The sequence below is a fragment of the Leptospira yasudae genome, assembly GCF_003545925.1.
Lineage (GTDB): Bacteria > Spirochaetota > Leptospiria > Leptospirales > Leptospiraceae > Leptospira > Leptospira yasudae.
The window spans coordinates 287,543-344,567 of the sequence record NZ_QHCU01000002.1; the positions used below are offsets into that span (position 1 = coordinate 287,543).

Annotated in this window: 60 protein-coding genes and 1 pseudogene (2 of these 61 cut by a window edge); 38 read left to right on the top strand and 23 right to left on the bottom strand. The window is 43.4% G+C overall.

The window, feature by feature from the left end; all coding sequences use genetic code 11:
* The 19 genes and pseudogenes from DLM76_RS06515 to DLM76_RS06600 form a co-directional block, all read left to right on the top strand.
* Window positions 1-95 carry the 3' portion of a hypothetical protein gene (locus tag DLM76_RS06515; protein WP_118964717.1) on the top strand. It extends 475 nt beyond the left edge of the window, so only the last 95 of its 570 coding nucleotides appear in the window; its start codon lies off the left edge, out of view; its stop codon occupies window positions 93-95.
* A 92-nt stretch (window positions 96-187) separates the two neighbouring features.
* Window positions 188-808 carry an LIC10173 family protein gene (locus DLM76_RS06520; RefSeq protein ID WP_118954353.1) on the top strand — a complete coding sequence of 207 codons (621 nt, stop codon included), beginning with the start codon at window positions 188-190 and terminating at the stop codon, window positions 806-808.
* Window positions 805-1,050 carry a hypothetical protein gene (locus DLM76_RS06525; RefSeq protein ID WP_118964718.1) on the top strand — a complete coding sequence of 82 codons (246 nt, stop codon included), beginning with the start codon at window positions 805-807 and terminating at the stop codon, window positions 1,048-1,050. Before DLM76_RS06520 ends, DLM76_RS06525 begins: the two co-directional genes overlap by 4 nt.
* 78 nt (window positions 1,051-1,128) lie before the next feature.
* Window positions 1,129-2,616 (top strand): DUF2586 family protein, encoded by a 1,488-nt coding sequence (locus tag DLM76_RS06530; protein ID WP_118954351.1) that lies wholly within the window; start codon window positions 1,129-1,131, stop codon window positions 2,614-2,616.
* A gap of 9 nt (window positions 2,617-2,625) precedes the next feature.
* Window positions 2,626-3,060 (top strand): hypothetical protein, encoded by a 435-nt coding sequence (locus DLM76_RS06535; protein ID WP_118954350.1) that lies wholly within the window; start codon window positions 2,626-2,628, stop codon window positions 3,058-3,060.
* A 45-nt stretch (window positions 3,061-3,105) separates the two neighbouring features.
* A complete protein-coding gene (locus tag DLM76_RS06540) occupies window positions 3,106-3,516 on the top strand; it encodes an LIC_10177 family protein (RefSeq protein ID WP_118954349.1) in 411 nt (136 codons plus the stop codon).
* A 53-nt stretch (window positions 3,517-3,569) separates the two neighbouring features.
* On the top strand, window positions 3,570-3,725 hold the full coding sequence (locus tag DLM76_RS21675) for a hypothetical protein (protein ID WP_167450734.1): 156 nt from the start codon (window positions 3,570-3,572) through the stop codon (window positions 3,723-3,725).
* Between the two features lie 19 nt (window positions 3,726-3,744).
* The gene (locus tag DLM76_RS06545; RefSeq protein ID WP_118964719.1) at window positions 3,745-5,880 is read left to right on the top strand and encodes a phage tail tape measure protein; all 2,136 of its coding nucleotides are present in this window, start codon (window positions 3,745-3,747) and stop codon (window positions 5,878-5,880) included.
* Window positions 5,877-6,422 (top strand): DUF6046 domain-containing protein, encoded by a 546-nt coding sequence (locus DLM76_RS06550; protein ID WP_118954347.1) that lies wholly within the window; start codon window positions 5,877-5,879, stop codon window positions 6,420-6,422. Before DLM76_RS06545 ends, DLM76_RS06550 begins: the two co-directional genes overlap by 4 nt.
* On the top strand, window positions 6,419-6,790 hold the full coding sequence (locus DLM76_RS06555; protein ID WP_118964720.1) for a LysM peptidoglycan-binding domain-containing protein: 372 nt from the start codon (window positions 6,419-6,421) through the stop codon (window positions 6,788-6,790). The genes DLM76_RS06550 and DLM76_RS06555 overlap by 4 nt, the downstream gene beginning before the upstream one ends.
* The gene (locus DLM76_RS06560; protein WP_118964721.1) at window positions 6,790-7,833 is read left to right on the top strand and encodes a hypothetical protein; all 1,044 of its coding nucleotides are present in this window, start codon (window positions 6,790-6,792) and stop codon (window positions 7,831-7,833) included. Before DLM76_RS06555 ends, DLM76_RS06560 begins: the two co-directional genes overlap by 1 nt.
* A gap of 9 nt (window positions 7,834-7,842) precedes the next feature.
* Window positions 7,843-8,415 carry a hypothetical protein gene (locus DLM76_RS06565; protein ID WP_118954344.1) on the top strand — a complete coding sequence of 191 codons (573 nt, stop codon included), beginning with the start codon at window positions 7,843-7,845 and terminating at the stop codon, window positions 8,413-8,415.
* Entirely contained in the window at window positions 8,415-8,777 is a 363-nt protein-coding gene (locus tag DLM76_RS06570; RefSeq protein WP_118954343.1) for an LIC10183 family protein, read from the top strand. Before DLM76_RS06565 ends, DLM76_RS06570 begins: the two co-directional genes overlap by 1 nt.
* A gap of 46 nt (window positions 8,778-8,823) precedes the next feature.
* Window positions 8,824-9,954, top strand: a complete 1,131-nt coding sequence (locus DLM76_RS06575) for a baseplate J/gp47 family protein (protein WP_118964722.1) — start codon at window positions 8,824-8,826, stop codon at window positions 9,952-9,954.
* Window positions 9,947-10,612 (top strand): hypothetical protein, encoded by a 666-nt coding sequence (locus DLM76_RS06580; RefSeq protein ID WP_118964723.1) that lies wholly within the window; start codon window positions 9,947-9,949, stop codon window positions 10,610-10,612. Before DLM76_RS06575 ends, DLM76_RS06580 begins: the two co-directional genes overlap by 8 nt.
* 59 nt (window positions 10,613-10,671) lie before the next feature.
* A pseudogene (locus DLM76_RS06585) lies at window positions 10,672-11,982 on the top strand (hypothetical protein); the annotation flags it as partial.
* A 257-nt stretch (window positions 11,983-12,239) separates the two neighbouring features.
* Window positions 12,240-12,950: a hypothetical protein gene (locus tag DLM76_RS21680; protein ID WP_118964725.1), complete on the top strand. Its 711-nt coding sequence runs from the start codon at window positions 12,240-12,242 to the stop codon at window positions 12,948-12,950.
* Window positions 12,951-12,953: 3 nt separating this feature from the next.
* Window positions 12,954-14,462 carry a hypothetical protein gene (locus tag DLM76_RS06595; RefSeq protein WP_118964726.1) on the top strand — a complete coding sequence of 503 codons (1,509 nt, stop codon included), beginning with the start codon at window positions 12,954-12,956 and terminating at the stop codon, window positions 14,460-14,462.
* Window positions 14,463-14,856: 394 nt separating this feature from the next.
* Window positions 14,857-16,533 carry an LIC_10190 family membrane protein gene (locus DLM76_RS06600; RefSeq protein WP_118964727.1) on the top strand — a complete coding sequence of 559 codons (1,677 nt, stop codon included), beginning with the start codon at window positions 14,857-14,859 and terminating at the stop codon, window positions 16,531-16,533.
* Window positions 16,534-16,601: 68 nt separating this feature from the next.
* On the opposite strand, the gene loa22 is transcribed toward DLM76_RS06600, so the two are convergent.
* A complete protein-coding gene (gene loa22 / locus DLM76_RS06605; RefSeq protein WP_118954337.1) occupies window positions 16,602-17,189 on the bottom strand; it encodes an OmpA family outer membrane lipoprotein Loa22 in 588 nt (195 codons plus the stop codon).
* 137 nt (window positions 17,190-17,326) lie between these two features.
* Between loa22 and DLM76_RS06610 the strand changes: the two genes are divergently transcribed.
* The gene (locus DLM76_RS06610) at window positions 17,327-18,265 is read left to right on the top strand and encodes an RluA family pseudouridine synthase (protein WP_118954336.1); all 939 of its coding nucleotides are present in this window, start codon (window positions 17,327-17,329) and stop codon (window positions 18,263-18,265) included.
* Here the strand turns inward: DLM76_RS06610 and DLM76_RS06615 are convergent.
* The 4 genes from DLM76_RS06615 to DLM76_RS06630 form a co-directional block, all read right to left on the bottom strand.
* Complete coding sequence (locus tag DLM76_RS06615) at window positions 18,234-19,076, bottom strand: carbon-nitrogen family hydrolase (protein ID WP_118964728.1); 843 nt, start codon at window positions 19,074-19,076, stop codon at window positions 18,234-18,236. The two genes, DLM76_RS06610 and DLM76_RS06615, sit on opposite strands and share 32 nt — an antisense overlap.
* A gap of 315 nt (window positions 19,077-19,391) precedes the next feature.
* A complete protein-coding gene (locus DLM76_RS06620) occupies window positions 19,392-20,150 on the bottom strand; it encodes an SDR family oxidoreductase (protein ID WP_118964729.1) in 759 nt (252 codons plus the stop codon).
* A complete protein-coding gene (locus DLM76_RS06625; protein WP_118964730.1) occupies window positions 20,147-21,184 on the bottom strand; it encodes an SPL family radical SAM protein in 1,038 nt (345 codons plus the stop codon). Before DLM76_RS06625 ends, DLM76_RS06620 begins: the two co-directional genes overlap by 4 nt.
* Window positions 21,156-22,031 (bottom strand): 5'-methylthioadenosine/S-adenosylhomocysteine nucleosidase family protein, encoded by an 876-nt coding sequence (locus tag DLM76_RS06630; RefSeq protein ID WP_118964948.1) that lies wholly within the window; start codon window positions 22,029-22,031, stop codon window positions 21,156-21,158. The genes DLM76_RS06625 and DLM76_RS06630 overlap by 29 nt, the downstream gene beginning before the upstream one ends.
* Before the next feature lie 75 nt (window positions 22,032-22,106).
* Here DLM76_RS06630 and DLM76_RS06635 point away from each other — a divergent pair, with 75 nt between their 5' ends.
* Both DLM76_RS06635 and DLM76_RS06640 read left to right on the top strand, forming a co-directional pair.
* On the top strand, window positions 22,107-22,421 hold the full coding sequence (locus tag DLM76_RS06635; RefSeq protein WP_118954617.1) for a YkvA family protein: 315 nt from the start codon (window positions 22,107-22,109) through the stop codon (window positions 22,419-22,421).
* Complete coding sequence (locus tag DLM76_RS06640) at window positions 22,418-23,233, top strand: inositol monophosphatase family protein (protein WP_118954331.1); 816 nt, start codon at window positions 22,418-22,420, stop codon at window positions 23,231-23,233. Before DLM76_RS06635 ends, DLM76_RS06640 begins: the two co-directional genes overlap by 4 nt.
* 173 nt (window positions 23,234-23,406) lie before the next feature.
* Here DLM76_RS06640 and DLM76_RS06650 read toward each other — a convergent pair whose 3' ends face one another.
* From DLM76_RS06650 to DLM76_RS06665, 4 genes are read right to left on the bottom strand one after another with little or no spacing between them, the layout of a single operon-like run.
* Window positions 23,407-24,783, bottom strand: a complete 1,377-nt coding sequence (locus tag DLM76_RS06650) for a glycosyltransferase family 4 protein (protein ID WP_118964732.1) — start codon at window positions 24,781-24,783, stop codon at window positions 23,407-23,409.
* Window positions 24,767-25,816: a glycosyltransferase family 4 protein gene (locus DLM76_RS06655; RefSeq protein WP_118964733.1), complete on the bottom strand. Its 1,050-nt coding sequence runs from the start codon at window positions 25,814-25,816 to the stop codon at window positions 24,767-24,769. Before DLM76_RS06655 ends, DLM76_RS06650 begins: the two co-directional genes overlap by 17 nt.
* A complete protein-coding gene (locus tag DLM76_RS06660; protein WP_118964734.1) occupies window positions 25,813-26,871 on the bottom strand; it encodes a glycosyltransferase family 4 protein in 1,059 nt (352 codons plus the stop codon). Before DLM76_RS06660 ends, DLM76_RS06655 begins: the two co-directional genes overlap by 4 nt.
* Complete coding sequence (locus DLM76_RS06665) at window positions 26,868-27,872, bottom strand: LIC_10202 family protein (RefSeq protein ID WP_118964735.1); 1,005 nt, start codon at window positions 27,870-27,872, stop codon at window positions 26,868-26,870. Before DLM76_RS06665 ends, DLM76_RS06660 begins: the two co-directional genes overlap by 4 nt.
* 84 nt (window positions 27,873-27,956) lie before the next feature.
* On the opposite strand from DLM76_RS06665, the gene DLM76_RS06670 reads away from it, so the two are divergent.
* Window positions 27,957-28,919, top strand: a complete 963-nt coding sequence (locus DLM76_RS06670; RefSeq protein WP_118964736.1) for a GDP-mannose 4,6-dehydratase — start codon at window positions 27,957-27,959, stop codon at window positions 28,917-28,919.
* A gap of 322 nt (window positions 28,920-29,241) precedes the next feature.
* On the opposite strand, the gene DLM76_RS06675 is transcribed toward DLM76_RS06670, so the two are convergent.
* The gene (locus DLM76_RS06675) at window positions 29,242-29,931 is read right to left on the bottom strand and encodes a SanA/YdcF family protein (RefSeq protein WP_118954615.1); all 690 of its coding nucleotides are present in this window, start codon (window positions 29,929-29,931) and stop codon (window positions 29,242-29,244) included.
* Window positions 29,932-30,099: 168 nt separating this feature from the next.
* Between DLM76_RS06675 and DLM76_RS06680 the strand changes: the two genes are divergently transcribed.
* From DLM76_RS06680 to DLM76_RS06750, 14 genes are all read left to right on the top strand, one after another.
* On the top strand, window positions 30,100-30,654 hold the full coding sequence (locus tag DLM76_RS06680) for a Spy/CpxP family protein refolding chaperone (RefSeq protein ID WP_118964949.1): 555 nt from the start codon (window positions 30,100-30,102) through the stop codon (window positions 30,652-30,654).
* Between the two features lie 7 nt (window positions 30,655-30,661).
* Window positions 30,662-31,174, top strand: coding sequence for an RNA polymerase sigma factor (locus DLM76_RS06685; RefSeq protein ID WP_118954325.1), 513 nt, complete (start codon window positions 30,662-30,664; stop codon window positions 31,172-31,174).
* Between the two features lie 24 nt (window positions 31,175-31,198).
* Window positions 31,199-31,564, top strand: coding sequence for a hypothetical protein (locus tag DLM76_RS06690; RefSeq protein ID WP_118954324.1), 366 nt, complete (start codon window positions 31,199-31,201; stop codon window positions 31,562-31,564).
* A gap of 220 nt (window positions 31,565-31,784) precedes the next feature.
* Window positions 31,785-33,170, top strand: a complete 1,386-nt coding sequence (locus DLM76_RS06700; RefSeq protein ID WP_118964738.1) for a cytochrome P450 — start codon at window positions 31,785-31,787, stop codon at window positions 33,168-33,170.
* Between the two features lie 44 nt (window positions 33,171-33,214).
* Entirely contained in the window at window positions 33,215-34,186 is a 972-nt protein-coding gene (locus tag DLM76_RS06705; protein ID WP_118954321.1) for a M23 family metallopeptidase, read from the top strand.
* An 18-nt stretch (window positions 34,187-34,204) separates the two neighbouring features.
* The gene (gene ligA, locus DLM76_RS06710; RefSeq protein ID WP_118964739.1) at window positions 34,205-36,250 is read left to right on the top strand and encodes an NAD-dependent DNA ligase LigA; all 2,046 of its coding nucleotides are present in this window, start codon (window positions 34,205-34,207) and stop codon (window positions 36,248-36,250) included.
* Window positions 36,251-36,630: 380 nt separating this feature from the next.
* Window positions 36,631-38,253, top strand: coding sequence for an acyl-CoA dehydrogenase family protein (locus DLM76_RS06715; protein WP_118964740.1), 1,623 nt, complete (start codon window positions 36,631-36,633; stop codon window positions 38,251-38,253).
* A 15-nt stretch (window positions 38,254-38,268) separates the two neighbouring features.
* Window positions 38,269-38,700, top strand: coding sequence for a MaoC family dehydratase (locus DLM76_RS06720; protein WP_118954318.1), 432 nt, complete (start codon window positions 38,269-38,271; stop codon window positions 38,698-38,700).
* A 120-nt stretch (window positions 38,701-38,820) separates the two neighbouring features.
* Window positions 38,821-40,344 carry a thiolase C-terminal domain-containing protein gene (locus tag DLM76_RS06725; protein ID WP_118964741.1) on the top strand — a complete coding sequence of 508 codons (1,524 nt, stop codon included), beginning with the start codon at window positions 38,821-38,823 and terminating at the stop codon, window positions 40,342-40,344.
* 234 nt (window positions 40,345-40,578) lie between these two features.
* Complete coding sequence (locus tag DLM76_RS06730) at window positions 40,579-40,881, top strand: hypothetical protein (protein ID WP_118954316.1); 303 nt, start codon at window positions 40,579-40,581, stop codon at window positions 40,879-40,881.
* Between the two features lie 76 nt (window positions 40,882-40,957).
* A complete protein-coding gene (locus DLM76_RS06735) occupies window positions 40,958-41,185 on the top strand; it encodes a hypothetical protein (protein WP_118954315.1) in 228 nt (75 codons plus the stop codon).
* Between the two features lie 407 nt (window positions 41,186-41,592).
* Entirely contained in the window at window positions 41,593-41,847 is a 255-nt protein-coding gene (locus DLM76_RS06740; RefSeq protein ID WP_118954314.1) for a hypothetical protein, read from the top strand.
* Entirely contained in the window at window positions 41,844-42,977 is a 1,134-nt protein-coding gene (locus tag DLM76_RS06745) for a suppressor of fused domain protein (RefSeq protein WP_118964742.1), read from the top strand. The genes DLM76_RS06740 and DLM76_RS06745 overlap by 4 nt, the downstream gene beginning before the upstream one ends.
* Window position 42,978: 1 nt before the next feature.
* Window positions 42,979-43,674 (top strand): hypothetical protein, encoded by a 696-nt coding sequence (locus DLM76_RS06750; RefSeq protein WP_118954312.1) that lies wholly within the window; start codon window positions 42,979-42,981, stop codon window positions 43,672-43,674.
* Between the two features lie 380 nt (window positions 43,675-44,054).
* On the opposite strand, the gene DLM76_RS06755 is transcribed toward DLM76_RS06750, so the two are convergent.
* The 12 genes from DLM76_RS06755 to DLM76_RS06810 all read right to left on the bottom strand — a co-directional run bounded on the left by DLM76_RS06755 (window position 44,055) and on the right by DLM76_RS06810 (window position 55,380).
* Complete coding sequence (locus DLM76_RS06755) at window positions 44,055-46,427, bottom strand: SpoIIE family protein phosphatase (protein ID WP_118964743.1); 2,373 nt, start codon at window positions 46,425-46,427, stop codon at window positions 44,055-44,057.
* Window positions 46,424-47,728 (bottom strand): hypothetical protein, encoded by a 1,305-nt coding sequence (locus DLM76_RS06760; RefSeq protein WP_118954310.1) that lies wholly within the window; start codon window positions 47,726-47,728, stop codon window positions 46,424-46,426. Before DLM76_RS06760 ends, DLM76_RS06755 begins: the two co-directional genes overlap by 4 nt.
* Window positions 47,709-48,860, bottom strand: a complete 1,152-nt coding sequence (argJ, locus tag DLM76_RS06765; protein ID WP_118964950.1) for a bifunctional glutamate N-acetyltransferase/amino-acid acetyltransferase ArgJ — start codon at window positions 48,858-48,860, stop codon at window positions 47,709-47,711. Before argJ ends, DLM76_RS06760 begins: the two co-directional genes overlap by 20 nt.
* Window positions 48,861-48,933: 73 nt before the next feature.
* Window positions 48,934-50,325 carry a HAMP domain-containing sensor histidine kinase gene (locus tag DLM76_RS06770; RefSeq protein ID WP_118954309.1) on the bottom strand — a complete coding sequence of 464 codons (1,392 nt, stop codon included), beginning with the start codon at window positions 50,323-50,325 and terminating at the stop codon, window positions 48,934-48,936.
* Complete coding sequence (locus DLM76_RS06775; RefSeq protein ID WP_002724505.1) at window positions 50,315-51,019, bottom strand: response regulator; 705 nt, start codon at window positions 51,017-51,019, stop codon at window positions 50,315-50,317. Before DLM76_RS06775 ends, DLM76_RS06770 begins: the two co-directional genes overlap by 11 nt.
* Before the next feature lie 214 nt (window positions 51,020-51,233).
* Window positions 51,234-51,680 (bottom strand): hypothetical protein, encoded by a 447-nt coding sequence (locus DLM76_RS06780; RefSeq protein ID WP_118954308.1) that lies wholly within the window; start codon window positions 51,678-51,680, stop codon window positions 51,234-51,236.
* Window positions 51,677-52,075, bottom strand: a complete 399-nt coding sequence (locus tag DLM76_RS06785; RefSeq protein ID WP_118964744.1) for a hypothetical protein — start codon at window positions 52,073-52,075, stop codon at window positions 51,677-51,679. Before DLM76_RS06785 ends, DLM76_RS06780 begins: the two co-directional genes overlap by 4 nt.
* Window positions 52,059-52,658, bottom strand: coding sequence for an RNA polymerase sigma factor (locus tag DLM76_RS06790; RefSeq protein ID WP_118954306.1), 600 nt, complete (start codon window positions 52,656-52,658; stop codon window positions 52,059-52,061). Before DLM76_RS06790 ends, DLM76_RS06785 begins: the two co-directional genes overlap by 17 nt.
* Window positions 52,655-53,053 (bottom strand): hypothetical protein, encoded by a 399-nt coding sequence (locus DLM76_RS06795; RefSeq protein WP_118954305.1) that lies wholly within the window; start codon window positions 53,051-53,053, stop codon window positions 52,655-52,657. Before DLM76_RS06795 ends, DLM76_RS06790 begins: the two co-directional genes overlap by 4 nt.
* On the bottom strand, window positions 53,050-53,223 hold the full coding sequence (locus DLM76_RS06800) for an LIMLP_16695 family PerRB-regulated protein (RefSeq protein ID WP_118954304.1): 174 nt from the start codon (window positions 53,221-53,223) through the stop codon (window positions 53,050-53,052). The genes DLM76_RS06795 and DLM76_RS06800 overlap by 4 nt, the downstream gene beginning before the upstream one ends.
* A 285-nt stretch (window positions 53,224-53,508) precedes the next feature.
* Window positions 53,509-54,180: an NUDIX hydrolase gene (locus DLM76_RS06805; protein ID WP_118954303.1), complete on the bottom strand. Its 672-nt coding sequence runs from the start codon at window positions 54,178-54,180 to the stop codon at window positions 53,509-53,511.
* A gap of 33 nt (window positions 54,181-54,213) precedes the next feature.
* The gene (locus tag DLM76_RS06810) at window positions 54,214-55,380 is read right to left on the bottom strand and encodes a ribonuclease D (RefSeq protein ID WP_118954302.1); all 1,167 of its coding nucleotides are present in this window, start codon (window positions 55,378-55,380) and stop codon (window positions 54,214-54,216) included.
* A 41-nt stretch (window positions 55,381-55,421) separates the two neighbouring features.
* On the opposite strand from DLM76_RS06810, the gene purF reads away from it, so the two are divergent.
* A complete protein-coding gene (gene purF / locus DLM76_RS06815; RefSeq protein WP_118954301.1) occupies window positions 55,422-56,894 on the top strand; it encodes an amidophosphoribosyltransferase in 1,473 nt (490 codons plus the stop codon).
* A gap of 90 nt (window positions 56,895-56,984) precedes the next feature.
* On the opposite strand, the gene DLM76_RS06820 is transcribed toward purF, so the two are convergent.
* Window positions 56,985-57,025 carry the 3' portion of an acyltransferase family protein gene (locus DLM76_RS06820; protein ID WP_118964745.1) on the bottom strand. Its footprint extends 1,159 nt past the window's final position, so the window shows 41 of its 1,200 coding nt (coding positions 1,160-1,200); its start codon lies off the right edge, out of view — the gene reads right to left on this strand; it ends in the stop codon at window positions 56,985-56,987.

A 57,025-nucleotide genomic window follows, 5' to 3' on the forward strand; every position in this document is an offset into this window, starting at 1 on the left:
GTTATATCGATCCTTACGGTCACATGATCCAGTACGAATTGGATTTTCTGTTCGATCTTGGAGTTCCGAGCGCTCTGTATCTCGAGAAAATTTGAGGCAGTATGAGCGGATTCGAACCTTGTAATATCAAAAACTTTGAGTATTCTTTTCCCGAAAATTCGGAAAGGAAAAGGACGCAGGATCAACCATGAGAATCAGTCATATCGATTATTTAGAATCGATGATCGTATCGATCAAAACTCTTCCCGAGCTTCCGGCCACGGAACCGATTTCTCTTTTTGCGGAGAATCGAATATTTCAATCGAGGCCGAACGTCTCCGATTATCCGACTTTGTTTCCGTTTTGCGTGATTTCCTTGAATCCGTTCGAGTCGATTGCGGAAAGAAAACGATTTCAGAAACTCGAGCCTGTTTTGGTGGGAGGAATCAAAAATCTTCGTTTTTTAAAAAGACATTATATTCAAGAATTTACATATTCTATCGAATTTTGGATGCAGGACTCGGCGAAAGACGTCGCATCGACGGGCGACTTCGATGGAAGCGCGGCCGAACTCGGAATTTTCGATCAGATTCTCATCTATCTTTCCGAACACTCTAAACTTATCACGCAACAGGGCGTCACCGTGGAAGTGAAACCCGGATCCTGTTCCAAGGTTTCCGATCCTTCGGAAAATCTCGGATACTATAAATTGAAGATGGAAATCGTTTTCAGCGACGGACTTTTTGAAACTGAAACGGTCCCTACTCTGGCTCAGGGGACCTTTCAAATCGAAGAGCCAACGGAAATCGAAACATCGGAGGAACAATGAAAGCAGTAGAGTTTATTAAGAAATACGAAATTACTCCGGCTTTGGCCGCAGGTTTTCTGGATCATTTAAGAAGAGAACCGGAAGAGGACGTTAAGGATGAAATTCTCCATAACGCTTTTCGGGAATTCTCCGGTAAGGATCTTGAGAGAAAAGTCGCAGTTAAAGAGGAGCATAAAGCCGAATCTACGGAAGAAATGACTTCCGCAAAATCAAAGTTAAACGAGCCGAGCCCAAAAAACTGAAATTCAGTGACGAACGAAAAATAAAGAGCGGCTCGTCCGCCATTCTACTCAGTTGCTCTTAATATTAGGAGCGTATCAATGTCAACAGGCGACGTGACTACCTATCATCAAGATGGTGGGATCAACTTCAATGACGTGAAGCCGGATCGAGTCGGTTCCAAAGTCGGAACAGCGGAAAGCGGCGAGGCAAACAGGGTCTATGTCATCAATAACACACCGCAAGCAAAAGACGTATTCGGAAGAGGAGAGCTTGTGGATTCTTTGGAACAATTCTTCGAAGAGTTCGACGAGTCCAAAGGACAAAAGCCGGTTCCGGTACTCTGCGTTCGCCCCGTTAACGACGTTGCGGGAACGATCGAAGCGCCGGTAAAAACCGGAACGGGAGAAGCGGCGGTGCCAACAACGGCCGGAACTCCGACCGGAAGCAGAACCGTAATTCTGAAATTCACGAAGGCCGGAGCGTGCGGAACGGCCGAATATCGCAAGTCGGTGGACGGAGGAGCGAACTTCTCGACTCCTTTGATTTCTCCTGCGAGCGCTTCGCCCATCTCATTGGATGCCGGAGTTACTGCGACTTTCGTGAACGCTTCCACACCCGCGAATACGTTTCAAGTCGGAGATACCTTTACGTTTACGATCACAGGGCCAAGTGCGTCTAACGCGTCAAAGATCACTGCGATCGAAACCCTGAAGAGGGAATACGGAGCTTATTGGATTCATGTGTTGGGTCCCGCTTCAAGAGCGTTTGCGATGTCATGCAACGTGATTCTTGAGGAAATGGAAACCGAACACCATCTTCCTTCGTTTATCATTTTGGAAGCGAGAGGAAAGAATCAATCCGAAACTCTTCCGGAATATTTTCAATACATTCAGGACGAGTTTGATCCGTTTACTTCTCCGAAAGGAAGAGTGATGATAGCGGTCGGTGAAGCTCGTTATATCAAAGGCGGGGTCAACGCATCGGGCGGTTATTCCGCGGTGAAATCGGCGGGCGATTCGATCGGAACTTGGCGAAACTTTGCGACGATGGCTACCGCTAAAATCGCGGCCGCACCGGTAAACGTTTCGATCGGTTACGTGAAGGACATGCGTTCGCTTACCTTCTCGGAGATCCGTTACTGGAACGAAGGCTATCGAAACTACATGGATCTGCTCCACGATATGGGGCTTATGGTTCTGAAGGAATACGACGATTACGAAGGAATCTTTATCGCGAGAGATAAGATCAAAGCGGCAAGCGCTTCCGACTTCAAGGAACTTCCTGAGCGCAGACGTGCAGACAAGATGCACCGTATTCTTTACCGCGAATCTCTTCAATTCCTCAACATGGATACCGAAGTTGATTCCGGTTCGGGCGGTTTGGATTATCTCAAGACGTACATCGATTCTAAAATCGCGGCAGAGATGGAAGCTCCGGGTAGAAAAGAAATTTCGGGTCACGAAATCATCTTAGATCCGAACAAGACGTTCAACACGGACAGAATTCTGAAAGCGAAGTGCAAGATGTATGTAAGCAACAGAACCAAAGCGATCGAATGGGAAACCTCTTTCGCCACACCCAAATAGGAGACAACAATGGCATTAGAAGTAGTAAAGGAAAACTATAGCTTCACCAATCTTGAACTGAAACTTTTCGGTTACGATATGGTGAACTTTTCCGGGTTCAAATTCGATCACGCGGTTGAAATCGAGCTAACATACGGGAAAGCGGGAGAGATCGTGGGATACTCCACCAAGAATTACAAACGAAGCATCAGCGCTGAAATTTATTTCGAAGAGCTGGATCGTTTGACTCTTCTTGCTGCGCCGTATGGAGGCTTGATCGAAAAGCTTCCTCCTGCTCCTCTCACTGCGATTCTCAAAGCCGAAGGAAGACCGGATTTCAAATACATCGCGCCCGCCGTGAAGATTACGAAATACAACGCTGATTTTAAAAACGGAAATTCCGGCGCGGTTGCGGTTCCTTTGGAGATCGCTCTGTTGTCCATTCCGGTTATTACGTTTGCGTAAGAAAATTTTAAAATCACTCAATCGCTCAGGAAATAGGAAAATAGAATGAATCCATTAATCAGTTCAATTCCAACGTTGAAGGAAGCTTTTGAAAAACTTCCTCAACCTTATCAGAATATCGACGACGATTTTATCGCACGGAATCGGGAAGCGATCGACGCGATCAAATCCCATTTTGCGGATAAAGGCGGCCTTCATGTTTTGGACGCGGGAGAAGGAAGAAAGATCATCTGCAGAGTTCCGAATAAAACGCAAGTGGATGATACTCTTGAAAAAGCGAGAAAGGAAAAGCAAACCGATGTCGCACAACGTCTCACCGGTCAGTGTTGTCTGTATCCGAGTTTCGAAGTCGTAAACGGATGGGCTCAAGATTCTCCCGGTATCTTTATTCCGATCAGTAATAAACTGATCGAGTTGACTGCGACCACCCAAGAGGTAACCGCAAAAAAGCTATAGGAGAGAAGCTTCGGCTTCTTAAAGACGGAAACGGCGCATTGGAGGTTCTTCTGATGTACTACTTTCCCGGAAGAAAGATAGAATATCCGGAAGACGGCGACGAACGTGAAAGTTACGAGACTCGGCTGGCTGCAGAATTGGAATTCGTTCAGCAAATCGAGATCAACACTTTAACTAAAGCGATCGTGAAGGCGTTTAACGGAGATTAAAAATAAAAGGAGGCATGACATGGCCGATACGAATACAAGCGAATTGAAAAACATCATTACCTTAGCCGATCATGCCTCCCATAAAATTTCGGAGATCAACAAGCAATGGGATGCTATGAAGTTGTTGATCGGAGAAAATAGGAATTATTCCGAACAATTCAAAAAAGCCGTCGAGGAAGTGGATTCTTCTTTTGCAAAGATTGGAAAAGGTATGACCGTGTCGAACCTGGGCGTATCGATCGTTAAGGTTTGCAAGGACTTATACGATGCGCGAATAGAATCCTCGAAATTGGAAAACAATCTTAAAACGCTCGGTTTATCCGCGAAAGAAGTCGGCGATGTATCGAAATCGGCTCTGAAGCTTTCGGGTGAAACGGGAATCCCGGTCGAAACGATTCTGGCCGGTATGAATAAAATAAAATATTCATTCAAAAACTTGAATGCCTCCGATTTAAACGCTATGATTAGCAACGTTGCAAACGCGACGATCGCAACCGGAGGAGATTTTTCCGACCTGACGGATCAACTGATCCACGCCGGAACTCAAGTTAAGAATTTTAACGGCGATTTGAATCAATTAAATTTCGGTAGTATTCAGGATTTGAAATCATCTTCTGAAAAATTGGATACCGTTTCATCGCAATTCATTCGGGTCACGAATGCGTGGAGAAATTTTAAACTTCATATGGGTCAAGGAATCGAAGATTCCGGTCTTGTAAAATTCGGCATAATAGAATCGGTCCTTAAAAATATATTCCGGACATTGGCCGACGGAATCGGACATATAAACGCCTTTCTCGGTGAAAATCCCAAGCTGATGGAATTTATAGGAACCTTTTCGATGTTAGGCGGAGCGGCCTTGATCGGGGTCGGCGGTTTGATGGTTCTAAAAGCCGCAGCAATCGGTTTGTTTGCCGCTTTGAAAGTCGCAGTGTTATCAAATCCGATCGGCTTAGCCGTGGTCGGAATCGTCGCCGCTTTGGCTTTGATCATAACGTATTGGGACGATATAAAAGACGCGGCGGTCAAAGCTTGGAATTGGATGGTAAACACTTGGGGTAATCTTTCCGGTTTTGCAAAATTATTGATCGTTTGGTTCGCGCCAATCATCGGGATTCCAATGTTGATCCACGAACATTGGGATAGCATTCAAAGTTTATTCTCGGCAGTGGGCGCAAAATTGGATCCGGTTTTTCAGCAGCTCATGTCCATCCCCGCCAAACTCTCCGCAGCTTGGGGAGACGTTACGAATTTCTTCGGCGGTATTATCGATGTAATTTATAAGATCTTTATGGACCTTCCACCGGGAATTCAGGAAATCCTAATTCTCGCAATGGTAAATCCCATCTACGGATTAGGAAGTTTGATATGGCAGGCGCTTAGCAATGTGATAGGTAATATCCGAAATCGTATGAAAGATTCGGGCAAGAGTCTGTTTACCGCATTTTCGGAAGGAATCATGGATTCCGTAAAGGATTTGAAAGCGACTGTCAACAAAGTGTTGCAAACGATCGATCGATATCTGCCTCATTCCAACGCTTTGGAAGGACCGCTCTCGAGACTTACCGATTCCGGTTCCGCTTTTGTCGATACGTTCGTCTTCGGATTAAGACAAAAACAAAATACGTTATTCGGTTTTATCGGAGAAATGTCGAAAGGATTCAGTTCAGGCTTGAACACGATTCAAGAAAGCGGAGTTAAAACCGCGAAAGCCTTTTCGGCCGGGGTAGTCTCGGGTGAACCCGCGGTTTACGATGGGGTAAGCGGGGTATTTAAAAAGATCAGAAATTTATTTCCGAATTCCGACGCGAAAGAAGGTCCGTTGTCCACCTTGACCAAATCCGGTAAGGCAACGATCGCAGCGTTCTCGTCAGGGGTAGAATCGGAAACGCCGAAGATCAATCCGATTTTGCAAAGATTTAATCAAGCGTTGATAAGCGATTCTCAGGGAATTATTAAGCGAACATTCGAAAATCGGGAAAGTTCCGAAGGAATATCAGGAAAATCGAATAGAACTTCGAATATAGGCATAGGATCCGTAATCGGTCAACTCGTGATCGGGACCAAAACGACGGATCGGAAAAAAATCGGAGAGATCATCACGGACGCGATCTTTCAAGAGTTGGATCGATTTGAGGAGATGGAATTAGTATGATCGGAGGAATTACACCACCGGCGCTTCCCGCGGGATATATTCCGCCGGAAATCATTACGGGAGACACGGATCGTTTGACGATCGGTTTGGATCTTGCAACCGAATACGAGTTTCCTTCCGCCACTAAGATTAAAGCGTTTCAGGAAAAGAAAATCGAGGTAACGGCGATTCCGGGAGGCAAAGGAACGATCAAAGAATTAACCGGATACGGAGACTGGACGATTACGGTGGAGTTTACTCTTCTCGCGGCAACCTATGGGGCGGGAATTCTCGCAGCACCTTCCAATCCGCTTGTGAAAAGCATGATACAAAAGATCAAGGAAGTGAAAAAAATCTGGGAAACGAACGAAACTCTTTATCTAAATCATGCAATGTTAAACGCATTAGGAATTAAGAATGTAGTTTGCAAAAGTTTCGATCTTCCATCGGAACCGATCCAGTACAACCAAACGATCACCCTCGTCTTTTTATCGGATGAAGAATATGATTTGGATCTCGCTTCTATGGAATCCAAAAACGCGGCGGTGGAGTCTTCTTTATGAGCCAGTTTTATGTTTTAAAAGAGAACGATACGTTGCAGCGGCTTTCGGCCCGCTATTACGGGAAATGGGAAATCTGGAGATTGATTTTAGACAACAATCCTCAGATCGAAGATTGGAAAAATCCGAAAGCGGGAGTTTTAATCGAGATTCCGGATCCTTTGACGGAGGATCGTTTGCACACGATCGCCGAAGGAGATACGTACGAATCGATCAGTTTTCTTCATTACGGAACCGAACATTTTTCAGGAAAGATTCGAGAGAATAATTCGGATATTCAACCGTATGAAAACGTAGGTTCGACGCTTTTCGTCGAGGCCCTCGTTTCGAAAGCGGAATTACAGAACGCGAAAAAAAGGATGAACGGTTGATGCTGACTCTAACACAAGAATTAGAAATATCGAATACGAAATTTCCGGCGGTAACCGAAGTGACTTTGGAATCTTCGAGAGAGATTCCCACGGATATACTCACCGTTAAACTTCCTAAATATAAGAATCTCAAGAAAGATTCGATCGTGAAATATTCGAAGGTAACTTGGAAAGCGGGATACACTCGATACGGTCTTTTCCCGGAGTTCAACGGTTATGTTTTGGAAATCAGTCCGAAGATTCCGCTCGAATTAAAATGCGTGGACCCGTTTTTTTTCTGCCAGAGAAAAATCATGACTCAGGATTATCACCAAAAGCCGTTGATGACCTTTTTGAACGATTGTATTCATCCTCAGATTAAATCCGATATATCCATCGTAGTCAGGGACTCGGATATTAAACAAACCGTTGACATTCGATGCTCGAAAAAATCGGCACGTTATGCGTTATTCGAATTAAAGAAAACGCACGGAGTGGATATTTTTTTCCACGATTGGAAGCTGGTAGTTCAAAAAGCGTATTCCCATTCTGATTTAAGTTTTTCCTCTAAAGGAAATAATGCGAAATCAAAGAGCGCGGGGAGTTCCTCATCTAAGCGGGAATTTCCGATCTTTCGATTTACGGAGAATATCATCGAAGACGATCTAACTCCGCAGGAAAGTAAGCCGTTTCAAATTATCGTGCGCGGAGAAAATCCGAAAACCGGTCAAACCTACCGAGGTTCGCACGGCAACGGAGAGGCTCGTTATTACGAAATAGACGGCTTGGATTCTCAGGGGGCCGCAAGCAGAGCGAAGGAAATCTTCGATGATAAATGCGGCTCGGGTTTTAAGGGGAAGTTCGTTTCCTTCGGCTATCCTTCCGTCACTCATTCGCAGATCGTCGACATTCAAGATCCGGAAGATCCTTCCAGAAGCGCGAAGGCGTTCGTGAATCGAGTCGTTAAAAAATTTAATGCGAACGGATATCGTCAGGAAATTTATCCCGGTTTTTATCGCGAACCTCCGAAGACCGGAACATCTAAACCGAATCAGAAAAAGTAAGGAGAGTTTATGACGGATAGAACCATCATACAAGCGATCGTTCAGGCGTGGAAAATCGGATTTCCGATCTTCTTTCCGAAATTGGGAATCGTGGATTCAGTAGATTCGGATAAGAAACTTTTAACCGTAAAGATTGCGGAGGACTTCATTCATAACGTGACTTGGACAGAGCCTGTAATTCCGAGATCCGGTTCCAAATGTCTTCTGATTGCGAGAGATAATATCGAAAAAAGATACACCGCATTCGGATTTGAAAAAATCGATTCGATCAAAACGAAGATAGCGGATCTGGTTGAACTGGAAGTTAAAGAAGATAAAGCATTTATAAATTATAAAAATATAATTAAACTAACGATCGACGACGAAGGATTTCTTTTGGATCTGGGCGGAAAAACGCTCAAAATTCAGGGAGATATAGAGCAGGACGGAGATTTTAAAACGACCGGAAAAATGGAGGCGAAGAAAGAAATAACCGCATTTGCGGATTCTTCCAATTCCGTCGGATTATCGACGCACTTGACCGATTACGTGGATACACCGGTCGGGCCTTCCGTTTCGAGCAAACCAAAGGCAGGCACCTAATGATCGATTTTGCGAACGATCCGACTCGATTCGGAGATTTGGTTTTGGATTCTTCGGACGATGATTTGTTAAGCGACGGAAACGCCGTAAGAGTCGTTTTATCCGAAGTTAGGGAAATGTTCGAAATGACTGTTGGAGACGATATCGATTATCCAGAAATCTACAGTAGACAAAGAATAGCGCTCAATTCAACGGAGTACGCCGATCAAGCAGCGAGGATTCGCGATGCGGAGAGAATTCTTAAATTGCATCCGTTGGTCGATCCGCGCTCCATCGACGTTTCTCTCGATGTGGAAAGTCGAATCGTAGTTGATTTCCGATTAAAAACCGGAGAGTCGATCAAAGGAATTCTAATGAAATGAGCGAAATGAATAATGAAAACGAAATATATTTTTAAGGAGGTAGGAAATGAATTTAAACATAACGAAAGAACAAGTTCTTGCGGATCATCTTCAAAGCGTAAAGGCTTCCGGAGTATTTAAGAATCATACGTTTAGTCCGACTTCGAAAACGTTTTCAATTTTGAGAGCGGTATCGAATGCGGTATTTTTATTCATCGATACCGATCTTGTATCCGTTCAGAAAGCGATTCATCCGCATACCGCGGAAGACGATGCTCTTCACGAACATTTAATCCGAAGGGGAATGCAATGGAAACCCGCGCTTCCATCGATCATTAAAGTGAGAATAGGATCTTCCGTTCAGTCTGTTGTCGATCGGCAAATCCCGCAATCATTGATCGTAACTACTGCGGGCAATGAGGATCAAAGAGTCCGTTTTTTTCTGCAAGAATCCTTGGTATTGCCCGCCGGAGTCGCAGCCGACGCTCAGGGAAAATTTACGATAGAGGCTCTTGTTCAATGTACGATTGATGGTCCGATCGGAAACGTGGTGTCCGGTTCGATCAATACGATTGAAAATCCACCGGATGGTATCGATTATGTTTCGAACATCGAGATCAGTCCCGTTCAACAAGGACAATATCGGGAAACCAGAACTTCCGTAAGAGCTCGTTTGCAAAATGCGGAAGGCGTTTCTTCCAAGTGGACTCCAGCTTGGTATATTGGAGAAGCGGAAACATTCTCCTTCGTAAAACGCGCCATCTTTAAAAGTGCAAAAACATTGAAGACCGACGGAGAAGTGAAAGTTCTTTTACAGGGTACGGTTGGTCCGTTGACAAGCGCGCAGTTGATTCAAGTTGGGGATCATTTCAACTCGGAAGAAAACGATCCGGGAGGGGTGGCCCACGTTATAGTGGATAATATTTCGGAAACCCTGATCAACAAAACGGTTACGGTAAAATTTTCTTCGTCGGATACGATTCCGAGTCAGGTGGTTTTGGATCAGATCAAGGATGAATACTTTCTTTCTCTTTCCGAAGGTCAGGACTTTGTGGATGCCCAGTTAAAGGCTTTGTACCAATCTCTTCCGAATTGTATCGATGTGGAATTTAATCCATTAGGAAACGTTGATGTACCAGCAGGCTCGTTGGCCAACGCGGGCCCGGGATTTCAAGTGATCGGTGCGGTCTATGTCTGATAAGTTTAATTTCGATTTTGATTCTTACGTTTGGAAGAATCAAAGAAATCTAATTCGAAAGCTGGGAAACTCGAGTCTTTTTTATCGAATTCTAAAATCGATCCTTTCCGTTTTGAACGAAAGGGCCGTGAGATTGAATTGGTTATATCGTCAAATGTGGCTTGAGACGAGCGACGGTTTCGGTCTGATTCTTTGGGGAGCAAGATATAAGATTCAAAAACTCCCTGGAGAAACGGACGAGTCCTATAGGAATAGACTTTTACTGGCAAAGCTATTTAAGATGTCGATCGCGTCGGTTTCTTCGAAACGACAAGTAGTTCAATTCTCTACCGGCTTGAATCCGGAAGCGATTCGGTATTCTAAGATTTACGAAGCCGAAGAAACGAAAGATTGTTTTGTAATGGGGGGCGCCCCCGATCAAAGAATGATGTCGCGGAAATATATGTTGTTTCGATATCGATTTTTATTTCCCAAGCTCGCCGATTCTTTCAATCGCAACAGTTTGGTTCAGTCGATGGAAAACGTCAACATAGGCGGAAACGTCTGCGAATTTTGGGAAGATCAAGGTCCTTTCGAACCGTTCGTAATGGGCGGAACTTTGACGGGAAAAATGCATTCTCGAAGAGCCGAGAGAATACGAGAATATTCGATTTATTAAATATATAAAAAGCGGAATAAATATCCGTCCCTACTCGATCGCTCCGGATAGGAGCACTTATGGATAAATTATCCGGCATTATCTTTCCAAACGTCGGGAAGCGTGTTTTTCCCGAAGACTGGAGAAAAGAACAAGAATCCAAATCGCAAGAAGTGGTTAATCGTGACCTCGATCTTGTAGGGTGGGGAATTCATAGCGGAGGAACAATCGTAGTCGGTTCAGGATCCAATCGTGTGGATCTGATTGATACTTTGATCGCATATGACAATGAAGGAAAACGCGTTGAAGTCTCTCCTTTATCGGGAATTCCCATTCCTAATAATGCGACATCCACGCTTGTGGTTCGGCATACATTTCTGGAATCTCAGTATGATAGTCCTTCCAATCTTCCCAGTGACGGTCCGAATCTTTGGAGAGACAACTCGTATGAAATTTTCGCAAGACAAGGATCTCTCGCTACCGGTGACATTCCATTGCGATCTGTTTCTTCGAATTCTTCCGGGGTTGTTACGCTTGGTGCGGATCTTAGAATCTGGAGAGGGGTATCTGCAAACAATATCAAGGATGAACAAATTTCCGAAGAAAAACAATCATCTTCGGTTAAAACCGGTCAAGTTACGGACTTGCACGCGGATTTGATCGCAGGCATCAATCCTGATGCGAACAATCCTTTGAAATTCGTAAAAGGAATCAATCAAGCGTATCTTTATTCAAAGAATTTTGCGGAAGTTACTTTCAAGCAGGAAAGAAAATTCTTAGGGGAGATGTTTTGGATGGACGATCTTAGATCTCCTTCCACGGATTTTCCTGCGTTCTGTTTGGCCTCTGCAGATCAAGTCATCAATGCGACCGGGACAGGAGGAATGCCCGATCTCGTTCCGTATTGGTTGAATAAACCACTTCGCTACGACCCTCTTGCAGCAAATATCACCGATTTTGATGCGATCAGCTATGCGATTGTCAGCAATGTGTTAACGGTGACGTTCGCGAATAATGCTGCATGTCAAAAGATAATTGATGCTCTTGTGGAAGATAATCTTGTTCAAGGCGGTTCCTTTACAAATTGGATGACTGGAACGATTCTGCAAACAATCGGAGGGATTCCGGCTAACGCAACATTATCGATTTCCGCTCTTTCTTCTGCAAGCAGAACGATCAGTTTTAGCTGTGCTGCTGCTAATTCAAGCGGTTCTCTTTCGGGTGTGAGGGTTCGATTTTACAAACATCGTCTTCCTGATATTACACCAGGAACTACGGTGACCAATCAGGTTCGGCATTTTGCGGTTCAAGGACGAGGTTTTGTCTCTGTGATGGATACTGATTCTGAATGGATCGGAGGTTTAAGAAGAAGGGATCGATTTCAAGGGCACACAGTTAAGGGACAGTTTGATATGGGTGCGATTGCAATGGCTGGTACTACTGCTTGGGGTTTCACGGGCGTTGATAAATCTTGTGGAGTTCCTGTCACCTACGGATCATATGGTGTACCACGAATTGGTAATACAACCGATTCCCGTGGTTTATCATCATATCCTTATATATTTGTCAAACGAGTTTTATGAAAATTAAACTATACATAGCAAGTTACTTTTAAACTACTCAATCGCTTCTTTTACCAAGGAGAGATATGGAAAAAATATATATTTATTCTTCCGAAATATTGGAGGAATATCCTGCACTATTATCCCAATCGATCGAGTTGGAAGTGGAGCTTTTTAACAGAGATCAGCCTGAAATAAAGAAAAGAAAAATTTATAAAGGATCCTCTTTTCCACCGGAAGGTTATCGGTTCGAAGATGGCGAGTTAAAAGCGCTTTCCCTTTCGGAAAAAGCGGATCGTGGTTTAATCTCCATCCCGGAAGATCAGAAAATTGAAAACGAACGACTTGTTCCAAAAACGAATTTAGAACTTCTTCAAGCCGGAATTTTAACGATATCAGCGTATAAACAAAAGAAGATTGCCGAGATTTATTTCAAATTCGATGAAGCGATGGACCAAATTTTTTCTAAATATCCAAAGTCTGAACCTTTTTCTTGGCCGATTTTGGTTCCTCAGGCGAGACAATGGATTTCGGCAAACTCTCTCGAAAAGGAGAATCTCAAATCTTCTCTTGTGGCTCTCGTTAGTGAATCTAAAAGTCAAGAGGATGAGGATATTACGGAACTTGCAAATTCCATTTTGAATAAATCGAATCGATATGAATTTTTCTGCGGAATATGCAAAAGAATTAAACGGAAACTGATTTTTCAAATCGAAAGCAATGCAAAGACGAATGTTAGCGTTCTTTATCAAGAATTGGAATCGATAAAGATCGATTTTCCTGCTTTTCAGGAGTAAATTATGGATAAATTATCGGGAATAGAGTTTCCTACAGTTGGCAAAAGAGTTTTTCCAGAAGATTGGAAGAAAGAGCAAGAATCAAAAAGTCAGGAAATTATCAATCGGGATTTCGACGCTTTTGGAGCCGGAATCGATCGTGGTGGAAATATAGCAATCGGTTCTGCAGCAAATAGAGTTGATTTGACTGATTTACTAGTTGCTTACGACGAAAGCGGCAAGCGGATTGAAATCCCGCCTACGGCGGAAATCCAAGTTCCAAATAATTCTTCTTGCACGATTGTAGTTCGTCATAAGTTTCAAGAAACTGAATATACTAACCCGCTGAATCTTCCCAATGACGGTCCGGTTATTTGGAAAGACAACTCTTACGAGATCCTGGCGCGACAAGGTGCTCTTGTTGTCGGAGATGTTGCACTCCGGGCAATTTCTACCAATTCTTCCGGAGTTGTAACTTTAGGAAACGATCTCCGCGTTTATCGCGGACTCAAAGGAAACCGGATTCAAAACAACGAAGTCTCGGAAGAAAAACAAGCATCTTTGGTAAAGACCGGTTTGGTTACTGATCTACATTTGGATATTATAACTGGAATTAACCCTGATATAAATAATCCACTTAAATTCGTAAAAGCGATCAACCAAGTTTATCTTGTTCTTAAGAATTTTATGGATACAATTTTTAAACAAGAGAAGAAATATTTAGGAGAGATGTTTTGGATGGATGAACTGCGAAGTCCTTCCAGCGATTTTCCTGCATTTTGTTTGGCTTCCGCTGATCAAGTTATCAATGCAACAGGAACAGGGGGAATGCCGGATTTAGTTTCTTATTGGTTGAATAAACCGCTTCGTTACGATCCTCTTGGTGCAAATGTGACTGATTTTGATGCGATTAGCTATACAATTGCGAGTAACGTGTTAACGATTACTTTTGCGAATACGACGCCTTGTCAAAAAATGATCAATGCTCTGGCGGAAGAAAATTTAGTCCACGGTTCTTTTACGAATTGGATAACAGGAACTCTTCTCCAAACGATTGGCGGAGTGCCCGCAAATGCAACTTTGGCCATCTCAGCTTTATCAACCTCAAGTAGGACGATCAGTTTTACCTGCACTGCCGCCAATTCTAGTGGATCTCTTTCCGGGGTAAAGTTACGATTTTACAAACATAGATTACCGGATGCGGCTGGAACGACCGTCACGAATCAAGTGAGGCACTTTGCAATGCAGGGAAGAGGATTCGTTTCTGTGATGGATTCCGACAGTGAATGGATCGGTGGTTTGAGAAGACGAGATCGATTTCAGGGGCACTGGCATTCAGTTACAGGTATTTCAGCAGATCTGATACATCCAGATGGATATTCCGGGCCCGGTACTTCTCTAATTGGACAAGGACCAGTAACAGTATTGAATCCTATCACAGACGGAACCAACGGAACCCCTCGCACGGGAAAAACAACAGATGCTCGCGGACTTTCCGCGTTTCCCTATGTGTTTGCAAAAAGGGTTCTGTAAATAAAGTGTGAGCTATGTAAACATATTTGTTTGCATAGTTCGCTAAAATTGGTTTCCCTTTCGGGAAGTTTTATCGATTAGCATTACTGATTTTTATCGAGTAAAACATCCTAATAAAAGCGTTTGCTTTTAAGATAAGTATATTGCAGATTTCAAGTTTTTTATGATTCATACTGCAACAAATGAATTGTTTTTGATTTCCGATTTTACATTCGGATAATAATTGTGTTTACTACACTAGGCTTATTTTATTTGCTTTCTATTGACAACCTATTATAGAAAAGAAACTGAATAGTTTTTCGGAACGAAAAAATCGAATTAAGTTTGTGTTCTTCAAACGAACTTATTAGTTTTAATCGCACCTGTTCTATCGGAAACAAAACATTATTTCAATATGCTCGCCATTTTAATTTCCAGCACATTATCTTTGTATTTATTTATATCTTTTGGAACCGTAGTCGAAAAAATTACGAAAATAAAAATTCAATTTACCGATAGAATTTTTATTGGTCTCGCCGTAACAAACACATTCGTGTCTTTTTTATCGTTATTCTTTCCGATTTCCGGATCGGTATTGCTTATTTTTTTGGTATTCGGTTCTATCATCTTATATTTTTCAAAGGAAAGATTAAAGTCGCCGACAAACGGTCCAGTTCATAAAATTTTCGTAATTATTCTTGCAGCTCCTATTATCTTGATCGCATTAATTTTCTCCCTAAATCCCCCTTTAGCGTATGATTCAGGACTCTATCACATTCAGTCTATAAAATGGATCGAAGAATATTCCGCCGTGCCGGGCCTTGCCCATATTCATGGGCGAATTGGTTTTAATCCGAATGTATTTACGGTTTTTGCGCTTACTTCCTTAATGAATATTTTTAATCAGGAAATATTCTCCGTTAACTTCACTATTTATTCAGTATTAGTATTACATTATATATCTAAGATTCGTGAAATTTTGAAACAAGAAGGATTTACGAACTTATTCCTCCTAAATCTAATCGTATTCGTCGCAATCTTGGATCAGATTACCGATGTTTCATCACCAACTCCTGATCTTATTTCAATAGTATTTCCTTTATATATTTTGACGAACCTGCCGCGAAATACGAGCATCAACGCAGATTTGAATTTGAAAGATTACATTCCGACTATTATCTTATCCACGTATACAATCAGTGTTAAACTGGCAACGATTCCTCTTTTTTTATTGGTTCTCATTTTGATCGTCAATTTTAGAAAAGAAAGAGGTAAGTTATTTTGGATATCATCGAGCGTAACTTTAATTCTTTTACCTTGGCTGATTCGCAATTTGATATTAACTGGTTATTTGATTTATCCCTTTCCATCGCTCGACCTTTTCAATTTTGACTGGAAGCTTCCCATAGGGGAAGTGATTTCAGAAAAATCAGCAATAACGGGTTGGGCGAGAAATCCAGGAGAGGGGTATTATGAAGCTTCTCAAATGAATTTACAAGAATGGTTTCCAATTTGGTGGAAAAAGATAACTACATTCTATCGATTTCTTTTTTCTGCGGCGATTTGTTTTCCTTTGTTTGCCTTCATTCTTAATTTTTTCAAAAAAATAAAATTAGATTTTCAGACTTCTGTAATTCTTTTTGTTTCTTGGGTTGGTGTGATGTTTTGGATTTGCATAGCTCCCGATTTAAGATTTGGAAGAGCATTTCTTACCATCGCAGCCATTTCACCTCTCTTTTATTTAAACTTTAAGATCGATTTTCTTTGGATACGTGTACCGAAATACTTATCAAAAGGTATTGTGGTTTTATTCTTAATTTTAACTTTCAGTTTGCTAATGAAGGGAAAAGTTTATGCTCGATCTAAGCGATTCATTGCAGAAAATTATACTCTTCTGCTTCTTCCTAGAAAAATCGAAGTTCCTCAGAATTTGGAATTCAAAATAATTAAAATCAAGCATTTAGAATTTTTCATCCCTGTAGAAGGAGATCGATGTTTCGATCATAAGATTCCATGTATGCCCTATACTGATTATTCTTTTACTTTAAGGGGTTTTACTCTACAATCAGGATTTAAGAGTGTTCGAAATTGATAACACACAAATAAAAAAGGCGATGATTTCTCATCGCCCCTTTTGAATCAGATTTCTGATTGATTGAATTACTGTTGTGGAGCGGAAGTCGCGAAACGGAAGGTAACTCTTCTGTTTTTAGCGTCTTTTGCATCCAAACCGGAAACAGGCTCGGAAGAACCGGCGCCTTTTGTAACGATACGGTTTGCAGGAATTCCTTGTTTAATCAGAGCTTGTTTAACTGCGTTTGCGCGAAGTTCGGAGTAAAAGATATTTCCTTTTTTGTCTCCTTCAGCTTGTTCAGGACCGATCGCATCGGTGTGTCCTGTGATTTCGAGAGCGTAGCTGTCAGGAAGTTTTCCAAGACCTTCTTTGATCACTGGAGCATTTACTTTAGACCACTCGCTGAAATCTCCCGCGTTCACGTCCGCTTTTTTGTAGCTGAACCCTGGACGAGTTAAACCGTCCGGATATCTGAATTCTTTCAGTTTTTCGTTCAGAGAGTCTGCGATTGCTTCCGGAGAATTAGCATCAACGCTTCTGTTGGCTGCTGCGCCTTGCTCTTGTTGAGACGGCTCAGGAGCGGCAGATTCCTCTTTTTTTTCAGCGGAGGAGCAAAGAGTGAATGAAAATGCAATTGCACCGAGCAGAATCAGATTCAAAATCTTTTTGACCATGTGTCTTTCCTTCCTTAGATCTAAGGGGTATTGGTTTCAGTGTGTCATAATAAGGCTTAGGAAGGAAAATGGAAACTGTTTTTTTAGAGTGCTAAAAACGCGTGAAGTAAAAATCTGGAATCCTTTTCTCAATTTCAATGAACTTAGAACTAAAAGCAGAGGTCGCGGAAGAATTCTCAGGAAATCGATTGGATCGGTTCCTGAAATTTTCTTTTGGGGACGAAGTATCCCGTGCATCCATCCAAAAATGGATCGAGTCCGGCTATGTCCGCAATCAAGATCAAAAAATTCACGATAAAAGTTCCTGGAAGGTCAAAACCGGCGAACAGTATTTCCTATCCATTCCTCCAAGACCTCCTCTCAACCTCGAACCCATCCCGATGGCGTTGCCCGTAATTTTAGAAAGGGAGAATTTTCTCATCATTCATAAACCTCCGGGAATCGCGAGTCACAGCGGGCCGGGAGATCGTTCTCCTAGTTTGGTAAACGGACTGCTCTATCACTTTAAGGAATTGTCCAAGGCAGGAGGAGAAGCGCGTCCTGGGATCGTACACCGTTTGGACAAGCCTACGGAAGGATTGATTCTTATCGCAAAAAACGATCGGGCCCACGGAAAACTTTCCGAGCTTTTCCGAAAGAGAGAAATCGAAAAGAAATACTATGCTTGGGTCCAAGGACATCCTCCGGAAGAAGAGGGAACCATAGACCTTCCGATCGCAAGACATCCGGTCGAGCGGTTGAAGATGACGATTTCTCCCAAAGGAAGAAGGTCGATAACTCATTACAAAGTTCTAAAATACATCAATTCGCGTTCGGGAAGAAAATTCAGTTTCGTGGATATCGGATTGGAGACCGGACGTACGCACCAGATTCGGATTCACTTTCAAAGTCAAAGATGTCCGATCGTCGGGGACTTGTTGTACTCAAGATCGGGTTCTCAGTACGAATCCTACGGATTGCAGCTTATCTCCTATCGTCTCAAATTCAAAGATCCGTTTACGGGAGAAAAGATCGAAGCCGATCTGCCCTTGACCGAACGGTTTCTCAGGTTTGAGAAGAATGCTCCGCTATTCTAAATCGAATTTTGCTTTGATCCTTTCGGTCCGGTAATACCGGGAAATGTTCTCTGTAATCTAGAATCGTTTTCTTTTGAGCCTTGTAAAAAAGAATCGTTTCGACTTCTTCCCCTGCATCGGTAAATTCTCCGTTAGGCGAAATTGCGAGAGAATGACCGTTGTGATGAACGCTTTTGTTGTAACCCGCGATTCCGATTCGATTCACGCCGAAAACGTAGGCCTGGTTTTCGATCGCTCTCGTTTTCAAAATCAATTCCCAATGGTGAATTCTAGGAATCGGCCAATTTGCGTGAACGGTAAAAATGTCCGTATCTCCGGCGACCCTGCGGAAGATTTCCGGGAAACGAATGTCATAACAGATAAACGGAGTGATTCTGAAACTGTTCAGGTCGTAGCTTACGATTTCGGAACCTGAGCTGTAGTGACGATCTTCTCCTCCGAACGTAAACGGATGAATTTTAGAATAACGTAATACGATTTCTCCGCTTGGACCGACCACGCTGACCGTGTTGAACGGTTTACCTTCTGGATTCTTTTGAATCCAGCCCGCGCAGACATAGGAATTGGTAGACTCGGCGATTTCTTTTAAAAACGTCTCGGTGGGTCCCTCGTTCGGTTCCGCGATTCTTTTCGATCTCATCGTAAATCCGGTCGCGAACGTTTCAGGAAGAAGAATCAAATCCGGATTTTCATTTTTATTATTTTCAAGCGTAGAATGGATCAGCTTTCGTACGTGTTCGTAGTTCGCGTCTTGGTTTTCCCAAGAAAGATCGCATTGTACAAGAGCGACGTTGAGTTCACCTGGCTTCAAAGGATTCTTCTCCCGAATAAAATCGTCTTAATCATAAGACCGTTTCGAAATAGGTTTTCGGGGCGGCTTTCGGAGAAAAATTTTTCGATCGTATATCGTTCCATCGGATTCTGAAAATTGACTCGAGTTTGTTTCTCCGAAACCGGGCTCTCGGCTCCAGTCAATAAATTGCAAAGTCGGTTCGAAAAACTTCGTCTTTGATCGGAGGCAATTTATTGACTCCGCCTCCATCCCTGCCGCGTGAAAGCGCGGCGCTGAGTTCAACGAACAAAGTGAGTGGCTGCGTAGTATTTTAATATCGTTCCTTTATTGCGACTACAAAGACCTATTTTCATTCTTCCGAATAAACGGTTTCTTGGCAACCTTATGAAACTTAGGACGAATCGTGATTTCCGTAAAACCTAAATTTTCCGGGCCCGAAAGCGTATATTCGAACGCACTCAGAATTTCCGAAACGTTCAAGTAAGAATTCGGATCTTCGTCCTTCTCGAAGTCCAAACGATCGTAAAAATCCGTGTCCGCAATATCCGGATTGATGCTGATCAATTTGACTCCCGCCTTGCGGATTTCCTCGAATAAATTTAATCCGAAATGACGAAGCCCGGCCTTGGTTCCGGCGTAGGCGGCGCCGCGCACGGATTCTTTCATCGCGGCGATGGAATGGATCTGAAAAATCCATCCTTGATTTTTTTTTAAGTCGCGTAAGAGCAGTTTGGTGATCAAAATCGGGGAAACGAAATTTACGAGGAGCATCTCCTCCAATTCCCGAAACGGAATCTCTTCGTGGGGAGAGAAGTTTCCCAGACCAGCGTTGTTCACCAGAATTTTCAGAGGCGGTTCCTCTTTTAAAACATTCAATAATTCGAATTCGATTTTTTTTGTATCGGAAAGATCCAGCGTCAAATGACGATAAAGCTTCGATTCTTTCAAAAGGGAAGAGTCGGGTTCCGTTCTCGCGATTCCGACGACTCTGTAACTTTTATCGATTAGAAATTCGCAGATCGATTTTCCGATTCCTTTGGAAGAACCGGTTACGATCGCCAAAGAGCCGTTTGGCGGTTTTTCGGTTTTCATTTCGATTCCATCTCGCTTGCAACCAGTCTGTGAATTTTTTCCCGAACAACAAAGGATTCCAATTCTTTTTCGACGATCGAAAACATTTCCCTTTCCAATTCTTCCGGATAGGATTTTACTCCGGCGTGATTATCCATCGGAAGATAGAATAGATAAGAATCCGGTCTTCTCTTTTTAGAATTCTTAAAGTAATCCGAGTTCATCCGAAATACGCCCAAACTGACTTCTCTCAGTTTCTCTCCGGGGATTTCCGCAAAGATCTTTCGAACGAAATCAGGATAGATTTCGCGCCAATGGGGAACGTTTAAGATCGGGTCCAGACAAAGTCTCACTTGCCAGCCAGCATTCAACGCTTCTTTGATATTTTTCAGACGGGACGAAAGTCTCGGAGTCAATGGTTCGTGTTCGGCGACGACAAAATCCGGGGAAAGCGTCCAAGCAAGAATGACGTTGGGAGAAGGTTTTAGATCGGCGATGGATTTGAAGTTGGCGCTTTTGGTTCGGATTTCCACGATCAGATTCGGTTCCGTTTCTGCGAACGCAATCCATTCTTTACAATATCCTAATGTGTTTTCGAGCGCTAATAGATCGGTATCGTACGAAATACAGAGATACAACGGTTTGGAAAGTTTGAGCTGTTCCTTCGTTTCTTGTATGTATTCCTCGTTGTTTACGAAGACGACTAAATTCGCGGAAGAATACATTCCCTGAAGATAACAATAGGAACAGTTATAAAGACAATTCAACACGAGCGCGTTGTAATAAAAGAATTGATAACCGAAGTCCGGCGCCACTCCCGATCCGGAATATAAAAACTGTTCCTTGCGTTTTGCCAGAATCAGTTTCGGACTTCTTTTTTGGGCCTGAAAATTCTGTGCGGAAGGGTTGAACACTTCTTTGTAAGAATCGATGAGGATCACGTTCGAATCGGGAAACTTGGAAAGAATTTCCGACGTCCTCCGGTGATTCTTTGCGGATTCTTCCACATAGATATGAGAGAATCGTTTAGAACTGATAAAATTTTCGGAGCGCATTCAGTCCCTTCTTTCCTTCTTCTCTCGTTTTGACCTGCGTTTGGTCTGCATCGAAAATCCCGTTCGTGTTTTTTAAAAATGCAAGTCCCGGTTCGCAGGAATTACCGGTTCTAATTTTATATCCGATCATCCAATCTTTCAACTGAATCGCTTCGGTTTCGGATAAACGAAGCATGTCGCTCATTTCGTTGAATGCGAAATTCTCTTCCGGTTGTAAGCGGACTTCTCCGCTTGCGGAAACCGGAATGGAAAGAATCGTTTGAACCTTAGGGATCGATTCCGCGATCAATTTCGAAATTCGATCCGTTGCGGATATTCCTTCCGAAGATTCAAATTTCGTAAAATGATCGGAAACCGTTTTTACGATCCTGATTTTGTCGCCGGTGAAGAATTTCCGCGCGGCCTGGAAAAAACCGAACGCTTCCATATCGACTAACGTGTTCGGGAGTTCCTTCGTCTCGTTTTCAAAAACCGGTCGATCCGCGGTAATCAAGGAGGATTCCGAGACGGAATGTCGAAAAAGAATATCGGGATAAACGCTTTTTCCCGATCCTTGATCGGTGATCTTATGGATCAAAAAAGATTCTCCGATTTCGAACAACGGCTTCGGGGCGCCGCAGATTCCCAGATTTAAGATCCAGGAAGATTCTCCGATCGAAGTTTTGAATTCGTTTAATAAAAATGCGACGGACATAGCGGAATAAATTTTTCCCATTCCGGAAACGACGAGAGTATAATCCTCGTTTTGATAGACCGGAAATGGTGTTTGGTCCCGAAGTGTTTTCAAACCCAGAGTTTCGATCCAAGGTTTTGCTTCCGGGAAAAGCGCGACGGAAATAAAAATCATCTTTCTTTCTTGATACCGGAACATAGAATCTGGGACAAGAGAGAAATCATCGAAACGAAAGAAAAGGAGTCTTTCATGGATTTGATCGAAAAGGTAAAAAGAGAATTTTGGCCGAAGCTGAAATCGGTCGTCTCCAAGATTCCGTTTACGGAGGATCTGATCGCGCTTTATTATTCCATGATGGATCCGGAAACCCCCTTAAAAACGAAACTCGTGATTGCAGGTGCGTTGGCGTATTTTATTTCTCCGTTGGATGCGGTTCCGGATTTTATTCCCGGTGCGGGATTTCTGGATGACGCGGGAGTGATTGCGGCCGTACTGGCAAGTGTTCAGTCCGCGATCCGCGAAGAACATAGAGAGAAGGCGAGAAAATTTCTGGAGAACGAATGAGCTTAGACAACGAAATCAAAATCAGATACGAACATTTCCTGAACTTCGTTCCGAAGGTCATGGAATTTTTAGCGTCCACTCAGGAAGAAAACGATCTCGATATCGGTTACAAAGGAGAGATTGATCTCGTTACAAAAGCGGACAAGGGTTCGGAAGAAAGAATCATTTCCGAGATCGATCGAATGTTCCCGACCGACAGTATTCTCGGCGAAGAAGGAACGGACAAAAAAGGAAGTTCGATTTTTAAATGGATCATCGATCCTTTGGACGGAACCGTAAATTATTCTCACAGACTTCCGTTGTACTGTGCTTGCATCGGATTGGAAAATCAGGAAAGCGGAGAAGTCGTAATGGGAATCGTTCCTCTTCCGGGTATGAACGAAATCTATCATGCTCGAAAAAATCACGGAGCCTATAAAAATCAAAAAAAGATTTCCGTTTCTAAAACGAAGGAACTGAAACAATCCTTGCTTTCGACGGGATTTCCATACGACCGCGAAAAGAAAATCGATCGATTGATGTTTTACTACAGAAACTTTTTGTTGAAGACGAGAGGGGTTCGAAGAACGGGCGCAGCCGGTTTGGATCTTTGTTGGGTCGCGGAAGGAAGGTTCGACGCTTTTTGGGAAGAAGGTTTGAAGCCTTGGGACATGGCGGCTCCTTCCGTGATTCTTACCGAAGCCGGTGGAAAAATGTCCACGTATGACGGAAATACGTTTACTCCGTACATTCCGAACGTTGTTGCAAGCAACACTCTACTTCACGAAAAGATGATGGAAGGAATGCAGGAATATCTGAGAATTCCTACATAAATCGCGACCCTTAGGAAGCGATTTGCTGAGTTATCGCGACCCTGCCGAACGACCCTTAGGGAGTGAGACACTGAGTTTAGGAAGCGATTTGCTGAGTTATCGCGACCCTGCCGAACGACCCTTAGGGAGTGAGACACTGAGTTTAGGAAGCGATTTGCTGAGTTATCGTGATTTCAAAGCCCGACGTATTTTTTCTGAATCGTCTTTTCGATCAATCGAAGTAACTTTTCTTTTACCGTATCGGCGTTGAAGTTCAGCTCCACGTATTTCTTGCCGTTTTTACCGAGGATCATCGATTCATCGGGATGATTTAGAATGTAATCCAAGGTCGCAAAAAAGCTCTTTTGATCGGAATAAAAAAGACCGCCGTTGCTTCGAAGGCAATGACCTTTTAGAACATCCGATTTTCCATTTACCAAAACCGGCTTTCCTTTCAACCAAGCTTCCATCAAAACGATCGAAAAACTTTCCAACGGGGAGGAATTAATCAGACAAACGCAGCTTTCCAGAAGGTCGAGTTTGATTTGTTCTTCCACAAAACCTAGAAATTCTATATTCTGATTTTCTAAAATACGATTCGGAATTTTGGAAGCGATTTTTCCTACGATCTTGAGTTTGTGCGGAAGTTCCGTGTTCTTTTTCCATTCCGCGAACCATTCCGCCATTTCCAAAAAACCTTTTCCCTGATCCACGCGGCCCACGTAGAGAAGGAACGGGACCTTTTCGGAGGTCGGTGATTCTTCCTTTTTGGAAACGGCTTTGGTACGGACTTGTTCTTTGTCTTTGGATACGATTGCATTCGATCCGGAGATTCCGGATCGTTCGAGAAGATTCGATTTTGCTTTGTCCGTATAACGACTTAGATCGAGGTTCATTCCCGTAATTGAATAGATACTCGGTTTGAATCCGAGAATGTTTTGAAACACTTCCAATTCTTCCGGAGTGTTAAACGAATATGAACTCTGATCCGTTAGAACTTCCTTATATACCGGAAGATATGCAGGAGCTTCGTCATGGAACGTAGGAATGACGATCGACTTTTCTGCAACTAAGGGAGCCCCGAAAACCAAAGGATAATACAGATAACTTACGAAGAAAAAAACGTCGAACTCGCTCTTTCTCGATTCTATGAATTGAATCAGCTCGGGAATGTAAGGACCTTGTTCTTCAAGCCAATATTGAACATTCTCCTTATTCTGAAGAGAAGGTTCCTCCAAAATCTTTTTCGAGAGTTTGTTGAACTTATCGATGTTTCTTTGTTTTTCAACGGTAAATTGCAGAACGGTATATTTGCCGCCTAAGGAAGAATTTCTTTCTTCGATCAAAATCGGTTTGGAGGAGTTGCTTGTTTCTTGAAAAAAATTCTTTCCTTGAATCGAAATCGAATTTTTCCAAGTGATATAATCCAAGCTGCGAGTCGTTAAGACCGTGATTTCGAATTCGGACGCAAGAAGTTCCACGAACTGAAAGATGAGTTTTTCCGATCCTCCGGAAACCTTGTCCGAAAAGATCGGAGATACGACCGCGATTTTTTTAAGAGAGGGCTTCAATCGTTTTCCTGAGGACGGCCTTGGAATCCGTTTTTTTGAATTCTTCCAAACGAACATCTTGGTTGGTCAGAATCCGGTTTCTAAAAGAAACATCGGTTAAGATCTTATCCAATAAGATTGCGAGATCGGGAAATTTTTTTTCGCTAAACAGAACTCCGGCTCCGTTCAACGTTTCGGGAACCGCGCCTCCGGAATACGCGAGGATCGGAATTCTATGAACCATCGCTTCTATCAAAGGAACACAAAAGCCTTCGTGCTCGCTCATCGAAACGAAAGCGTCCGCTTCTTGATAAAGATTGTTGAGTTCTGAATCGGAAAGAAAACCGGTGATTAAAACGTTTTGACGAAGATCGTAAAAATCCAACATGCGTTCCAGCTCTTCGCGATACAGATACAATTCTCTCGAACTAAAACCTGCAAGATAAAATTGAAACTTATTCCCGATCATCGACTTATACGCGTAAGCGAGGCGAATCAAATCGTCTTGCCTTTTGTTCGGTGTGATTCTACCCACAAAAAGAATTTTTTTGATTTCCGATTCCGTTTTCGCGACCTTGGAAAAGTTTTCGGACAACTGATACGTGATCGGAAGAATCTGCACATTCTGAAAACCTAATTCTTCCAATTCCTGCTGATTGAATTTGGAGACTGCAAAGACGAGATCGAATCTATCCTTCATTTCTCTCAATTCTTCCCGACCCTTTTTCAAAAGATAACTCATCTTGAGATCGTACGATTCGAAGAAATGATGCGGAGTCACATTATGATAAATGAGAATTCTCGGAGAACGGAAGGTTCTCAAAAATTCAAAAACACCCGAATGAATCGAATGATGATAAAACAGGATGTCCTTCGAGGATTTGCTGTATGTTTTGTATTTTTTTACGAACGGAAATTTCGCCGCACCGATGTTTTCGGAATAAATGTCTCCTTTATATTCCAAATCCTTTAAGTAGTTGCGGATCTCCTGCATCTCGTTGCTGATCGCGTCGCCCGGATTAAAACCCGCGGAAAACTGTTGGACCTGTCTCATGCGAGAACCTTCTCTTGAAAAAGCGTTTCGAACGGGAAGGAATTGTATTGTCCGATGATCTCCTTTTCGTTTTCCGAAATTCGCTCACGGAGCGTTTTCTTTTCGAGAAGATTGTCCACAAGTCCCCCGAGCAGATCCATAGCCAAAGTCGATTTGTCTTTGAACAAAATGCCGCCGGTTTTCATCGTTTCCGGGGTCGCGCCTGCGTGATATGAAATTACCGGAATGCCTGCACCGAACGCTTCCAGAACGGGAATGTTGAATCCTTCATGCTCGCTCATGCAAACGTATAAATCCATCGAGTTCAAAAAGGTTTCCATTTCCGCGTCGTTGGCGTTCAAACGGATTTGGACATTCCCCATCAGACGCTTCTGGAGAATGATCTTTTTTAGAAAAATATAATATTCTTCGAATACCTTCGGAACGCTTCCGCAGATCAAAAGCTGCACGTTTTGCCTGAACTTCAAAATCGATTCGAGCATTCTCAAAAGGTCTTCCATTTTTTTGTTCGGAGAAATTCTTCCGATAAAGCCGATCGTAAATTCCCGTTTGTCCTTTATGCTTTTATCGCGGATCGAATATTTGCGGACGATCGGAAGAACCAGAGTGTTCGTGATTCCCAAAGATTGCAGAAAATTTGCGTTGAATGGCGAAGAAGGTAAAAACAAATCGGTTTCGTTTTTGAGGGAATACAGTTCCAAGAGAGACCGTTTTTCTTCGAGTTGGAGCGTGTTATAGATTTCGGAACTTACGAAATTCTTAAAGTAGATTGCGGGCGTAAAACTCTGATAACGAACTATTTTTTTTCCCGGTAAATTCCGAAACCAATCGAGAGGATAACCGCAACCGCCGTAATTTAAAATATGAATATCGTTTTTGGAGAATCGGGAAACGGTAGGATGCGTTTCGACCGGAAACGTTTCTTTCGAGAAATTTTTCAGACATACGATGGAATTGGGAACGCCGATCTTTTCTAAAACCGTGTGAATTCCTTTGATATCGTTTCCGATTCCGTCCCCGTCCCGAAACTCGGTGACGTGTTGATAGACTTTCATTTTCGAAACGAGAGGACGGTAAACCCGTCTTCCGATTTTTTTTCTATGATGTTTCTAAAACCGAGTTGTTTGAGATAATCCCGAATCAAAGGCTCTTGGATTTTCGTAAGCCGCAACGGCAAAAACGGAGAAGGGTAATTCGAATTTTCGTTGGAAAAACGGAATCGAATCTCCGTGCCCGAGGCGACCCCGAGGCTCAGCGAACGAAGAGCTTTTTCGATCAGCCAATGCGGATGGATGGATAAATTTTCAGATATTATAATTTTGGAATATACGGAACAATCTTTCGGAATCGCTCCGGGTTCTAGAAGCTGAATGTTCGTAGTGATCGAACCGCGGATGAATTCTTCGCAACTTTGGTTCCAGGTGACCGAATCGAATTGTGATCCGAGTTTTAAAAGCTGCTTTAGGATCTTTCCCCAACCCGGTGATAACACTAAAACTTTTTCGGAAGGGTCGATCGATTCCAAAAGAAAGTTTTCGCTCTCTTCGACAAACCCTTCCGAGTAAAGGTTTTCGTTGGCCCAAAGGAATTCGGGTCGAACTTCCTTTCCGATCGCTTGATTCCATTCTAAGAATTCGGAATAGAAGGATTCCATCTTCCGTTTCAGATTTTGATTTTCGGAACGGATCAAAATGAGTTCGTGCAATACGCTGTAAAATGCTCGTGTTCTATTTTCCGAAAGTTTTTTATCCAGGAAAGAATAGAATTCCGCGAATCGGATCAAAAGCCATTTGAGAGGTCCGCGTACGAACCAAAGTTTCGGGTTGGAGAATTTAGGAGGTGCGATTCCTTTTTCAAAAAGATGCGCGATTTCAGCCGGATCAAAATCCCGATATCCTTCCGGACTCGGAGGGGAAAATTTCCAATGAGTGAGTTTCTCTATGTCTTCTTTTGTGGAAGGATTTTTTTTGAGCTTGGATTCGATCTCTTCCATAATTTCGCGGACGTTGATCCGAGAATCTCTGATTTCGAATAGTTCCTGAAATTTATCTTCCATGCTCAAAAGGGGAGAGAATTTTATTCGATTGTTTTTTATTCATTTTCTAAAACAACAGTATTTTTACGGAAAACCAAGAATTCTATGAAGTGTTTGATAACGGGAGCGGCGGGGTTCGTAGGCGGTTACCTGCTGAAGGAACTGAAAGAATCCTATACCGAATTTTTAGGCATCGGAATTCAACCCGGGCCGGACATAGAAGCGGATCTTGCTCTTCCAAGATCGTATCGCTCTTCCGTTTGCGACATACGAAATCCGGAACAAGTCCGTTCCATCATTCATGACTTTTCACCGGATGCGGTTTTTCATTTGGCGGCTCAGCCCTTCGTTCCGAGAGCCGTGGAAGATCCGGGTGAAACGTTGGAGATCAACGTTCACGGAACGTTGAATATCTTGGAATCGCTGCGTTCCTTAAAAAAGAAAGTTCGCTTCGTTTACATCTCGTCTTCCGATGTTTACGGAAATGTTGCCGAATCCTGCCTACCGGTGCAAGAATCGATCTTACCCGCGCCATTGAATCCGTATTCTTCCTCCAAGTCTTGTGCAGAAATTTATTGCCTACAGTATCATCGATGGATTCCGGAACTCGAAGTCGTGATCGCGAGACCGTTCAATCACACCGGTCCTAAACAAAGTCTGAATTTCGTGATTCCTAATTTTTGTTCTCAGGTCTTGGAAGCTTTGAAAAAGCCGGAAGCAGAAAGAAAAATCTTAGTCGGCGACCTTTCCTCTACGAGGGATTTTTTGGATGTGCGAGACGTCGTGCGTGCGTATCGGATTCTCGCGGAGAAGGGAAAGCCCGGAGAAATTTATAATATCTGTTCCGGTCAGGAAGTCGTGATTCGAGACGTCTTGGATCGGATCATTTCCGAATCGGGAAAAAAAATTCCGGTCGTAGTGGATTCTTCCCGATTTCGTCCAGCGGAGATGAAACGTTTGTCCGGGGATAACGGTAAACTTCAAACACTCGGATGGAAACCGGCCTTCGGTTTAACGGACACGATTCGAGACGTGTATCAATGGGTATCGAGCGCCCGAACTCAGTAAAACGCTCTCTACGGATCGCGTTTTAGGAAGCGAGATAAGCAAATGCAGCAGAGCGTTGCATTTGGTTCTTGCATAGCAAGATGAGCGCCCGAACTCAGTAAAACGCTCTCTACGGATCGTATTTTAGGAAGCAAGGTGCGCGTAGTAACTCCGACAACTCTTTTGTAAAACTTTGCGGGCCCCGCCCTGATTTTGGGTGGGGGGTGTGGCGGTGGGAAAATCCGGACAAATTCCCCTCTATCAGAAAATTATAATTCCTGCAACGACTATTCTTTCCTGCGATTTGTCGTAACTCCGACAAATCATCGAATATCAGGAAACTCTAAAGCGCCGAACCTTTCCAAGTTTTGATTCCGCTTCCTTCGATCGGAAACGGATCGCCTAAATATTTCGGATTCGTTTTAAACAAATTCATATCGACCCACGCCAAGGTCCGCGCAAAAAATTCCCGGAATCTGCTGAACGGACCGCTCGTATAAATTCTACGATCGGATTCGAACGCTTGAAATTTCAAACCGATCTTATTCGCCAAAAACGCGGCCCGAGGTTGATAGATTCTCTGACTCACAAAGATCAAATCCTTGACTTGAAAAATTTCTTTCGCACGAACCAAAGTGTCCAAGGTTCGAAACCCCGCATGATCGACGAATATGTCTCTTTCATTCACTTGATTCTTCAGAATGTAGAGCAACATCGGTTTCACTTCGTTGTAATAAATCGAACCGTTGTCTCCCGAAAGAAGAATCTTTCTTACCTTCCCTTGATGATACAATTCCAAAGCGCAATCCAAACGATCTTTTAAAACGGCGGAAGGTTCGTTTTTATAAACGGACGCGCCCGGAACGACGGCAACAGTCGCCGGTCTCGCGGATCGATGATTCTGATATTTTTCGGTATGAAGATACAATTCTTCGAAGCTGAAATCGATTGCGATCGGAGCCGCGATTAAGAGGGCGAGAATCAAAAGCGCCCCGGTATAAAATTTCGATTTTTTGAAGAAGTTTAGGTTCAACGTTCCGTCCGAATTCGTCAAAATCAGGAATATATTTGGATAGGCTAACCGGCGGGAATTCAAGGGAGAATCCCTTTTTTTCTTTTCAACGGATCGGAACGGGGAAAAATTTTCTAAATAGGAAACAAACCATTGAGCCACGGGTCTTATCGAATGAGCAAATACCTCATGAATCTCCTGAATTCATTTCTCAGAATTACTGTCGCCGGTTGCTTCTTGGCGCCGGCGGTGACTTTTTCTCAGGAACTCACCATAGGACTTCGTTCCGGTACCGATTCCAATCCTCCCCCCGTCAAACAACTTGCACCGATGCGTCAGCTGAGAAGTTTCGGTCTCGTTTTCGGAAACGTGGATACTGTCAGAGAACGATTCGCTCTTTCCGAAAAACAATTGGATGAAATTTCCAAAATCAACGAGAAGCACAAACAAGAACACTTTCGTTGGCTCCAAAAAATTTCTCCCATCGAGATAGAACTCGAGGGGCTTTTGATGGAACCTAACGTGGATTTAACGAAGATCCGCAAGCTTCTCGTAGAGATCGGAAAATATACGGCGGAGATCCGTATCAATCAAATCTCGCATCGTCTTGCTATCGAAAAAGTATTAACTCAGGATCAAAAATCCAAAATCAAAGAACCTTCCGCTCCACCGGAGCCCGGATTCCCCGTGAATCTTTTTTCTCCGGAGAGAATCATCCTTCCTATACAAGGAATCTTACACTGAGGTACCAATGGACCAAAAAGAATTTACCGAATTGATCGATTCGACAAAACATATCGTACTTTCGGCAATTAAGAAGAATTTATTCGAGGAATTTCACGATTCCATCGACGACGTCGTGCAGGAAACGTATTTCCGCGCGTATAAAAGTCTTTCAGCGAACAAGTTTCGCGGAGATTCTTCCGTAAGCACTTGGCTTTATACGATTGCAAGAAACGAATCTCTGAGAATGAATCAAAAGAGATCCAGACAAACCGCGCTTGCAAGCAAGTTGAAAGAAAAAGTGATCCTGGATAATTCCATTCAAGAAAAAGAGGCTGCTTCGGCCAGCTTCACCGATTTTGAATTGAAAGATCTTTTAGCTATGCTTCCATGGAAGTATAAATCTGTGTTGAGTCTTGTCGGCGAAGGATACAAAGAACAGCAGATCGCCGAAAAGCTGAGTATTCCCGAAGGAACCGTAAAGTCTCGGGCGTTTCGCGGAAAACAAATGCTGAAAAAGATTTTCGTAGATAATAAATAGAGTGAGAGATAGGATTTATTCGGCATGAAATCGAACGGATTCGAAAAAGAAATTTCGGACAGACTTTGCAGCAAGGTCTGGAGTTCCAAAATCTGCGACGCTGTATATAAAAGACGCCGCTGGAGAATGATTCAACTTGCGTTTATCACGTTCTTAACCGCATTCTTCTCCACATCGTTCGTATGGCTGACGTTTTTTGAAAACAGCGGTCCTGCGATTGCACGCAACGAACTTCAGTCTTGGGTTCAAGAACAAATCTATGGAACGACTGCGGAAGCGGAATCCAAGGTTCACAACGTTTTTTATAAAGAAGCCGAAATGCCTCAAACCGGCGTACCGGTTTCTTTGGATGTGGACACTTTGATCGAAGCTTCCTTAGATCGCAGATAAAATGATGAATCGGTTCGACGATCTTTTGTCGTTCGAACCGGGAACTTGTATAACAGGACGTTTCGTTTCGAATCGTCCGAACGGATTGAAATCGTATTCGAGAATTTTGAATTCTCCATTTAAAAAATAGAGGCGGCGTTTTTTACAAAGGCCGTCGTCGTAAAGTGTCTCGGCTGGAATCCGGATTTTCCGGAAATACAATAAAACTTGGAGAAAGCCCATGTTTGCGTTAACTTCCAGTCGCCCCTCCGATTCAAAACCTCAGAAACACAAATCGCCTCCGGGTTCGTACGGATTCTTTGCGCTTCGACATTTATATCGAATGCGGAAAGACATCATCGGATTTTTCGAGGATATGAAAAAAAAACACGGAGACGTGGTTCTATTCGGAATCCGTAAAACGAGAATCTTTATGATTCAAAGTCCGGAGGACGTTCGTCACGTTCTTCAGGAGAATAGTTCCAATTATCATAAAAGCGTGTTCTATCGCGAACTCAAACGCGTTTTGGGAAAAGGTCTTTTGACCTCGGAAGGGGATTTTTGGAAAAAACAAAGAAGGCTCATTCAACCCGCGTTTCACCGCCAAAGAATATCAGAATTTACGCATATTATGGCGGACGAAACGCTCAACCTGTTTCGGGAATGGGACGGGAAAGAACAAAACGGAAAACTAAGAGTCGATCTTTCCGAAGAGATGATGCGGCTTACGTTTGCGATCGTCGGTAAGACGCTTTTTCGATCGGACGTTAAGGAATACTCCGAAATCATCGCAAAGAACGTGGAAACCGCGATGGAAGAGATTACAAGAAGATTGACGATGGTCTTTCCTCCTCCGGTACATTGGCCTCTTCCGAGCAATCGAAGACTTTTAAATTCCGTACGTTCCATGGACGAAGTCATTTACGAACTCATCGATCAAAGAAGAAAGAATTCTTCCAATGATCTGATCAGTATGCTTCTTGAAATCCAGGATGAAGAAACCGGAGAAAAGATGAGTCTCGAACAAGTCCGTGACGAAGCGATCACGCTCTTGCTCGCCGGGCATGAAACGACGGCTAACGCGTTGACTTGGGCGTTTTATCTTCTTTCCAATCATCCCGAAATTTATTCCAAACTCAAAGAAGAAGCGAAGAACGTTCTCGGCGATCGAACTCCTGCATTGGAGGATGTAGCGTCACTCACTTATTCCAGAATGGTTTTGGAGGAATCGATGCGATTGTATCCTCCCGCTTGGACTGTCGAACGTTCCGCGCTCGGTCCGGACACGGTCGGCGGTTATCATGTTCCCGTGGGAACGAACGTTTCCATTTGCATCTATTCGATTCACAGGGATCCACGGTTTTGGAAAGAGCCGGAAAAATTCTGGCCCGAACGATTCTCAGAAGAAAACTCGAAAGACCGTCCGAAATACGCTTATATACCGTTCGGAGGCGGTCCGAGAATGTGCATCGGAAACGTATTCGCGATGACGGAAGGGATTTTGATTCTGAGCATGATCGCAAGAAAATACGATTTAAAGCCCGTTCCCGGTCATAAGGTCGAATTGGAACCTTTAGTCACATTGCGACCGAAGCACGGAATGCTAATGGACTTGGTTTCCACTTGACCTATACTTCCCCGGAATAGACTCTTTATTTGGAGTCTATTCCCATGGAAAAAGAAATCCGCAAACGCATAGATCAAGTTAAGGAAAAGGGTCATCAACGACTGACCGTCCTTCTTATCCCTCACGGTTTCGATAAATCATTTCATTTTCAAATTTCGGTTTTTACGATCGTCTTTTTATTCGGTCTTCTCGTTTCTATTTTAGGAATCGCGGTTTTCGGAATCGTAAAATACAACAATACAAGAAAACAAATCAACGCGCTCGCGCAAGTTTACGGGAAATACTTCGACGAATACATCGAATACTCCGAACAATTGGAAGGAGTGCAGGACGATTTTCTTGCGCTTACGGAGAATTTAGAGGAGATTTACTCTCTTATCGACGGACACGGGGACGAGATGTTGAAACTTCCCGATGAATCCGATATCGAAACGATCGCTTTGGCGGAATTAAAAACGGAAGAAGCCGCCGATAAGGATCTCATGTTGGGAAGAAGTTATCTTTCCGAGATTTACGGATATCGTACGGCTCGCGTTTACATGGACAAACATCGTCCGTTGATGGACAGCGTTTACGACTTTCTCAATCTTCGATACGACGTGATGGACGCGATCCCGTTCGGAGAACCTTTGTACTCCTACAACCTAACTTCCTATTTCGGAACGAGACGTTCGCCTACCACGGGTTATATGGAGTATCACGACGGGATCGATCTCGCGAACGTTCCGGGAACTCCGATTTATGCGACGGGTAACGGAAGAATTCATCGTGTGATCTACTCCAACCGTGGATACGGAAATCATATCGTGATTCAACACGCGAACGGTTATTTTTCCTTGTTCGGGCATTGTACGAAAATTTTCGTACGAGACGGACAACAGATCCGCAAAGGAAATTTGATCGCAACGGTCGGTTCCACCGGAAACGTGACCGGACCTCACTTACACTACGAGGTTTGGATCGGAGAGTCCAATCGAACCGATCCGATGGAATATCTCAAAGTTCCCGTTTATTGATTTCAATTCGGATTCGATATGCCAAAGAAGAAAGACGATTCTCCTAAAACTCTTTCGGAGAAAGAGGCTAAACAGCTTATCGACAAGCTCTCCGTCGAAATCCGTCATCACCAATATCTTTATTACGTAAAGAACGAACCTAAGATTTCCGATTTCGACTTCGATCAGATGTTCCGTCGTCTTCAGGATTTGGAGGAAGCTTTTCCCGATCTCAAAGATCCGGCCAGTCCAACGCTCGTAGTCGGTTCCGACTTGGACAAGGACTTCGAGAAGTTTCAGCACAAACTTCCGGTCTTATCTCTCATCAACACGTACAACGACGAAGAACTTTTGGATTGGGTCAACAAGACCGATCCGGAAGGATTGTATTCCGTCGAATGGAAAATAGACGGAGCCTCCATCGTTCTATATTATGAAAATGGAATGCTTCAAAACGGAGTTACGCGGGGTTCCGGAGGGATCGGAGACGACGTAACCGATAACATTCGCACCATCCGGAATATTCCTTTGCGTTTGCCGGAGCCGATCACGATTTATCTCCGCGGCGAAGTTTTTATGACCTTCAAAGACTTCGAGGAGTTCAACGAACTTTCTTCGGGTAAATACGCGAATCCACGCAATCTTTCCGCGGGTTCGATCAAACAAAAGAATTCCGCAGATACGGCAAAACGCCCTCTGAGAATCTTCACATACGACGCAACCTTCCCGGACATCGCCAAAAAATTCAGAACACATCAGGAAATTCTTACCAAGCTTGATAAACTGACCTTTCCCGTTCCGCCTGACACCGTTTTTGTGACCGGATCCAAAATGGCAAAGACGATCCAGGATTTTAAGAAGAAGAAGGAAAAACTCGGCTTCCCGACGGACGGACTCGTAGTCAAACTCAACGACGTTTCCAAACGCGACGCGCTCGGTTATACTTCTCATTCTCCGCGATGGGCGAGGGCGTATAAGTTCGACGCGGTTATGAAGGAAAGCAAGATCGTAGACATTACGTATGCGGTGGGACGAACCGGAAAGATCACCCCAAGAGCGGAGATCGAACCGGTTAGTCTTGCGGGAACCACGGTTACATTCGCAACTCTTCACAACCAAGATTATATCGACGAACTCGGAGTCGGGATCGGTGCGGTCGTTCGCGTCGCGAAACGCGGAGAAATCATTCCCGCAGTGGAAGAAGTCGTAACTCCGGGTAAAGACGTTTTTAAAATTCCGGATCGTTGCCCTTCGTGTAAGACGAAGACGATCAAGAAGGAAGGTCTCGTAGATCTTTTTTGCCCGAACCCCGATTGTCCGGATCGAGTTAAGAATGGAATCATTTTTTATTGTCAAAGAAAGCAGATGGATATCGAAGGGCTCGGTGATAAACAAATCGAATTCTTATACGATCACGATTATATCAAATCCGTAGCCGACTTGTACGATCTCAAAGATAAAAAAGAAAAGCTGATGGAAGAGGAAGGCTTCGGAGAAAAGAGCGTAGCGATCATTCTCGGAGGAATCGAACAATCCAAACAGAAAGATTTTCGTTTCGTTCTTCCTTCGATCGGTCTTCCCGAACTCGGGCATAAAGTCACGGAATTGTTAATCGAACACGGAATCGATTCTATGGATGAGATTCTTGCGATTTCCAAAGATAAAAATAGAATCGATTCGCTTTTGGAAATCCCCGGAATCGGACCTTCCACCGTACTCGCCTTTCAGGAAAACTTTTCCGATAAACGAATCTTAAAACTCATCGATCGACTCAAAAAAGCCGGACTCAAGATGAAGGCGGATCCGGTAAAAGTGGCCGATCAGCAACCGTTTGCGGGTCAATCTTGGTGTGTTACCGGTTCTTTCGAAAACTTCCAACCAAGAGACAAAGCGATGGATTTGATCGTGTATTACGGCGGAAGAAAGGTAAGCGCGGTGAGCTCCAAAACGACCCATCTTTTGGCCGGACCCGGCGCCGGATCTAAATTAGAAAAAGCGAATGAACTTGGGATCGCGGTTTATGACGAAAAACAGTTTTTGGAACTTCTCAAGTCGCATAAGATCGATTTCAAAAATCCGAAATAGAATTTCGAAATCTTCGACGCTTTCACTTATATCCGACTTATAACGTGTTCCAAAACTGAATTTCGTTCTCTCGTTGCGTTTGCAATTTCATCCTTTTTCTATTTTGTCCGACTTAAAAGTCGCCTCTACCGCACTTTTCGATTTCATAATTCTTGATTTAAAAAATGAACGTATGTTTATTGTTTCTTCGATTTAACGAAACGATTCAAAAATAACTTGATCGAGCGGGTTCCGTTTCTATTCTCTTTGCCGGAAGATGAATTTCTTTTGCAAGAACGGCGGACTTATGGTTTCCATTCTTCCGATCTCGGATACAATTTTTAAACAAAGCGAAAGAACTTAGAATTTAAAAAAGGAAACAACGGAGAGAATCGATCGATATGTTATTTTTGAATCCATACTTAGAAAGTGAAGATAAGGACTTTTACAACACGGTAAAAGAATTCGCGAAAGACCGCGCGCTTCCCACGGTAGAACAAAGAGACGAGGATTGCACCTGGGACAGCGAGCTCTGGAAAGAAATGGGATCTATGGGTCTTTTGGGAATTCCTCTTCCCGAACAATACGGAGGACAAGGAGGAACTTGTTTTCAGTGTTGTCTGGCGCAAGAAGCGTTCAACGCAGGATCGTTGGATTCAGGTTTCGGACTTTCCTGGGGCGCGCATATGATCATCGGAACTCTTCCCATTTTGTTCCAAGGAACCGAAGCCCAAAAGCAAAAATATTTACCCAAACTCGCAAGCGGAGAATGGATTGCCGGTCTCGGTTTGACCGAACCCGATTCGGGCTCGGATGCGGCGGGTATGAGAACCTTCGCCGAAAAAACGGAAGGCGGTTTTATTCTCAACGGAAGCAAGATGTTCATCACAAACGGACCGATCGGACAAATTTTTATCGTGATGGCAAGAACGACTAAGTCCCGCGGACCGATGGGAGTTTCCGCATTCATCGTAGAGTCTCATCGAAAAGGATTTCATGTTTCCAAAGTTTTAAAGAAGCTCGGTCACAACACTTCCACCACTGCGGAACTTTCTTTCGAGGATATGTTCATACCGGATGAGAATTTGTTAGGACCTTTGAATTCCGGTTTCTTAAGAATCGGGAAAGCCACTTTAGAATGGGAACGAACCGTTCTTCTTGCGGCGTTGATGGGAGGTATGGAGAACGCGGTCGAAAGTTGTATTCAATACGCGTGGCAAAGACAACAATTCGGCAAACCGATTCTTTCCTTTTTTGCGATGAAGGAAAAGATCGCGAGAATCTGGGCGTATCTCTGCGCTTCGAGAAGAGTGATCTACTTCGTGGCTCGCAAAAAAGATTCCGAACCGGACGTAAGTCTTCCGATGGAAAGCTCCATCGTAAAACTCTTTGCATCCGAGGTCAGCGAAGAAGTCGCATCCGACGCCGTTCAAATCCACGGCGGAATGGGCTACATGAGGGAAGTCCATGTCAGCCGTTTGTATCGAGACGTGAAATTAGGAACGATCGGAGGAGGAACTTCCGAGGTTCAACGAAGTATCATTTCCGCGAGTTACAGCGGTTATGATAAGTTTAAAAACATCATCGAAAGCGCGGCCTCCGAAGAAGTTCGAAATCATTCCGAACAAAAGATTCAAGCAACTCCGATCGGAAATCTAATGCGCTGTTTGGACGTTTTGATTCAAAGCGTGGGGGATAATCCGGAACGAAAAAAAAGACAGGCTCTCGAATTCGGTTTTGCCGACCTGCTTACGTTGACTACGATTTTAAAACTGAGCGTTTGGGATCTGACGCAAGACAGCAATCACTACAAAACATCCGATAAAGAACGAGATCTCGACATTCTCGCGTACTATCTAACGGCGAGATATATTAGAGGAATTGCATATTTGAAGGAACTCGACGAGACTGCGGTAACCGATGTCATACAAGCGTTCGGCAATCTCAACGCACCGGAAAAACAAATCGAGGATTGCATAGAGTTTTTAAAAGAAGGAATCTTAGGAAGCGCTGTGTCCGCTTAATCGAACGGAGAAACGATGTATCAAAAAGGGAAATCCTACGAAGAAATTGAAATCGGAGATAAGGCGAGTTTTTCGAAAACCATCACGGAAACGGACATCTATCTTTTTGCGGGAATCAGCGGTGACTTCAACCCGTTGCATGTAGACGAGGAATATGCAAAGACGACGATTTTCGGGACGAGGATCGCGCACGGCGGACTTGCTGCGTCTTTGTTGGCGCCCGTTCTGGGAATGAAACTTCCCGGTCTCGGAACCGTGGCTTTGGAAACGGTTACTAAGTTTCGGAAACCGGTTTATCCGGGAGACACGGTGACTTGCACCGTCGAAGTCAAAAATAAGATCGCGAAGATGAAAATGGTCGAGATGAAAATTCTTTGGACCAATCAAAAAGGCGACACGATCGGCAAGGGAGAATGTAAGGTTCTTCCGCCCGGTTCCAATTCTTAATTTGCGGATCGCGACATCGATTCGTTATTCAGGATGATTCGCGGAATTTTAGAAATCGATTTCGATCCGTTTCGTAAAAATCGAAAGTACATTCAAAAATAAAATCAAAAGAGAAGACGTATGAACCCCGTATTATTAGGCGTGAGCGATTCGGTTGCGGCCGATTTTCCGGAAGAATATAAAGAATGGTCCGGTGAAAGAAAAGTATTAGAACATTATAAAAAATCAATATCCGATCTGCTTGAGTTTTTGGAGATGAAACCGGAAACTTTAAGGGATAATCTTACCGACTTCGTGAGCATCGAACCAGCTTCGTTGGGTAAGTCCGGTTATGGGCACAGTGTACGAATCGCGAACGAACTCGGATATACCGGCTTTCGTTCCCATCTGATCGATTTGGGGGGTGCGAGCGTGACCGGAGCGATCGGACAAGCTAGAACCATTCTTCAATCCGACAGCGAGGCGGTCGTCTTGATCGCAGGAGCGGATATTCCCAAGTCCGCATTCAGACAGGTTTCCGATATGAAACGATTGAACGAAACCGTTTGTCATCCTGTCTACGAACTCAACTACGGTGCGACCTTGATCGCAATGTACGGCCTTTTGATGAAACGGATGATGTTTGAAAACGACATCACACAAGCCGATCTGGAAGCGATCACGAAAAAGTTCAGATCCAACGCGATTACGAATCCGAGAGCGCACGTATATCAACAAGAGATAACGGAAAAACAACTTTCTCGAACGATCGCTGATCCGTATCCTGCGCCGATGATCGCAATCGTTACCGATCACGGGTTTGCGACTCTTCTCATGTCCGAAAAAAAAGCGAAGAAACTGCAATCGCAGGGAAAAATTAAAAAGGAAATCGATCCGATGTATTTGATCGGAGCTGGACACGCGGCCCATGCGGAATACTTTATGCTCAAGGGTGACTTTGCAACTCCGGCGGGAAGAGCGGGCGACATTGCGTTCGCGTCCGCGGGAATCGCAAGAGAAGACATCGATTACGCGTGGATCTATGATTGTTTTACGGGAATGGTGATTCTTCAGTCGTCCGAGTATTTCGGAATCACCAAAAAGGAAGCGGTCGAACATTTGAAAAACGGAGAGTTGAAATTCTCCAACGGTAAAAAAATTAAGATCAACGAGATGGGAGGAATTCTCAACTACCAAGCGGCAATGTCCATGTCCGCAGCAACGGGTTTGATCGACGTCGCCGCACACTATGGATTGTATTCCCGTTTCGTTCCGAACGTTCAAGTCACTCGTCCCGAAAAATCTTTGGTGGGTGGAAACGGAGGAGTGGACAGCATCAATTCGGTCGCTATCTTTTCTTCGACCGCCTCCAAACTCAAACCGAAGAAAGTGAAACCGAGACGATTGACTCTCAATCAAAACGGTGCAAAGAACAATGAAACCGGAATCGTTTATTCTTCAACAACGGTAAACATGAATCCCGGATCGTTTACAAAGGCGCCGTATTCTTTAGCTCTCGTAAAGATGAAAGCGGGAAGATATGTGATGGTCAATGTTTTCGATTCCAAAGGTGAACTTTTAAAAACGGATCAAAATCTCCAAATCGATCGTTCGAAATTAAAAATCGTGAATGAAAACGGGTTTTTGAAAGGAATTTTATCTTGAATTGAAAGAAATTTCCAAGATCATAAGTCAGTATACTTTCCAAGAATCTGCGAAGTTTCACATTCAATGTCTAAACTTTGCAGGTTACAAAACGAAAAGCTCATTCTAAATTCAGATGCGATTGGGGAACGATATTAGTCAGGCTTCCGTTTCGGTTTTTTTCGATTTGTTATAAGTTAAAGAGCAATGTCGAACCGAACGGTTGAGAGAAGGCTCTCAGGATTGGATCGATTTATGCATATCAAGGCAGAGAACATTCAAACGGGTCAGATCCGAATTTTTAACGGTTCCGATTTGATTTTGATTCCCGATTCTTCCAACGAACAAGAAGGAACTATGTTTCTTCACGGAAGAAAGGTAGAGAACTGTCTCAATCTTAGAAAATATTCCACCTTCTTCGTTGTATCCGATTCTGTCTCTAAAACCGGATTTCCCGATACGATCAAATTGCAGGAAGTCGGTCCGGATGGATCCGTTTTTGAAATCTCGGAAAGTAAAATGGATTGTTATCGAGTGATGGGAATATTTTTGGAATAAGATTCACTTTCTGCTGGATTTGAACTTATACAAAAATAGAATCCGTCTGCAGTATTCTTTCTAGGGGAATTCAATCATGGTCCAAAAGAAAAAGACCAAAGTCCAAAAAGCGGCTCCGAAAAAAAATAAAAAGTCCACCGCTCCATCCGTGAAAAGGAACGATATTCGACTTACGGACATGTTGGATCTTGCAGCCGAAGAATTCGTCAAAGCGATCGAAATTATGGCTAAATTGACTCCGGCAAATAGAACGAAACTCAAACACTCCATTAAAACAGCCGCCAAAAATATTCTGAAGGACTGATTGAAAATCAGGTTCGATTTCGCTCGATTTTACGCAGTCAATTTTTTTCAAAAAAATCGAAAGTCTCGTGAAAAACTTTGGAAAAAAATTTCCAAAAAGGGTTCGATTTTTTGTAAGAATCGGAGTCAACTATATGTATGGAAAACTTATTTCTCATCACACTACTATTCTTAATTCTATTTGAGCAGTATAAAACCAGGGTTTCCCGGGAAAGAATTCCGATTCGGGCTTTGAAACAATACGTTCATCGTTGATTTCTAAGCCTCATTGAAACCGGGATAGCTTTGTGTACCCGGTTTTTTTATTTTTCCCGCCTTTCTTTTTCCTTTTCCCCGTATTAGTCCGCTTCTTTAGAGAGTTGAAACATTCTCATTCCACTGGAACCTTGTCTAAAGACCGAGGAAAGAATGTATAAGAAACCAATGACTCCCACTCGCGCCGTCGAGACTTTCATTCAATGCAGAAAAAACCAGGAACCGATCTCGGACGAAGTCTTTTTAGTTTTGGATTCCTTTCAGACCTGGAACGAAATCGAACTCACAGGTCTTCTCAATGCCTCGTTTTATTTTCCTGAAATATTAAACGAATATAGAACGGAGGCGGCCATTCGTTCGCTTCTGGAAGTCTTCAAAAAAAGAATCGTGGAAATTCCCATTCAATGACTCATTCTACCGAACCGAAAGTAATCTATCAAGAAGCCAATCCTTATGGAACGTTCACCGCGTATTTGGAAGACGACGGAAGAACCGTTTATCTTTATCTCCAAGGAGAACAGAATCCCGAGTTCGGAATCAAATCCGTATGGGTTTGCAATCGCGTGGAAGCGCCCGAAAAAAGAAGCATGGAAGATCTTTCCAGCGGACTTGCACCGATTCTTCTACGTTCCGAAGTGACCGAAACCAAAGCGCATCCGGCTTTGGATGAAAAGGATTTGTATTTCATCTGGACGGAGGAAGGGGACGGGGTCGCACTTTTCTATAAGGAGAATCTCATCGCGTTTCTACCTCCTTGGTCCGGATTAAAGGATTTCCATGGATATTCTTTATTCGCGAAGGTGGAAGCCTTGACCGCGTATCCTTTGGGAAACTCCGAATTCGGAATCATTCCCGATCGAGTGCGCGCCTCCCGCGATTTTTGGGAAGCTCGTTCCAAACAAGGAGCTTGGAAAGGAATTCAAGAAAAACGTCTTTCATATTTGGAATCCAAGTTCGGAAAACACGAAAAGTATTGGTCCGCCGACGGAGGAAAATATCCTCAACTCGGAATCGCCCGTTTTCAATCGGAAAAGTTTCCCGGCGTTCTTATCTATTCCACCATTGGAATGAGCGCGCAGAATATGCCGACCGTTGAACTCTTTCATAAGGATTATGAAGATTATGCAAGAATCGAACTGGTGCTTGCGGTAAAAGTCGGTTCGGAAGGTTTAGAACGATCCGAATCCTGGGTTCCGCATTTGATCGGAGAATTGATTCGATTTCCTTGGAACATGGCGAAATGGTTCGGTCACGGCCACACGATCACGATGTCGCGAAAGGATCCGGAAGCGTTGTATTTGAACTTCACTTCGATTCTCTTTCGGGATACGGAAAGCTTTCGTTCCGTTGCGAATGCGCCGGATTTATCGGATTTGATTTCAGAAAACGGAAAACCGGTCCGATTTTTAACCTTGCTTCCTCTTTCGGAAGAAGAAAAAGAATACGCGCAGAAGGGCGGAATTCAATCGTTCAACGAAATCTGGAACGAAAAAGAATTTCCTTGGTATCACGACGCGGAAAGACAAACGCTCATCTAAAATGATTCCTATTGAAGATATCATACGCTCTATCCGACGTTATGCGAATCGGTCCGCGCTCTTGCTCGCTCTGATCGCAGTGTCTTCTCTGTGGATTACGTTGCCACTTTCTTTGTTATCGCAAAATACGGATCCGTTAAGCGAACAGGTTCAGGAAAAGATATGGCAGGAGATTTATAACAAGGATTTTCATTCTTCTAAGAAGTTAGTCCAGCTTGAACTGAGTCGTAGTGGTAAAAATGAGACAATTCCTCTTCTATCACTGCTGGAAATTTCTTTAAACGGACTTGAGCGATACAAGCAAGCGAATGAAATCCGCAGAAAAATTCTCTCGATATGGGAAAGTAAATATAAGAAATCCTTTTTAGATGAGAATTACCCGATCAATCTCGCTACTTGGACGAGAATGGTCGTAGTAAAATCGGATTCTCTGTTGATCGGCGCCGAATATTTCATTCCTTATCCGATCAATTCCAGCAAAGACGGATTCTACTTTCATAAATTTACCTTATACAATCGCTTCTCGAAGAAGCCGACGCGCTTCTTCAAACTCGAAAAATCATCCGCAACAAATCAAGAATACCGTCTTTATGAGATCAATGCGGACGGAGAATCGAAACAAATCAAGGTCTACGGCGATATTTTACCGGAGATGAAGGATGAGATGAGTTTTCTGAGCGGATTTTTAGGAATTTAAGGTCGATTTCGCTCGATCGAGCGGTTCAAAACGATACAACGATGGTCTTTAAAAGAAAAAACCCGCTTCGAAAAGCGGGTTTTAAAGTTTCATCCCTTCTTAGAATGAAAGTGTGTTGCTAAGATACCTTATTTCTTCTTCGCAACTTTCTTTTTAGCTGCTTTTTTCTTAGCAACTTTTTTCTTAGCTGCCTTCTTTGCTGCTTTCTTTTTTGCAACCATTGACTCTTCCTCCGTGTTACTAACATCAAGCTCTGATGTTCTTCAGAAGCTTAACGCCGTGATTAGGGACATAATTAATGTATCAAGATAAAAATGTAAAGTGTTTTAATAAATTTTTACATTTTTTTTTAAAATTTATTTATCTCAAAGATTTTTCTTTCATCTGCGAGTGTCTTCACTCACTTCAAGACAAAGAAAAGATATATCATCACTCGGATCTTTCTTACCGCGATAGTCTTGAATCGTTTTTAGTACAAGATCTGTTAGTTCTTGCGGACTTAATTGATGATTCTCTCGTAAAAGATTTAAAAAATTCTCATCACCGAAGATTTCTTCGTTATCATTGAACGTTTCAGTGACTCCATCAGTGAATAGAATTAGTTTATCACCCGGGTAAATCGGAATCGTTAAGTGTTTATATTCGGTAGGTAAGACTCCTAAAACTCTTTGAGTCTCGGTTCTGAGTTCTACTTTTCCGCTTTTTCGAATACAAATCGGAGAAGAGTGACCTGCATTGATGTATTTAAACGTTTCTTCCTGAGAATTATATTCTCCGCAGATCAACGTCATGAACTCGCTTCCTCTGTATCTCTCGATTAAAAACGAGTTAATCACTCTGAAAATCGTGGATAAGTCCGATTTTTTTCGAATTTGATTCTGTATGATGCCTCGAATCGCACTTACCAAGTATCCGGTTCCCAATCCATGACCCGAAACGTCTCCTAAAGCCAACAACATCGTGTTTGAATTCAGCTTTTGAATATCTAAGTAGTCTCCGGAAATTCCAACGGCGGGAATCGAAAAGAATCCCATGTTGATTCCTTTGATCGGTTCTCCTTCGGCGACGTGCAGAGTTTTATCGATGATCGAAGCCATATTGAGATCGCGAACGATTCTTTTTTTCTCCACTTCTTCCGCTAATAACGCGTAGTTTTGAAGAAGCATCGACGCCATTCTTGTACATTCTTTTAAGAAATGAAGCTCACCGAGGTTGAAATTCTTTCGGTTATTCTTTTCCCCCACCAGAAACACGCCCAAAACCTCTTTTCCGCGCGAATAATTGAAGATCGGATACGTTAGCTGTACACCGGAATTCTGGAGGAATTTATAGACCGATTCGCGGATTCCGAGTCCATACGCAAGGTGATTCGTAACGGTAACCTCCGTATTTGCCGCAAAATACTGCCAAATCTCCGAACCGGAAGCGATTCGAATGAAGTTGATATTCTTCAGATCCGTTCTCGGAAATTTATCCGCAGGAATCAATACGAGGATTTTGGAAATATCCAACGCTTCCGAAACCTTTCTCATCAGATTGTTGATCGTCGCTCTCATGGAAATCGGAGCGCTGATCATCGAAGAGATCGTTTCCATCGCCGAATGCAGTTTTTGATTTCTTTTAAAGCTCCAAGTGTCCACAAGATTGGACAAACGCCGGTTGATGGAACCGAGTGTATATAAACTCGAACAAAGAAAGAGAACGTTGAATTCTTCCAGATATTTATCCGCAGCGATCGGATTGAATCTAAAAAACGCCCCAAGAAGAAACAGATAACCGCCCGCAAGGATCAAGATCAGATAAATCGAAGTAAGAGAGGAACTGAATGCAATCTGAACGGGAACGATCGAATACGTAAACGTTCCGTAGATGATCAAGGCCGGAAAAATCAAGAACGCCGCCAAGATCAAAACTTTGGCCGAATCGGGCGAGATCAGATGCGAAAATTCCACGGATACGAAAGGAAGAATGGAAATCGCGCTGAACGCCAAAATCAAACTGAGTTTTTTGAATAAACTCTGCAGCGGAAAAAGATTCCGTATCGAATCCAAAATCAAAAAGAAAATACAAATCACGGAGCAGAAGAGAATGAAATACACTCCGTTGGTCGCAAGGATTCCGAAGATATGCGGGTCGGCCTTCTGCGATTTTCCCACGAAACCCGCGATCAAAGAGAAGATGATCTCCGGTGCGAACCATCGCGTGGGAAGTTCCTTGCCTCGGAGTCGAAACGATATATTCAAGATCACGAATGCCGTAAAATACAGAAAAAAGAAAAATAAAAAGTGAAATTCGTGAAAGCCGACGAGGAAGAAGTTGAATAAACTCAAACACGAAAGGGAACCGAACAGCAAAAGCATGTAGAGATCCCTTGTGTAAAAGAAAAACCAGATCGCTACGGAAAGATACAGCAGTGAAATCAGAATATCTCTCGTAAAATCCTGGATCACGGAGTAATCCGATTTCGGCGCAAGAATCACGGGGATCGTTTCGCTGACTCCTTTGTCGTAAACGTGGATTCCGTTTTCATACGATTGACCCGACTCGGCCATTTTCACCGCGATCTCCAGTTCCAAAAGATCCACTTTCTTTCCTAAGATGCCCGGAAATTCTTCGCTGCTTTGAATGATCGTTCCGTTCGGATAATAATAAAACGGAGGTCTTAAACTTTCGGAAGAAGTCTGCAATACTCCTATAAAAAGCGCAATGCTGAACAAGATCAGAGATATGAATAATAAAAGTATGCTTCTCACGCCGGAAATCCTAAGTCATAGATCGAAATCATCGTGCGGTTCTTCCAGGTGAGAATCAAAGGATCTCTGCCGATTTCTTCTTCCACTTCCCAGCCCGCGGAAAGAAGATTTTTACCGAAGTTCGAATTTCGATGCGCTTTAAAATTTTTACCGGATGTTTTCAGGGAAATCGTATTCTCGCTTCTACGAATCACTCCGACCAAAAGATCGTAGTCCTCGTTCCAGGAAATTTCCTTGAGATAGGATTCGACCAGATTCTTAACATAACTCAAACTTTGAACCGATCGGGACGTTCTTGCGGAAAACAAAATCCCAAGTATATAACAAAGAACTAATACGGAAATCTGGTTCGTAACTCCCAGTTTTAAAATGACAAAGTAGGTCTCTTCACCGTCCGAGTTGAGAAATTCCACTAATTCGCCCGGTTCTCTAGAAAGAATTTCGATGCGGATATTTCCGATCATCGGAGGTTCGGCGGCTTCGAGAAACTTGCGGATCTTACCGGCGGTTTCCAATTCTTTTCTATACTTTTTATTCTCCGCGACTTGAGAGGAAAGAATATGATTGTGGACGGCGATCCCGCATTTTCCGGAAAGAAAACTCAAATCCTGGCGCACGGAATCCTTCGGAATGTTCGATGCCGCGAGAAAACCGAATAAGGTTTCTCTATAAACGAAAGGTAAGATGAAATTAGCCCGGAGACTTACGAAGTCCTCGTTGATTTCGTGGTTTTGATCCGGTTCTCCGATGATCGCCCCGTTCTTTTTATTTAGGATGTATTTCAACAACTTTGCATCCGGATTGATTCCGTCGTGTGTAATGACCTTTCTTTGTTTCTTCTTTGCATACGTATAAAGTTCGAACGTTCTCAAGTCGTTGTTGAGAAGCGCGAGTTTCCCGTAATTGCTTTCGGTCAAACGAACCAAATCGGGGAATACGTTCTTGATCAGACCTTCGTGGTCGAATTTTCGATACGCCAATCGCGAGGATCGAGGATCGTCGCTTAAATATTCGGAAATCAAAATCGACTTTAACTTTCCGCTGAGTTTTTCCTGAAGAGGGAATATGATAAAAACCGCAAAGATCAGAGTCGAAAGAAGACCCACTTCCATATAATATTCGATGGCCGCCGGAATTACGGAGAGAATAAAGAAGTACACACCGAGCGCAACGAGAATCGAAATCCCCTTTGCGAACAGGTTGATGATTCCGGAAATGAGATAGTAGTCCGTTACAAGAGAACGGAAGGCTTCCCTAAATCCGATTTGATTCTCCTCGTTGTCAGGTAGTGTAGTAAGCATTCTCTTCGATGTATTTTTCTGTAAAATCGCAGCCCCAAAATTTCATGGAAACGGCTCCAACATTCAATACTACATTTAAGGAAATTTCAGTATTATTTTTTAGGTATTCGGAAAGCTTTTTCAAGGTTTCCGGGTTCGCTTCTTTGACCGGAAGCGTTCCGAAATAGATTTGAAGACCTTCGAAAGGAATCGGTTCGTCAAAAACCTTCCCCACTGCCATCACCAATCTTCCCCAGTTCGGATCGCCGCCGTAGATCGCGGTCTTTACCAAGGGAGAATTCAGGATCGACTTGCCGATCTTTCTTGCCTGTGTTTCATTCTTTGCGCCGGTGATCGTGAGTTCGATCAACTTGGTCGCACCTTCTCCGTCGATCGCGATGAGTTTGGTAAGATCGATGGAGATTTCCGTAAGAGCTTTCGAAAAATCTTCAACGGAACTCTCGCCGGATAAACCGTTGCAAAGCAACGCGACCGTATCGGAAGTGGAAGTGTCCGAATCGATGGTTAAACAATTGAAACTCTGATCCACAGATGATTTTAAAACGGAATATAAATCCGTTCCTTCCGGTAAGGAAACGTCCGAAAGAATATAGCAGAGCATCGTAGCCATATTCGGTTCGATCATTCCTGCGCCTTTTGCGATCCCGTAAATCGTGCCTTCTCCGGATTTTGTTTTAATTTTTCGGAAAGAAATTTTCTTTCTCGTATCCGTCGTCATGATCGCTTCGGCGACTTCTTCCAAGTTGCCCGGTTTTAAAAGCGATTTCGCTTTTTGACAAGCGGGGAGAATGACTTCCATCTTTAACGGAACTCCGATGACTCCGGTCGAGGAAGGAAGAACTAACTTTGCGTCGATGCCGAGGGATTCTCCGATCGCTTTGCAGATGTCTCTTGCGTTTTGAACTCCTTTTTCACCCGTTGCTACGTTCGAGTTTTTGGAATTGATAACCACGGCTTGCAGAAGACCGGATTGAACGTGTTCTTTGCCCACGATGACGGGAGCGCCCGGATAATTGTTTTTGGTGAATACTGCGGTCGCCTTGCAGGGCACTTCGGAATAAATCACTCCGAAGTCTTTTGTGTTGTCCTTGATTCCGATATTGATTCCGAAAGATGAAAAGCCTTTTGGCATGGTCATGGATAAGATCCCTCAACGTGTCGATTGGATCTATGTTTGGAAAATTATCTCTGCCGGAAAGAAGAATTCAGGAAACTTCGGCTTGATAACGAATAGGAATCGTAACCGCAAAAATCGTTCCGCCTTCCGGGTTGTCGAAAACCTTTACGGAGCCGTGGTGAAGACGCACGATGTGTTTTACGATGGAAAGACCGAGACCGGTTCCGCCTTCTTTACGGGAACGGTTCTTATCGACTCGGAAAAATCTTTCAAAGATTCTGCTTTTGTCCTCGTCTTGAATTCCGATTCCCTGATCGATCACTTGAAATTGAACCTGATCCGTTTTTACGGGAAGAATCTTCAGCGTGATCGTTTTTCCTTCGGGAGAATAAGAGGATGCGTTCGAGATTAAGTTTAAAAGCATGTGTTCCAAAAGAACCCAATCCGCGGCGATCATCAAAGGTTCAGGCATCTCTACGACAAACTTTTGACCTTTGGAGGAAACGACTCCTTCCACGGTGTAACTTAAATTCTCCACAAGAGATTTCAGGGAGAATTCTTCATCGCCGGCGATCTTCGTTTGATTTTCGATTCGAGTGATGGTCAGCATATCTTCGACGATACGCACCATACGATCCGTGTTTCTGGAAATCGCGTCTAGAAATCGTTTCTCATGACTTTCGGGTGAAAGCCGTAAACGATCGAGCAACGTTTCCGTATATCCCTTGATGGACGTGATCGGAGTTTTGAGTTCGTGAGAAGCGTTCTGCACGAATTGTTCCCGAATGATATGCGATTGTTTTTCCTCGGTGATGTTTCGGATCACGCCGATGTACATCAGCGTTTTACCGTTCGTTTTCAGAGGATACATCTTGATCGTGTAAAAATTCTGTCCAAGATCGAGTTCCATCTTGGAATCGCTCGGGCCTTTGAGATGATTCAAAACGAATTCCAAAAGTCTCGGGTCTCTTGTTGCATCCGTTACTTTTCTGGATCTTGAATTCGGTTCGATCAAAGAACCCGGAATACTTTTATTCTGAAAAAGAATGGAAGCGTTTTCGGGATCGATCGCAAACACTCCCTCTTTCAGATTTTGTAAAACGGAATCGAACTTTTCCTTTTCGATCGTAAGATCAACGAATTGATTCTTCAATCGGCTGGACATGAGATTGATGGAAGAGGCTAAGTCCGCGAGTTCTCGAATGTCCGAAAGAGCCAACTCGGAACCGAAATCACCTGCGTTGATGTCGCTCGTTTTCTTTTCGATTCTGTCTAGAGGTTCCGCGACTCTCTTCGCGATTGAGTAGGACATGTAGAATGTCCCGAACATAGCAAAGAGAACGTAAAAGGAAAAAAGAAGAATTCTAAAATCAGGATGAATGAACTTCTCCGCGAAAAGTACCGCGCCGGCAACAACGAGGAGTACAAGCAAAAGCAGCCAGTTGCTAAGGAGGAGTTTTGAAAATAAGCTACGCCTCATTGAATCTATAGCCGATTCCGCGTATCGTCTCGAGTCTTTCCTTTTCGTCTCCGAGTTTGTCGCGCAGTCTCTTAATATTTACGTCGACAGCTCTGTCGGTAACGTAAATATCTTTTCCCCAAACTCGGTCCAATAATTTGTCCCTCGTAAAGGCGACGCCCGGGTTGGTCATAAAGAGATTGAGAATCTTATATTCGATGAGGGTTAAATCCACTTCCGAATTGTTGATAAAAGCCTTATGCGCTTTCAGGTTGAGAAAGATGTTTCCGATGGTGATGTTTCCTTCGAATTGTTCCTCTTCCTCTCCTTCTTTCGTTCTTCTTAAAACGGAACGAACTCTAGCGATCAATTCGCGAGTGCTGAACGGTTTACGGACATAGTCGTCCGCGCCGAGTTCTAATCCGAGAACCGCCTCGGTTTCGCCCGATTTTGCGGTAACCATGATGATCGGCATGGAATATTTTTCTTTGATCTTTTTGCAAAGGTCCATACCGCCGATTCCGGGAAGCATCAAATCGAGAATTACGAGATCGGGCGTGTTCTTTTCGAGTTTTGGGAGAACTTCTAACCCGTTTTGGCATGTGTCGACTTGATAGCCGTTTTCTTCGAGGTGGAATCGGATCAGCTCGGCGATATCTTCCTCGTCGTCAACAACGAGGACTTTTTGCCCTGGGTTCCCTGATTGGTTTTTCATGAGTCCTATTCTTTTCCCGGTCTATCGCTGTTTATTTACAAACCGATTTTCCCTTTTTAGAAAACCGGAAACCGCGAGATCCTTTCTGATTAGACCGGGCAATGTTTATAATCCTAATATTCCAGAAATTCGTTACAATTAGAATACGAAAAAATTACAAACTACAGAAATTCGATTTTCAGCGTTTTGTTAAATGACAGAGAGAAAACAAAGATTACTCTTTTTCACCCAATTGCGCGTTGATCTTGCGAATCAAAGTTCTTTGACGGAAAATCGAAAAGACGAGAAAACCCGAGAGCAATAATGTTCCGATCAGATACACTTCGTTCAGACTTCTCAGTCGTTCGTGTTCTTCTTCGATCGCTTTGATGCCTTCGAGATGGGAAATCAGAAAGTAGAACTTGTCCGCGTTAGGCCATTCTTTCTTGGATTCTTCCCTGATTTGAGTAATTAAGATCGCCGCTTCGTCCTTTTTCATTTTTTGGATGATCGGAAATACGCGATCCAAGTCGGCGTTCAGATATTCTCTCGCACCCATCACCGGTTTCGTTTCTTTATCCGCAGCGGAAGACGTCTGATCCGCCGAAAGCGCGTTCGTCGACGCGAGCGCGGAAAAAATCAAAAGCGAGAAAAAGGAAGTTCTAATATTCTTTCTATTCATTCAAAAAAGCCTAATTTATTTTTCCATTCTTTGGTGTATGGATTTCTATAATGGACAAGGTAGATACCGGCTAAAATTGCGAAAACACAAAAGAGAATGCTGCTCGTCACTAAAATGAAAGCGAGAAGTCCCGTTTCGATCAAAAATCCCAGATCCAAAAAGAACAAAACCGTAAGCGGAGAAAACCCGAGCAGAAAAAGACCGGATAAGATAATCTTAATGTGCCGCACGGGAACGATATGGAGCATGACTCTTCGTTTTAAATCCGGGGGAACAGGCGTATTTTCTCGAGGGTTTAGAGTCTCCTCTTCGAAAAAGTGCAGTTTTTCTTCGAGTTCCGGCGGAAGCGAATCGGGTTCGGAGGAATGGGGAACGGAATCATTCTTGTTTTTCATTCTCTTCCTTGTTTAACCAATCCCTCATGATTTCCTTACCCCTGAAAATATAACTCTTTAAAGTGTTCATTTTCAAGTTTAATTTTTTAGAAATTTCTTTATAGGACATATTCTCGAAGTAGTGGAGAGAGATAGGTTTGCGATAGAGTTCGGGAAGGCTTTCAACGAGGTTTCGTATCTTCTCGGAGCTTTCCTGCTTGAGAAGTTTGGCTTCCTGTTCGGAGGCGACTTCTCTTTGTTTATCCTTTTCCGTTTCGGCGAGAATCAGCGCGTCGAGTCCGGCGACCTCCGGGTGTTCTCGCCGGTATCTTCGGATGATTTCGTTTCTTGCGATTACGAACAACCAAGTGGAGAATTGGGATCTACCTTGGAACGTGGATAAACTTTCGAATGCCTTTAAGAATATGTCCTGGGTGAAATCTTCGGCCTCCGTTTCGTTGCGAAAGGCTTTGATCGCTTGAGAATAAACCAATCCTTGATAACGGTTCATCAGCGATTCGAACGAATTGAAATCGCCGTGTAATACTTTTTGAATGCAGTCCCAGTCTTCCTGGTTGCATACAATGGGAAGGTTTTCCCTCATCGAGATCGGGAGAATTTATAATAACAGAGCAATCCTAGACCGGTTCCAAGCGGAACAAGTCCTCCGAGCATTGCGAGCGATTGACCTAATACGGAAATGAATCCGATGGAGAGCGCGATTCCGACAAAGGTCAGGATCAAACCTAAAAAGAAAGAATACGTTCTAAGATCGAAGCTTTCCTTTTTGTAAAGTCCGGCTTTGATGATTTCTATCCTTTGTCTATACCACCAGTAAAAAACGAAAAACAGCAAAGAACATCCGAATACGATTCCGAAGATCGGAACCAAGTAAAGAACCACTTTGTAGTCGGATCCGGAGTTGGAGCTTTGATTCTGAAGGTGTTTCAGAATCAAGTCCAGCGTTTCTAATAATTTTGCTTTTTCTTCTGGGTTCATCTTACAATGGCTGTTGCTTTTTTATTTTCCGCTTTGGTCTTGAAGTAAGGAATTCTTTCTTCGATACCGGGACGGTTGATCAAGGATTGATACCATTCTTCTTCTTGAAAACTTTCTTTTAGGTAGGAATTGCGTATTTCAGTTTGAAATAGATTCTTAATCATCTTCATCGTTGTTTTACCTCCTTTAAATATTACAGTGCGTTTGAACGCTAAAATGTCTTATCAAAAAAACCAAGCTGCAAGGTTCCGGCCCGCTAGGGCTGGCTTCTTATGTCTTATATAAATATCGGCAGTTTGAAAGAATCTGCTCGATAATTTATCGATCCTTTTGAAAAGTTCGAAGTCTCGTTTGGACACTTTGAATTCTTTCCTTCTCCTGTCGACACGGACTAAGAGACAGAATCGTATCCACAATTTTCAGACGGCAAACTAGCTGAAGAAAAAAATGTCTTTTTAATTTTTTTTAGAGAATTTCCGAATCGGATCAAAAAAAGGAGGGCTGCCTAAATTCGGTTCCACTTGAGTCGGTTGCCTTTCAAAACCCGCATATTCGCGCAGAAAGTTTACGATGATTCTTCCCGTAGCTCCCCAGAGTAATCCTTCTTTCAGATCGAAATAATATATTTCGATTTCTTTTGCGCCGGATCTTCGAATACGAATCGAATAGAACGGAGCAGTTTCTAAACGATTCAAATCGAGCAGGATAGAACGTTCTACTTCTTCCGGATTCGTGTTAAAACGAAATGAGCCGCCGTATCGCGCGATAAAGGGAGAAATATGAAATCCCGTGTGCGTAAAAAGTCCGTGATATTCGCCGAGGACTTCGAGAACGGAACTGGATTCTCCCATCTCTTCTTCCCATTCTCGAAGAGCCGTATCCAAAAGATTCTTATCTCGTTTGGAATGAGCGCCGCCGGGAAACGCGATTTGTCCGGGATGCGCTTTCAGATTGGAATTTCTTTTTTGAAGGATGATTCCCTGCGATAAATCCGGGTTTTCGTATATGGGAAGAATGACGGACGAGGCCCTCGATTTTTCCTCTCCGATCGGCGGGGTCGGAATTCCTGTAAAACTTTCCTGAGGAACTGCAAGCTGGGTTTTGAGCGACTGAAAATCAAATCTCATTCTTTACCTGCATTCAGAATTTTGAATATTCCTCTATTCGAATTTTTTGTTAATCGGAATCAATCCTTTGATATTCGATTCGTATGGTACGTTTTCCAGAGCGGCCAGGATCGAAGGTCCGTAATGAACCACTTTCCATTCCGAGAAAAGATTCATCTCCCTGAGTTCGTCGAGCGTCTTCGGATTTCTCTGGGCGAGTTCGGCGATCATCTTATTCGAAGGCATCATCTGATGACTCATTCTCCGAATCGACATGATCGTTTCTCTCCAGATTCTCAAACGTTTGAAACGTTCTCCCTCTTCGTTCGTCAGATTCTCGCCTGGTTTTTTAAATAACTCCGATTTTTGAATCGGAGGTCCGCTCGGATTCGCATAAATTTGAAACAGTGTTTCCGCGTCCTTCTTCCCGAGAATTTCGGTTAACTTAGACATGTCCCTTCTCGATTTAACGAGTTGAACCACTTTCTCGTTGTTGAAGACTCGAAACGGCGCCTTATTCAACTTTCTCGATTTATCGTCCCGAAACACGAGCGTGTCGTAGATAAATCTTCTTTCGTCCGCGCTGTATTCCAAAATATCCGGGAATTTATCCATTGAAATGGAATTTCCTTCGGAACCGGGTTCTTCGGATGCGATCTTGTCGAACTCGGAAAGAGCTTCCTCGTAGAGGCTTCTCTTTGTGAGTTCTTCCTTCATCTTTTCCCAAATCGTTTCTAAATAAACCGTATCCAAAGCGGCGTATTGAAGTTGGCTTTTTTCCAACGGCCGCTTTTCCCAGTTAGACTTCTGTTCCTTCTTGGAAAGTTTAATTTTATGATAATAATCGACGAGGTACGTTAGAGAATACTGCTCGTGATCCAAAAGACGGGAACTGAATCCAGTATCGGCGATATTTACGAACTTAAAACCGAAATCTTTTTTTAGAGCTTTGATATCATCGATGGCTGAATGGAAGATTTTTAGAATTTTTTTATCTTCGAATACGCTTCCGAGACCATCTAAGTTTTGTAGCTTTAACGGATCGATGATGTAATTTTTTCCCTTAGCCGAAATTTGAATCAGACAGACCCTGGAAAAATACGTATAATAACCGGAGGACTCCGTATCGATGGAGATAGAGTCCGCCTGGCTCAAATTAATGAGAACGAGTTGTAGGCTTCGAATTGTATCTACGACTATGTAGTCGGAATTTATTTGCATGAAAAACGCGACCTGAGATTTTAAGCTTAAGAAGGCAGAGAATGAGTCGAATTCCCGATAAATCCAGAGTAAGAAGACAAGCCCAGGATGACAAACCAAAAGATGAATGTGCGATTTTTGGTATATTTAATTCATCGGAAGCATCGAATTTCACATATTTAGGTCTCTATTCGATGCAGCATCGGGGCCAGGAATCCAGCGGGATCGTCTCCTCCGACGGGGAACACCTCTACCGCTACGCCGGAATGGGGCTGGTCGCCAATATCTTCACTGAAACCAAACTCAAGGAACTTCAGGGCAATTCGGCCATCGGTCACAATCGTTATTCCACGACCGGAGCCAGCTTTCTAAGAAACGCACAACCACTACGGGTGGAATCCCATCTCGGAGCGGTTTCCTTGGCTCACAACGGAAATCTGGTCAATTCTTGGGAGCTCAGAAGCCAGCTTGAAAAGGAAGGAAGTATTTTCCAAACCACGATCGACTCGGAAGTGATCGTTCACCTCATGGCCCGTTCCGGAGAAAACGACTTTCTGTCGGCGCTTTCTTCCGCCCTCAAAAAAGTAAGAGGGGCGTATTCGCTTGTCATTCTTACCAAATCCCAGTTGATCGCGGTGCGCGATCCGAACGGATTCCGTCCGTTGGTGATGGGCCGCAGAGAAGACGGATCGATCGTATTCGCTTCCGAAACCTGCGCCTTCGACATCACCGATACGAAATACGAAAGAGACGTGGAACCGGGCGAGATGATCGTCGTCGATAAAAACGGAGTGAATTCCTATTATCCGTTTCCTAAAGCGACCCCAAGTCTTTGTATTTTCGAATACATCTATTTTGCAAGACCGGATTCCAACATCTTCGGCGAATCCGTTTACAAGGTTCGGAAGAATTTAGGAAGATTCTTAGCCAGAGAATTACCTGTAGAAGCGGACGTTGTGATTCCGGTTCCCGATTCAGCGAGCATCGCAGCTTTAGGTTACGCGGAAGAATCCGGAATTTCCTATCAATCCGGATTGATTCGTTCTCATTATATCGGAAGAACGTTCATCGAACCCGATCAGAAGATCCGAGATTTCGGAGCCAAGATTAAATACAACGTGGTTCGAAACGTCGTCGAAGGAAAACGAGTGATCGTGGTCGACGATTCCATCATGAGAGGAACGACAAGCCGAAAGATCATTAAGATGATCCGAAACGCGGGCGCCAAAGAAATCCATCTCCGAGTTTCCGCACCTCCGACCATCTCCCCTTGCTACTACGGAATCGATATTCCGACCCACAACGAACTGATCGCCGCAACACACACCATCGAAGAAATCCGCAAATACTTAAGAGTCGATAGCATTGCCTATCTTTCCGTCGAGTCCATGAACCGCGCGGTTCTGGATCACAAAGGCGGAGGATTCTGCAACGCTTGTTTTACGGCTCAGTATCCGGTGGAGTTTCAGAGCGAAGTCGGAAATCAAAAGAGTTTATTCAAAGAATATCAAGTGGAAGAAAGGGCCGTTTATTAAAACGACCTCCCGGAATCGGAAAGGATTGAAACGGAGAATGGAGAAGCCTTTCGTTGTTCAAGACGAAAGGCTTTTTTATTTCTAAGATCGTCAAATCTTATCGGCAGTCGGATGTTCCTTGTCGATTTTGA

Coding starts and splice junctions, on each gene's coding strand:
- DLM76_RS06520 (WP_118954353.1), top strand. CDS start 188: ATGAGAATCAGTCATATCGATTATTTAGAATCGATGATCGTATCGATC.
- DLM76_RS06525 (WP_118964718.1), top strand. CDS start 805: ATGAAAGCAGTAGAGTTTATTAAGAAATACGAAATTACTCCGGCTTTG.
- DLM76_RS06530 (WP_118954351.1), top strand. CDS start 1,129: ATGTCAACAGGCGACGTGACTACCTATCATCAAGATGGTGGGATCAAC.
- DLM76_RS06535 (WP_118954350.1), top strand. CDS start 2,626: ATGGCATTAGAAGTAGTAAAGGAAAACTATAGCTTCACCAATCTTGAA.
- DLM76_RS06540 (WP_118954349.1), top strand. CDS start 3,106: ATGAATCCATTAATCAGTTCAATTCCAACGTTGAAGGAAGCTTTTGAA.
- DLM76_RS21675 (WP_167450734.1), top strand. CDS start 3,570: ATGTACTACTTTCCCGGAAGAAAGATAGAATATCCGGAAGACGGCGAC.
- DLM76_RS06545 (WP_118964719.1), top strand. CDS start 3,745: ATGGCCGATACGAATACAAGCGAATTGAAAAACATCATTACCTTAGCC.
- DLM76_RS06550 (WP_118954347.1), top strand. CDS start 5,877: ATGATCGGAGGAATTACACCACCGGCGCTTCCCGCGGGATATATTCCG.
- DLM76_RS06555 (WP_118964720.1), top strand. CDS start 6,419: ATGAGCCAGTTTTATGTTTTAAAAGAGAACGATACGTTGCAGCGGCTT.
- DLM76_RS06560 (WP_118964721.1), top strand. CDS start 6,790: ATGCTGACTCTAACACAAGAATTAGAAATATCGAATACGAAATTTCCG.
- DLM76_RS06565 (WP_118954344.1), top strand. CDS start 7,843: ATGACGGATAGAACCATCATACAAGCGATCGTTCAGGCGTGGAAAATC.
- DLM76_RS06570 (WP_118954343.1), top strand. CDS start 8,415: ATGATCGATTTTGCGAACGATCCGACTCGATTCGGAGATTTGGTTTTG.
- DLM76_RS06575 (WP_118964722.1), top strand. CDS start 8,824: ATGAATTTAAACATAACGAAAGAACAAGTTCTTGCGGATCATCTTCAA.
- DLM76_RS06580 (WP_118964723.1), top strand. CDS start 9,947: ATGTCTGATAAGTTTAATTTCGATTTTGATTCTTACGTTTGGAAGAAT.
- DLM76_RS21680 (WP_118964725.1), top strand. CDS start 12,240: ATGGAAAAAATATATATTTATTCTTCCGAAATATTGGAGGAATATCCT.
- DLM76_RS06595 (WP_118964726.1), top strand. CDS start 12,954: ATGGATAAATTATCGGGAATAGAGTTTCCTACAGTTGGCAAAAGAGTT.
- DLM76_RS06600 (WP_118964727.1), top strand. CDS start 14,857: ATGCTCGCCATTTTAATTTCCAGCACATTATCTTTGTATTTATTTATA.
- loa22 (WP_118954337.1), bottom strand. CDS start 17,189: ATGGTCAAAAAGATTTTGAATCTGATTCTGCTCGGTGCAATTGCATTT.
- DLM76_RS06610 (WP_118954336.1), top strand. CDS start 17,327: ATGAACTTAGAACTAAAAGCAGAGGTCGCGGAAGAATTCTCAGGAAAT.
- DLM76_RS06620 (WP_118964729.1), bottom strand. CDS start 20,150: ATGAAAACCGAAAAACCGCCAAACGGCTCTTTGGCGATCGTAACCGGT.
- DLM76_RS06625 (WP_118964730.1), bottom strand. CDS start 21,184: ATGCGCTCCGAAAATTTTATCAGTTCTAAACGATTCTCTCATATCTAT.
- DLM76_RS06630 (WP_118964948.1), bottom strand. CDS start 22,031: ATGATTTTTATTTCCGTCGCGCTTTTCCCGGAAGCAAAACCTTGGATC.
- DLM76_RS06635 (WP_118954617.1), top strand. CDS start 22,107: ATGGATTTGATCGAAAAGGTAAAAAGAGAATTTTGGCCGAAGCTGAAA.
- DLM76_RS06640 (WP_118954331.1), top strand. CDS start 22,418: ATGAGCTTAGACAACGAAATCAAAATCAGATACGAACATTTCCTGAAC.
- DLM76_RS06655 (WP_118964733.1), bottom strand. CDS start 25,816: ATGAGACAGGTCCAACAGTTTTCCGCGGGTTTTAATCCGGGCGACGCG.
- DLM76_RS06660 (WP_118964734.1), bottom strand. CDS start 26,871: ATGAAAGTCTATCAACACGTCACCGAGTTTCGGGACGGGGACGGAATC.
- DLM76_RS06665 (WP_118964735.1), bottom strand. CDS start 27,872: ATGGAAGATAAATTTCAGGAACTATTCGAAATCAGAGATTCTCGGATC.
- DLM76_RS06670 (WP_118964736.1), top strand. CDS start 27,957: ATGAAGTGTTTGATAACGGGAGCGGCGGGGTTCGTAGGCGGTTACCTG.
- DLM76_RS06680 (WP_118964949.1), top strand. CDS start 30,100: ATGAATCTCCTGAATTCATTTCTCAGAATTACTGTCGCCGGTTGCTTC.
- DLM76_RS06685 (WP_118954325.1), top strand. CDS start 30,662: ATGGACCAAAAAGAATTTACCGAATTGATCGATTCGACAAAACATATC.
- DLM76_RS06690 (WP_118954324.1), top strand. CDS start 31,199: ATGAAATCGAACGGATTCGAAAAAGAAATTTCGGACAGACTTTGCAGC.
- DLM76_RS06700 (WP_118964738.1), top strand. CDS start 31,785: ATGTTTGCGTTAACTTCCAGTCGCCCCTCCGATTCAAAACCTCAGAAA.
- DLM76_RS06705 (WP_118954321.1), top strand. CDS start 33,215: ATGGAAAAAGAAATCCGCAAACGCATAGATCAAGTTAAGGAAAAGGGT.
- ligA (WP_118964739.1), top strand. CDS start 34,205: ATGCCAAAGAAGAAAGACGATTCTCCTAAAACTCTTTCGGAGAAAGAG.
- DLM76_RS06715 (WP_118964740.1), top strand. CDS start 36,631: ATGTTATTTTTGAATCCATACTTAGAAAGTGAAGATAAGGACTTTTAC.
- DLM76_RS06720 (WP_118954318.1), top strand. CDS start 38,269: ATGTATCAAAAAGGGAAATCCTACGAAGAAATTGAAATCGGAGATAAG.
- DLM76_RS06725 (WP_118964741.1), top strand. CDS start 38,821: ATGAACCCCGTATTATTAGGCGTGAGCGATTCGGTTGCGGCCGATTTT.
- DLM76_RS06730 (WP_118954316.1), top strand. CDS start 40,579: ATGCATATCAAGGCAGAGAACATTCAAACGGGTCAGATCCGAATTTTT.
- DLM76_RS06735 (WP_118954315.1), top strand. CDS start 40,958: ATGGTCCAAAAGAAAAAGACCAAAGTCCAAAAAGCGGCTCCGAAAAAA.
- DLM76_RS06740 (WP_118954314.1), top strand. CDS start 41,593: ATGTATAAGAAACCAATGACTCCCACTCGCGCCGTCGAGACTTTCATT.
- DLM76_RS06745 (WP_118964742.1), top strand. CDS start 41,844: ATGACTCATTCTACCGAACCGAAAGTAATCTATCAAGAAGCCAATCCT.
- DLM76_RS06750 (WP_118954312.1), top strand. CDS start 42,979: ATGATTCCTATTGAAGATATCATACGCTCTATCCGACGTTATGCGAAT.
- DLM76_RS06760 (WP_118954310.1), bottom strand. CDS start 47,728: ATGCTTACTACACTACCTGACAACGAGGAGAATCAAATCGGATTTAGG.
- argJ (WP_118964950.1), bottom strand. CDS start 48,860: ATGCCAAAAGGCTTTTCATCTTTCGGAATCAATATCGGAATCAAGGAC.
- DLM76_RS06770 (WP_118954309.1), bottom strand. CDS start 50,325: ATGAGGCGTAGCTTATTTTCAAAACTCCTCCTTAGCAACTGGCTGCTT.
- DLM76_RS06775 (WP_002724505.1), bottom strand. CDS start 51,019: ATGAAAAACCAATCAGGGAACCCAGGGCAAAAAGTCCTCGTTGTTGAC.
- DLM76_RS06780 (WP_118954308.1), bottom strand. CDS start 51,680: ATGAATAGAAAGAATATTAGAACTTCCTTTTTCTCGCTTTTGATTTTT.
- DLM76_RS06785 (WP_118964744.1), bottom strand. CDS start 52,075: ATGAAAAACAAGAATGATTCCGTTCCCCATTCCTCCGAACCCGATTCG.
- DLM76_RS06790 (WP_118954306.1), bottom strand. CDS start 52,658: ATGAGGGAAAACCTTCCCATTGTATGCAACCAGGAAGACTGGGACTGC.
- DLM76_RS06795 (WP_118954305.1), bottom strand. CDS start 53,053: ATGAACCCAGAAGAAAAAGCAAAATTATTAGAAACGCTGGACTTGATT.
- DLM76_RS06800 (WP_118954304.1), bottom strand. CDS start 53,223: ATGAAGATGATTAAGAATCTATTTCAAACTGAAATACGCAATTCCTAC.
- DLM76_RS06805 (WP_118954303.1), bottom strand. CDS start 54,180: ATGAGATTTGATTTTCAGTCGCTCAAAACCCAGCTTGCAGTTCCTCAG.
- DLM76_RS06810 (WP_118954302.1), bottom strand. CDS start 55,380: ATGCAAATAAATTCCGACTACATAGTCGTAGATACAATTCGAAGCCTA.
- purF (WP_118954301.1), top strand. CDS start 55,422: ATGAGTCGAATTCCCGATAAATCCAGAGTAAGAAGACAAGCCCAGGAT.